We start from the raw sequence: 55,503 nt of genomic DNA on the forward strand, positions 1-55,503 counted from the left end.
CGCGGCCCCGGCACCATTTGGCGGCATTATCCAGCAGGTTGCCGGCCATTTCGGCCAGATCCTGCGCTTCCCCCCGGAAGGACAGGGCCTCGTCCCCCGTCAGCGCCACCTCGATATCCCGGTCAGGATGCAGCCGCGCAATGGTGCGGGCCAGCGGGCGCAGGGTCGGGATGACGGGCGTGCGCAGGCCCGCGCCCTTGGCCATGGCGGCGGCACGGGCGCGGGTCAGGTGACGGTCGATCTGCCGGCGCATGCGGTCGGCCTCTGCCTGGATCAGGGCCGATTCGGCCGGATCGGAGAGGGTGGCGGCAGAGTTGGCGATGATGGTCAGGGGGGTCTTCAGGGCGTGGGCCAGATTGCCGGCCTGGGTCCGCGCGCGTTCCACCATCTCTGCATTATCGGACAGAAGCTGGTTCAGGTCGTCGGCCAGCGGCTGCACCTCCGATGGGAAGGCGCCGACCAGCCTTGTGGACCGGCCTGCCCGCAGGTCGGCCAGCGCCCGGCGCAGCCGGTCCAGTGGCACCAGACCCAGCCGCACCTGCACCAGGGCCGCCCCCAGCAATCCAAGCGCCAGGATACCCAGAGACAGGGCCAGCACCTCTGCAAAGCGCCGTGTGGCGGCGGTCAGATCGGCGGTGGTGGCGGCCACCGACACCTCCACCGGGCTTTCCTTGTCGGGCAGGCGGATGCGGCGCGACCAGACCAGCAGTTCCTCCCCATCCGGTCCCGTGGCGGTGCGGCGGTGCAGCGCGCCATCATCGGGCACGGTCCCGTCAGGCCGCAATTGTTGATCCCAGAGGGAGCGGGAGCGCAGGGCCACGCCCTTATCATCCGCCACCTGCCAGTAGAGGCCCGACAAGGGCCGCAGGAAGCGCGGGTCGGACAGGTCGCGCGATGCCTCCACCCGCCCGCCGGCACCGGGGCGCAGGGTCACCGTCAGTTCATCCAGGTGCAGTTCGGCATGGCGGGCCAGTTCGGCTTCCGCATGGTTGCGGAAAATATCGGTCAGCAGCCAGCCGGCAACGGCCAGCGCCAGGGTCACCCAGACAAAGGCCAGTGCCAGCAGGCGAAGCCCCAGCGAGCCGCGCCGCATCAGACGGCTTCCATGCGATAGCCCTGGCCGCGTTCGGTATGGATCACGGGGGCGCCCAGCTTTCGCCGTAGCCTGCCGATGAACACCTCGATCGTATTGCTGTCGCGGTCGAAATCCTGGGCATAGATATGTTCGGTCAATTCTGTGCGCGACAGGATGCGGCCCTGATGATGCATCATGTAGGACAGGACCCGCTGTTCATGGGCCGTCAGATTGACGGGGTTGCCCGACACGGTGACGCGGCCCGTGCGCGTATCCAGGCTGACGGGGCCGCAGGTGAGCGCCGGTGATGCCTGTCCGCCGGCCCGGCGGATCAGGGCGCGCAGCCTTGCCAGCAATTCCTCCATGCGGAAGGGCTTGGCCAGATAATCATCGGCGCCGGCATCCATGCCCTCCACCTTTTCCTGCCAGGTGCCGCGTGCGGTGAGGATCAGGACGGGCATGACCCGATCCGCCGCCCGCCAGCCGCGCAGCACCGACAGGCCGTCGCGGCCCGGCAGACCCAGATCCAGCACGACCGCATCATAGGGTTCCGTCTCACCCATGAAGGCGGCTTCCAGCCCGTCAGGGGCGGGGTCGGCGACATAGCCGGCCTCGTTCAAGGCCTGGATCAGCTGCCGGCGCAGGTTGGCGTCATCCTCTGCCACCAGGATGCGCATTATTTCTTCTCCTTCAGCAGGTCCTTGCCGGCGGCCTTGGCCTTCAGCAGCTTGCCATCGGCGGCATCGTATAGAAGCTCCACCAGCCGCCCGTCGGCGGCCAGGATCTCGATGTCATAGACGAAGCGCCCATGCTTGGTTTCCAGCTCCACCTCCAGCAGGCGGCCGGGATATTCGGTCTCCGCCTTTTCCATGATGGCGCGCAGCGGCATGATCTCCCCGCGTTCCAGCGCCGCGCGGGCGCGGTCATGGTCGCCACGGTCATCATCATCGTCATCATCGGCCCAGACATGCGGCGCGCCGGCCAGGGCCAGGAACAGGCAAAGGGGCAGCAGCAGCAAGGGGCGCATGGGATGGGGGTGGCTCCGGCTTGGGGGCAGGGTGGGGGCGATGATACGGGTCTACGCAACGCTGTGAAACACGGATCGAGTGGATGTTTCGTGCAACGGAATGAAACAGAAAATAAAGGGCCGTTTCATGGAAATGGGTATCGGAGTCCGAAGGCTGTCAGCTCCGAATTTTGATAGGCGCAGGTCTGGGGTTGAAGGGGAAAAGCATAGCAGACCGGGCGGGTGAAAGCAGCAGTTACGGGCGGCGTATAACACCTCCTCCCCTGCCGTCATCCCGGCGGAAGCCGGGACCTAGCGTGAGGCGCGGTCAGCGCCGATATGACTCATGTCGCGGCTGACGCCGCTCTACGCCTGGGTCCCGGCTTGTCGCCGGGATGACGATCAAGGTGGATGGGGAGACGCGGTGGGGCAGGCCTTAGTAAACCAGCCCTTCGGCGGTCAGGCCGGACAGCAGCGCCTTCACGCCGACCAGGTCCAGGGTGCCATGGCCCTCGGCCAGTTCGACCCAGGTGCCGTCATTATTGTTGTCGGCATAGACGGTCCATTCGGTGTGGCCCTTTTCGACCTCCGTCTTCACGACCAGACCGTCGCGCAGCTGCCAGGTTTCGTTCCGGTCGGGGCGTTCGGTTTCCCAGCTTCCATCATCCCATTCCTGAATGGTCGTGACCTTTCCGGCGCTGTCGAAGGTGAAGCGGTAGAGATCGTCCACCCCACTGGTGACGGGGCGGTTCACGCTGTAGGCTTCGAAAAACACGCCGTCGCCATTGGCATCGGTATAGAGCGTGACCTCGGTGCCGTCGCGGTCGGTTTCGGTCTTCACCACGCCATCAGCCGTGATCGACCAGCTTTCATTGCGGTCGATCTTCTCATTCTGCCAGCGGCCTTTCTCCATCTCCTGCACACCGGTGATGGTGCCGCTGGTCAGGGTGAAGCGGTAACCACCTTCGAACGGGCTGGCGGGGATAACGGTACGGGCCATTTTGAACACTCCTGTCATTGTCTGCCAAGCAACCGACCTCAAACCGGGCCGGTGTCAGACGCGACAATAGGGGGGCGAACCTGAACGGCCCCTGAAAGTGCCGTTCAGAAACCGTTCAGGAAGGAGACGGCGCGCGTCTGCCTTGATTGCGCCCGGTTGCCGGCTTATCACCGGAACAGCTTAACCATCATCCTGGCCCCCCAATGTCCCCCAGCCACCGCCCCTTACAGCCGCGCGCCATCCTTGTGGCGCTGCTGATCCTGCTGCCCCTTCTGGTGGCGTTCTATTCGCTGACCCTGGGCCAGGACGGGAACTGGGACCTGCGCAATTACCATTGGTACAATGCCATGGCCTTCCTGGAGGGAAGGGAGCTGGTGCAGGATGTGGCGCCGGCGCAGGTGGCGACCTTCTATAACCCCACGCTGGACATTCCTGTCTATTGGCTGGCGCAGTTCCTGCCGGGCCGCGCGGTCTCCTTCATTCTGTCCTGGGTGCAGGGGATGAACCTTGTGCCGCTGACGGGGATTGCCTGGCTGCTGCTGCCGGTGCTGGGGGGCCGTGCACGGGCGCTGGCGTCGGTGGCGCTGGCCCTGGTCTGCTTTGCCGGCGCGGGGCAGATGGGACTGCTGGGCACCACCTTCTATGACAATGTCATCAGCCTGTTCGTGCTGGGCAGTGCCTGGCTGATCATGGCGCGGGCCGATGATGTCTGGGGGGCTGCGCCCAAGGTGGCGTTTCCCATCGTGTTTGTGGCGGGGTTGCTGGTGGGGTCGGCGGTGGGCCTGAAACAGCCGACGCTGCCCTATGCCGTGGGCCTGTGCTTTGCGTTTCTGGCGGTGGCCGGTGGGTTCTGGCGGCGGATGTTCCTGTCCTTCTTCTTCGGGATCGGCGTCATTGCGGGCATGGCGCTGTTTTCCGGCCATTGGATGTGGCACCTCTGGTCCACCTATCAGAACCCGCTATTCCCCTATTTCAACGATTTCTTCAAATCGCCCTGGGGCGTGCCGGAGGCGTACCGGGATGACAAGTTCCTGCCGCATGGTCTGTGGAACAATCTGATCTTCCCCTATACGTGGCTGACGGACCCGAAGAAGGTGGGGGAGATCATCTTCACCGACCTGCGCGTGCCGGTGATGGTGGTGGTCCTGCTGCTGACCCCGTTCCTGGCGCTGGCCGGGCGGTTTGTGCCCACGCGCGATGCCGCCCAACAGGGTGTGATGGCGCCGTTTCGACCGGCGCTGTACCTGCTGGTGGCGGGGGCCCTGACCTATCTGGCGTGGCTGAAGCTGTTCGCCATCTATCGTTACCTGATCCCGCTGGAGATGATGGCGCCGCTGGTGGTGGTGGCGGCCATCGCGCTGTGGCCGCTGCCGCGCCGGGCCAAGGGGGTGGTGATGCTGGCCCTGCTGGTGCTGGTCACCATCACGGCCCGGCCCGGCACCTGGGCGCGGGTGCCGTTCGCGGACAAGTTCGTGGAAGTGTCGATCCCCGACCTGCCCAACCCGGACAACACCATCATCATCCAGACAGGCTACGCACCCACCAGCTTCCTGGCCTATGGCTTCCCCAAGAATGTGCCGTTCCTGCGCATCCACAGCTATTTCATCCATCCCGACCATGGCGACATCCTCCTGAACCGCGCCATGCATGGCCGTATCGATGCGCATCAGGGGGACATCTTCTGGCTGGTCGCGCATTGGGAAGTGTGGACGGCGGAGCATATCCTGCCCTTCTATGGGCTGGCCGCCGACATGAGCGATTGCGGGCTGGTGAAGTCCAACCTGGATGAGCCGATGATGCTGTGCCGGTTGCAGAAGGTGGCATCGGTGCCGACCTCTGGGTGATCATGCACTAGCATGTGATGGCGGGTTGTGATAGGTTGCCAGAATGCTCATTGGATGGCAGTCTATGCAGATGGTCATGGATACGCACCGCGTGGTGAAACGGCTGAAAGAAGCCGGCTTCACCGACATACAGGCTGAAGTGGTGACCGACATCGTGCGCGATGCGCGGGAGGCGGATCGTGACGACCTTGTGACCAAGGGGTTTCTGCGGTCGGAACTGGCCGAGGTTAAATCCGAGCTTCGGACCGAGATTCAAAACCTCAAGGCCGACCTGTTCAAATGGCTTCTGCCGATCCTGATCGGTCAGGTCGCCGCTACGGCGGCGCTGGTCAAGTTGCTGTGATGGGTTTGGTGCGGCGACGGTCAAACACGAGGCACAGATAGTTGGCTTACAGCCATCCAAGGCCGAACGTTGGTCAGAAGGTGGTAGCGACGCAATTCCCGCAGTGAAACCAGAGTGTGCAGCCACGTCACCCCGTTCGACCGTGCCAGATGCTGAACCTTTCGTTGCCTTTTCTGAATGGTCATCAAATGCAGACCAAAGTGCTTACGTCGATTTGTGAGCAGTGGCGCCTAACCACAATTTGGCTCGCATCGGCACCAACGGCAGCTTACGCACGGTCACCGTTCAGGATCTGTCAGGTTTATCTTGATGCATCACTCCGTTGTCATCCCGGCTTTCGCCCATAGGCGCTAAGATTGGGAATGACGGCGTCGATTTGGCTTGCTCTTCCCGTCATCCCCGCTTTCGCGGGGATGACGTAGAGAGAGGGATATCAAAGCCATCAAACCCCTAACTTAGCGCCTATGGGCGCAAGCCGGGACCCAGGGGCCGCAGGATGGAACCTCTCCGCAGCATGGTTCAAAGCGGCTGAAAGGTTGGGCGTTTGGCCCCTGGGTTCCGGCCTTCGCCGGGATGACGATAGGGGGTGCTTCCAGTCAACGTGAAGCCGATCTAATCCGATGGGTATCGTCCGTCCGTGACACCATGCGATGGCATGACATGAAAGCGCCGCGTTTCCGCCGCAGCTTTCCCCGAATATCCGTGTTATCTCTTTGTCATCCAACCCTTGTCCAACCGGACCCGAATATCCCATGTCTGACAGTCTGACCCAGGGTGCGCCGCGCATCGCCGTGCTGGTGCCCTGCTATAACGAAGAAGCCTCCATCGAAGCCGTCGTGCGCGACTTCAAGGCCGCTCTGCCGACCGCCACCATCTATGTCTATGACAATAACTCCAAGGATCGCACCTCGGAGATTGCCAAGGCAGCCGGTGCCGTGGTCCGGCGGGAGCCGTTGCAGGGCAAGGGCAATGTCGTGCGCCGCATGTTCGCCGATATCGAGGCGGATGTGTATGTGATGGTGGATGGCGACGACACCTATCACGCGCCCAGCGCCGGCAAGCTGGTGGCCAAGCTTCTGGATGAGAAGCTGGACATGGTGAACGGTGCCCGCATCACCGACTGGGAGAATTACCGCGCCGGTCACCGGCTGGGCAATGTCATGCTGACCACCCTGGTCACCATGGTGTTCGGCAAGCGCACTGACGATCTTCTGTCGGGCTATCGCGTCTTCTCCCGCCGCTTCGTGAAGAGCTTCCCGGTCCTGGCCGGCGGGTTCGAGATTGAAACCGAACTGGTGGTGCATGCCCTGGAAATGAGCATGCCGCTGGGTGAGGTGGAAACGCCCTACAAGGACCGCGCGCCGGGGTCGGTATCGAAACTGTCCACCTTCCGCGACGGGTTCCGCATCCTGTGGATGATCGGCAAGCTGATCAAGGAAGAGCGGCCGATGCAGTCCTTCGGGCTGGTTGCCGTGCTGCTGGCCCTAATTTCGGTGATCATCGCGGTGCCGCTGTTCATCACCTACTACGAAACCGGCCTGGTGCCGCGCTTCCCCACGGCGGTGCTGGCCACCGGTCTGGGTCTCTTGTCCTTCCTGTCGCTGACCTGCGGCCTGATCTTGGACACGGTCACGCGTGGGCGGCGGGAGATGAAGCGGTTACGCTATCTGGAAATCCCCGCACCGGATTACGACAGCGGGTTTTTGAAGTAAGCGGGTGCCATGATCGTAGCGCGGATTAGGCGCAAGCCGTAATCCGCGGAAATCCTGTCGACGTTGTTCCGCGGATTACGCTTCGCTAATCCGCGCTACGAAAGCTCGGTCTGGATTGGCAGCCCCTGGCGTCACGGCTTCTTCTCTTCCGTTGCCTTCTGTTCGCGGAAGGCTTCGGCTTCCTGCTTCACCTTCGCGGTCTCGGCCTTTGCCTCCTCCTCGGTCAGCAGCGAGGGGAAGACGGTGATGGTCTTTTCTTCCAGCTTGAAGATATTCATGCCGATGCCGCTGATCCAGGCGGGAATGATCAACAGGCCGATGCCGGCGGCGATCAGACCGGCCAGCCGGGTCGTGGTTCGGCCCATCTTCAGGCGGCGGGTGGTTTCTTCCGATGTCGGCTCCGCCGACCAGGCCCGCTTCAGTTCCATTCCACCACCATCCTTTCCAAAATGTCCAAACGGTCAGCCTCTGTCGCCGGCTTGTCCCAGCGCAGCCGCGAAATGCGGGGAAAGCGCATGGCGATTCCGCTCTTGTGCCTTGTGGAGCGATGGACGCTGTCGAACGCCACCTCAAACACCAGGCCGTGTTCCACCTCCCGCACGGGACCGAAACGGTTGGTGGTGTGGTTGCGCACCCAGCGGTCGATCTCCGCCAGTTCCGCATCGGTGAAGCCGGAATAGGCCTTGCCGACGGGCACCAGCTCTCCGCCCTCTCCAGGCGTACCGCGCCACGCGCCGAATGTATAGTCGCTGTAGAAGCTGGACCGCTTGCCATGCCCACGCTGGGCGTACATCAGCACGCAATCCGCCGTCAATGGCCCGCGCTTCCACTTGAACCAGGGGCCCTTGGGGCGGCCACCGACATAGGCGCTGTCGCCGCGTTTCAGCATCAGCCCTTCGATGGAACCATCCTCCACCCCCTGATCGCGGGCCGACAGGCGCAGATGGGACAGGTGGTCCCAATCGGTAAAGGGGACAAGGGGCGACAGGTCCATGGCCAATGGGCGGGTGCGGGCGAACCAATGTTCCAGCCGGCGGCGGCGTTCGTCGAAGGGCACGGCGCGCAGGTCCGCGGCCCCATCGAACAGCAGGTCATAGACCCGCACGAAGGCGGGGAAATCACGTAGCATTGCCGCCGTCACCCGCTTGCGGTTCAGGCGCTGCTGCAAATCGTTGAAGGGCGCGATGCGGCCATCACGCGCCACCAGCAATTCGCCATCCAGAACGGCATGGAAACCCATCTGGGATGCCACGTCGGGGAAGGCCCCGGCAATCTCATCCCCGGTGCGGCTGTAGATGCGGGCCTTGTCCGGCGTGCCGCGCGCCACAAGCTGTACCCTGATCCCGTCCCATTTCCATTCGGCCCGGTAATCGCCGGGGTTCAGGGCCTGGATGTCGCTTTCTTCCAGCGGGTGGGCCAGCATCATGGGGCGGAAGCCGCCCGTGTCGCTGACGCCCGGCTTTTCCGCTTTGCCCGTCAGCCAGTCGAACAGGGGGGCGTAGGGCGGGGACAGGCCGTGCCACAACTCCTCCACCTGTTCTACGCTGGCCTCAACGCCCCTGGCATTGGCCCAGTCGACCAGGGCAGTCTTGGCCATGCGGGCCGACACGCCGATACGCAACCCGCCCGTGATCAGCTTCAACAGCGCCCAGCGGCCCGTGGCGTCAAGGCTGTCCAGCCAGCCGGACAGCAGGGCGGGGACGGTGCCGCGCTTGGCGCTGGAAAGCCCCTCCACCACCTCTGCCAGTCCCGGCGGGGGATGGTTGATGCCCGGTGGTGCGGGCCAGATCAGGGCCACGGTTTCGGCCAGATCGCCCACGAAATCATAGGACCAGGCGAACAGGGCCTGGTCAACACGGGTGGCCACCAGTTCCTTGACCATCCCGGCCTTGGCGGCGCTGAAGGACAGGTCGCCGGTCAGCGCCGCCAGGCCATAGCCGCGGTCGGGATCGGGCGCATGGTCCAGGTAATCGGCGATCATGCGCAGCTTGCCGTTGCGGGACGGCATATAGGCGAGCGCGTCAAGGAGGGTGGCGAAGGCTTGCATGGGCGTGGTTCCCTCACCCTCCCACCGGCTGACGCCGACAGGCCCCTCCCTCTCCCGCAGGCGGGCGAGGGGCAAACCCAATAATTTCCAGCCCTCGCCCACGACAGTGGGAGAGGGAGGGGCCCATCGCTGCCAAGCGATGGGAGGGTGAGGGAACGATGGACCTCATTCCTCCTCACCCCGGCCAACCAGATGCAGGGGCTTGGCCTTCACGCCCTGGGTCGTGGCCCAATGGACAAGCGCTTCTTCGCTGCCATGGGTGACCCACAGCTCACCCGGCGACACGTCGGTCACGGTCTGGCACAGCTCATCCCAATCGGCATGGTCGGAGACGATCAGGGGCAGTTCCACCCCATGCTGCCGGGCGCGCGCTCGCACCCGCATCCAGCCCGACGCATAGGCGGGCAGCGGGTCCGGCATCCGGCGCAGCCATTTGTCGGCCATGGCCGATGGCGGGGCCAGGACGATGCCGCCGCGCATGGAAGACGCATCGGCCACCGTCGCGGGGCGCAGGTCGCCAAGCTCTACGCCCTGTTCTTGATAGAGCGCACAGAGCGGCAGATGGGCGCCGTGCAGATAGAGCGGACGGTCGTAGCCGGCGCGGCGCAGCTCCGCGATCAGGCGCTGGCACTTGCCCAGGGCGTAGCAGCCGACAACGATGGTGCGTTCCGGGAAGACCGACAGCGTGTGCAGCAGACGGGCGATCTCGCCCTCCACCGGCGGGTGGCGGAAGACGGGCAGGCCAAAGGTGGCCTCTGTAATGAACGCATCGCAGGGGACGGGCTCAAAAGGCGCGCAGGTGGGATCAAAGCGGCGCTTGTAATCGCCCGACACCACCACCCGGCTGCCCCGCCATTCCATCACCACCTGCGCCGACCCCAGCACATGGCCGGCGGGCACGAACCGCACAGTCACCTCACCGATCCGGATCGGCTGGTGATAGGGCAGGGGCTGTTGCGCGGCCCCCGCCCCATCGCCCAGGCGCGCCCGCATGATGGCGAGCGTGCCTTGCGTGGCCAGGACATGGGCATGCCCTGGCCGTGCATGGTCGGAATGGCCATGGGTGATCACCGCGCGGTCGACAGCACGGGTCGGGTCGACATGGAAGCCGCCCGGTTCCACCCACAGACCCCCGCCACGGTCGGGCGGGCAGGGGGTGACCCAGCTGTCAGGTGCAGGGATCATCAGGACCCCGCCGGCATATGGACAAAGGCGCCCGGACCCAGCGGCAGTTCCGCCAGATACCAGCCACTGAACAGCGCCACCGCGCCGATACCCATCCATAGGGCCAGCGGCAGCATGGTGGCCAGCAGCGATCCGATGCCAAAGCTGGGCACATAACGCTGACACATGATCAGGATCAGCGGGAAATAGGGCAGAAGCGGCGTGATCGGATTGGTGAAGCTGTCCCCCACCCGGTAGGCCGCCTGCGTCGCCTCCGGCGTGATGCCCAGCAGCATCAGCATCGGCACCATCACCGGCCCCAGGATGGCCCATTTGGCGGATGCGCTGCCGATCAGGATATTGATCAGGGCCGAGACGATGATGATGGCGATCAGCAGCGGCAGGCCCGTGAAGCCCGCCTCCTTCAGGAAGGCAGCTCCATTGACGGCCAGGATGCCGCCCAGGTTGGACCAGCCGAACAGCGCAATGAACACCGCGCAGCAGAAGGCCAGCACGATATAGCCGCCCATATCGGACATGGACTGGCTCATCATCTTCACGACATCGCGGTCATTGCGGATGATGCGGGCGCCGATGCCATAGGCGATGCCGATCAGCAGGAAGCTGATGAACAGGACCGCCACGATGCCGCGCAGGAAGGGTTCGACGGTGCCGTTGGCGTCGCGCAGGATGGCGCCCTCCGGCACGACGGCCACGCCGAACAGGGCGGTGATGGCCATGATGGCAAGGCCGGCATAGCGCAGGCCGCGCTTCTCATTGGCCTGCTGTTCGGCGCTGGGCGCGTCGTCGGCAATGGTCAGGCCGGCGGCAACCGGGGCCGTCCGCATCAATCGCGGTTCGATCAGCCGTTCGGTGACCACCGTGCCGATGATGGTGAACAGGGGCACGAAGGCTGCCATCAGATACCAGTTGGCGGTGGCCAGCACCTCATAACTCGGGTCAACCAGACGGGCCGCCGCGGTACTGATCCCGCCCAGCAGCGGGTCGAGCGAGGTGACCAGCAAGTTGGAGGAAAAGCCCCCCGACACGCCGGCAAAGGCCGCCGCGATGCCGGCGATAGGGTGGCGGCCGGATGTGTGGAACAGCATCCCGGCCAGCGGGATCAGCACGACATAACCGGCATCGGTCGCCATGCTGGACTGCACACCGGCAAAGACCACGATCAGGGTCAGCAGGCTTTTCGGGACGGCGCGGACCAGGGCGCCCAGCGAGACGCCGATCAGGCCCGTCTTCTCCGCGACACCCACACCCATGACACAGAGCAGAACCACGGCCAGGGGCGGGAAGCTGGCGAAAATGGTGGGCAGATCGGTCAGGAAGCGGCGGATATTGTCCGCCGACAGAAGATTGGTGGCCACCAGTTCCTTGCCGGTGCCGGGATGGATGGCCGACACGCCCATGCCCGACAGGATGGCGGACAGTGCCACCAGAATGGCGATGGCGATCAGGAACAGGGTGGCCGGATCGGGCAACCGGTTCCCCACCCGTTCAATCGCCCCCAGAATGCCACCGCCCGCTTTTGCCTCAATGTCCGAAACTGCCATGTTTTCCTCTTTTGCTTCGCGCCCCGTTTGCCGGGCGTCGCTGGCGAAGATAGTGCATGCGGGCGCGCCGGGCGAGAGGGCGTTCAAGACAAAGCCACCGATCCGTGACAGGCTGTCTCCATGGAGATGGTCAATGGATATCGCTGCGAAAGCTGCGCCGACGTGGCGTTGGCCAAACGCGGCCTGGACCCCACCAAGGGCAATCAATCGCCCTTTGAGCGGGCACAGGAAGACGCGGCCAAGGCCGGCCTGACGGCACAGCCGCTGGGCGTCAACCAGCCGTTGACCACGGGCGTGCGCGGGACATTGTTGAATATTGTGGTTTGAGGGGGCGTCCCGGATTCATCTCTAGTCCTCAGGGACCATAGTGTGTTGAGATTCAGGGCATGGTCTTTCTACCCCATTGGAACTCATAGATTGCCTCCCCGGCGAAGGCCGGGGCCCAGGGGCCGAGCTTCCGACCGATCAGCAGCGTCGATCAACGCAGCGTCGAGGTTTGAGCCTGTGACCCCTGGGCCCCGGCCTTCGCCGGGGAGGCAGATTTTCTCAAGCTCAACAGTCCATGGGCGTAGGTCAGGTCGAGCGAAGCGAGCCCTGACGAACGACAGCGCCTATGAGATGTCAGGGCTCGGGCTTTGCCCTCGACCTGACCTACGGGCGGTTTCAGCCGCAAATCTGACGGGGCAAGGTGTGGGAGTAGGGCGGCGGGGGCCTTTCATCCTTTGCCATGCGCTCCAGCCATTGTCCGACCAGGGCATGGGACACGACGCGACCGGTGGCGACGTCGGCGCGTGCCTCTTCGATGGCGCGTGCCTTACGCGCCTCGTCTACATCGTCGAAGATGGATGTCGCAGTCTCCGTCATTAAATCAATATGGCACCAAGTATTGTTGCCAGCAACAATGCCCTATCCCCGGTCCTGCGCTCCGTGCCAGACGCGCAGGATGCGGACTTCATCCTCCGCGATGTCATAGACCAGGACATAGGGATGCACGACGGCCAGTTCGCGCGTGCCATCGGCGCGGGCCTTGCCGCGTTTGGGAAAGGTGGAGAGACTGTTGCCGGCGGTGAAAAGGTGTCTGACGATGCGGCTGGCAGCGTAAGGGTTGAATTGCGCGATGTAGGCCGCGTGGGCCTGAATGTCATCAATGGCGGTTTCGGTCCAGGTGACCAATGTCACCGGGGCACGCCTGAGCGGGGGGCGGGGGGCAAAGCTTCGCCGCGTTCCAGGGCGTCGGCCAGTTTTAGCAGCCATTGTCCGACCACGGCATGGGACACGACGCGACCGGCGGCGACGTCGGCGCGTGCCTCGGCGATGGCGCGTGTCTTACGCGCCTCATCCACATCGTCGAAGATCGAACCGGCCTGTTCCATGGCAGCGAGTATCGCACCCGATGCCGTTCCGGGCAAGCCAAGGGGCGTGCCGTCGGCTGTTGCGTCACTTTCGCAACGTGATGGGTCTGGAAACGGTAGCATTCGGTCGTTACGATACGCGTCAACGCACAAATCCGTACCGGCGGGGGCGCTGGGCGGGACATAAAAGAGGAATGTTGGGAAAATGGCCGGTATCGACAAGCGCATTACCGATGAAGAAGCCCTGTTGCTGCACAGCAGCGGGCGCCCCGGTAAGCTGGAAATCACCCCCACCAAGCCGATGGCCACACAGCGGGACCTGTCGCTGGCCTATTCGCCGGGGGTGGCGGCACCCTGCCTGCGCATCCATGCCGACCCTTCCACGGCCTATGATTATACGGCCAAGGGCAATATCGTCGCCGTCATCTCCAACGGCACCGCCGTTCTGGGCCTGGGCGATCTGGGGGCGCTGGCGTCCAAGCCGGTGATGGAGGGCAAGGCCGTCCTGTTCAAGCGCTTTGCCGATGTCGATGGCATCGATCTGGAGGTCGATACCCGCGACGTGGAGGAATTCATCAATTCCGTCCGCTATCTGGGTCCCAGCTTCGGCGGCATCAACCTGGAAGATATCAAGGCCCCGGACTGTTTCATCATCGAACAGCGCCTGCGCGAATTGATGGATATTCCCGTCTTCCATGATGATCAGCATGGTACCGCCATCATCGCCGCCGCCGGCCTGTTCAACGCCCTGGAAATGACGGGTCGCGACATTAAGGAAACCAGGCTGGTCATCAATGGTGCCGGTGCGGCGGCCATCGCCTGTGCCGAGCTGTTCAAATCCATGGGCATCCCGCATGGCAATATCATGCTGTGCGATACCAAGGGCGTGGTCTGGAAGGGCAGGGCCGAAGGCATGAACCAGTGGAAATCGGCGCATGCGGTGGTGACCGACGCCCGTTCGCTGGCCGATGCGGTCGCCGGGTCGGACGTGTTCGTGGGCCTGTCGGCCAAGGGGGCCATGACGCCCGCCATGGTTAAGTCCATGGCCAAGAACCCCATCATCTTCGCGCTGGCCAACCCCGATCCGGAGATCACGCCGGAGGAGGTGCGGCAGGTGCGTGACGATGCCATCGTGGCGACGGGCCGGTCGGATTATCCCAATCAGGTCAACAACGTCTTGGGCTTTCCCTATATTTTCCGCGGCGCCCTGGACGTGCGGGCCAGCACCATCAATGACCAGATGAAGATCGCCGCTGCCCGCGCGCTGGCGGCCCTGGCGCGCGAGGATGTGCCGGACGAGGTGGATGCCGCCTATTCCGGTCGTCGCCTGCGCTATGGTCCCGAATATATTATCCCGGTGCCGTTCGACCCGCGCCTGATCTCCACCATTCCCGCCGCCGTGGCCCAGGCGGCCATGGATACGGGCGTGGCGCGCAAGCCCATTGTCGATATGGATGAATATCGCCGCAGCCTTCGCCTGCGCCTGGACCCCACGGCGGACAGTTTGCAGTTGATCGCCGACAAGCTGCGCAGCAGCCCGCGCCGCGTGGTGTTTGCCGAGGGCGAGGAGGAGCGGGCCATCCGCGCCGCCATCGCCTACCGCTCCGGCGGGTTCGGCCACCCGGTCCTGATCGGGCGCGAGAATGTGGTGCAGGAAAAGCTGGCCAGTCTGGGCCTGTCGGGGGTGGAGCCGCTGGATATCCAGAATGCCCGTTTCGGTGCGCCGAATATCGAGCGCTATACCGATTTCCTCTACAAGCGCCTGCAACGGCGTGGCCATCTGCATCGCGATTGTCAGCGCTGGGTCAACCAGAACCGCAATGTCTTTGCCGCCTGCATGGTGGCCACGGGCGATGCCGACGCCATGGTGACGGGCCTGACCCGGTCCTTCGCCGTCAGCTTTGAGGATATCGAGCGGGTGATCGACCCGCAGCCCGACCATATCGTGTTCGGCCTGTCGGTGCTGGCCACGCGCAAACGTACCGTCTTCATCTCCGACACCACCGTGCATGAACGCCCGACACCCGAACAACTGGCCGATATCGCCATCCAGTCGGCGCGCATGGCCCGCCAGATGGGCCATGAACCGCGCGTCGCCTTCCTGTCCTTCAGCAATTTCGGCCAGCCCATGCGCGACCGCGCCGCCCATGTGCGCGAAGCCGTGTCGCTGATGGACAAGCGCAAGGTCGATTTCGAATATGACGGTGAGATGTCGGCGGATACGGCGCTTGATTACGATCTGATGAAGCGCCTGTACCCGTTCGCGCGCCTGTCAGGGGCGGCCAATGTGCTGATCATGCCGGCGCTGCACGCGGCCAATATCGGGGCCAAGCTGCTGCACAAGTTCGGCGGCGGCAACCTGATCGGCCCGCTGCTGATCGGCATGGATAAGCCGGTGCAGGTGGTGCAGATGGGCGCCACGGTGAATGAGCTGACCACGGCGGCCATCATGGCTGCGCATGACAGTTTGGCGCGGTGAGTTAACCGCGCGGGACGAACGCGAGGCGAAGATCGAGGGCCTTGGCAACGGCCATCAAGGTGGAGAGGGTGGGGTTCCCATCCTCTCCCAACGCCTTGTAAAGCCCCTCCCGGCTGATCCCACTTTCGCGCGCCAGTTTCACCATGCCGCGAGAGCGGGCGGCGATGCCCAGGGCGCGGATCAGGAAGGCAGGGTCGTCCTCTTCCGCCGCTGCCTCCAGAAAGGCGGCGATATCCTCTGGTGTTTCCAGATAACTGGCGGCGTCGAAGGGCTTCAGATCGCTGAGTTCAGGCATCGGGCTTCTCCAGGGCCGGTGGCAGGCTGGCGGACAGGCGCTGCGCGGCGGCGATATCTCTGACTTGTGAAGACTTGTCACCACCGCACAGCAGGATGACCAGCACTCCGCCCCGCTGCGTGAAGTAGACGCGGTAGCCAGGGCCGTAATCAATCCGCATTTCACTGACGCCTTGTTCGACAGGGCGGACATCACCTGGATTACCCTCGGCCATGCGCAGGATACGGACCTTGATCCGGGCCTTGGCCCGCTCGTCACGCAAGGCGCGCAGCCAGTCGGAGAATTGCGGGGTTTCGCGTATGTCGATCACCGGAATAATGTGCACTAGAGTTGACACCTCGTCAATTGTGACAGTCGGTGATGTCAATTATTAAGTTTCCGTGATGCTGTTACCCTGGCCCTGCGGCAATGTTATCTCCTCCGGTCCCGCTCTATGGCGGGAGGGAAATGATAAGAATGGCAGGGACAGATGCGGTGGTATGAGGTGCGGCCGGTTCGGTTCGTGCTGATCGGCGTGGCGCTGGTCGGGCCGACGGCGGCCATCCTGCTGGCCTTGCTGCTGGCGGGGCATGTCGATGCCGGGGTGGCGCTGCCGGCGCTGCTGGTCAATGTCGTGGTGGCGGTGGCCATCCTGCGCATGATCCAGACCGATACGCGCCGCCTGACCGATTATGCGGAGCTTCTGGGGGACGCGTCGACCCCCCTGCCGCCCCCGTCGGTGGACAGTGTCACGGCGGAGTTCATCGCGTCGGCCATGGCACGGGCGCATCAGGGCTGGCTGGACCGGGAAAGCAAGGATGCGGGCCGGGCCGGCCTGTTCGAGGCGGTGATCGACCAGTTGCATGACCCGGTCATCCTGCTGGGGCCAGGCCGCGAGGTGCGGCGCGCCAACCAGGCGGCGTGCAAGCTGTTCGGTGACCGGCTGCTGGACCGCGATCTGGCCAGTTCGGTGCGCACGCCCAGCCTGCTGGAGGCCGCCGAGGCCGTGCTGGCCGGTGGGGCGTCGCGCACGGTGGAGGTGCTGCTGCCCGTACCGGTGGAGCGCACATTGCAGGCGCGGGTCAAGCCGTTCCGCCCGCCGGGGGAAGACGGGCCGCTGCTGGTGCTGCTAACGCTGCATGACATCACGGTCCTGAAACGGTCCGAGCAGATGCGGGCCGATTTCGTGGCCAATGCCAGTCATGAGCTACGCACGCCGCTGGCGGCCTTGATCGGCTTCATTGAGACGCTGCGCGGACCGGCCAAGGATGATGCGGCGGCGCATGAACGCTTCCTGGGCATCATGTTCGATCAGTCCAACCGCATGTCGCGGCTGGTCAATGATCTGCTGTCGCTGTCACGGATCGAGATGGATGAGCATTCGCCGCCCACCGAACAGGTGGATGTGGCCAAGATCGTGCGTAATGTGGCCGCCACGCTGGAACTGCGCGCCGCGTCACGCAAGGTGAAGCTGAAGCTGGAACAGCCCGACAGCCTGCCGCCGGTCGTGGGGGACGAGGATCAGCTGTCCCAGGTGTTCCAGAACCTGATCGACAATGCCATCAAGTATGGCAAGGAACAGACGGAAGTGACGGTGGCCGTCACCGCCTCCACCCAGGGCAAGGCGGGCACGGTGCGCGGGCCGGCGGTGATGGTGGCCGTCACCGACCGGGGCGATGGCATCGCCCGCACCCATCTGCCGCGCCTGACGGAGCGATTCTATCGCGTGGATCCCGCCCGGTCGCGCGCGCTGGGCGGCACCGGGCTGGGGCTGGCCATCGTGAAGCATATCGTCAACCGCCACCGTGGCCGCCTGATCATCGACAGCGAGGTGGGCAAGGGCAGCACCTTTACCGTGATGCTGCCGGCGGCCAAGGCGGTGAAGGTTGTTGAGCGGGAGGTGGGGTAGGGGCAGCGGCGGCCTTGTTCCCTCACCCTCCCAGGCCCTGATGGGCCTGGGCCCCTCCCTCTCCCACGTTCGTGGGCGAGGGGTGAAGTTTTGCCCCTCGCCCGCTTGCGGGAGAGGGAGGGGCCCGAACGCGTCAGCGTTTGGGAGGGTGAGGGTAAGCCCCCCTACTTCTTCTCCGCCGCTTCCTTTTCCGCCTTCTTCTTTGCCAGGAATTCCTTGGCCTCCGGCGCGTTCAGGCCGCCATCGGCCATGAATTTCCAGGACCCGTCCTTCTGCTTGCGCCAGATGCTGACATAGCGGGAGGGGGGCAGCTCCTCCTTGGTGCCGTCGGGCTTCAGCTTGTAATAGCGGGCCTTGCCCCAGGTGTAGCCCAGGGTGCCATCAGCCGACACGGCACCATCCATCGGCCCCCAGTCTATCTCCAGATCCGTGCCGAAAAGGGTCGTCAGGGCGCTGGCGTCCGTGCCGGGCACGGGATCGTTCAGCATCAGCACCCGCGTCTCCGCATATTCGGCGAAGGCCTTGCCCGGACCCACCTCCTTGGCGCGGGCCGCGAAGGCGCGGTCGGCGTCCATCACGGCCTGGGCCGGGTGGCTTTGTGCCCAGACCGGCAATGTCATGAATGTTGCGCAGGTCAGCGCCCCGAAGGTGCGCGCCAGCGTGCCGGTCTTGCGCCGGTTCTTGTCCGAAAAACCCATATCCAGTTCCTTGCAAAAGTGAAATTTCCCTGCAATTTCAATGGTGAAGGACTCTGTGGCGGCTGCCAATGGCCAATGTGTAACGCAACTGTATCGCGGGTGGCGGCGGCGCGGTTTCGGGGCCGGTGTCATGGAACTGTAACGTAGATGTAGTATTTGCGTCTCGCAGCGCAGCTATGGTCCCGGCACCCAGCAGGGACATGGCCACAGGGTGAAGGCAGGCATCACGGGATGCCAGGGCCTAGTCCGTGAGCCGCCCAGTTAACCGGAGGCCCTTGTCGTGACCACCAAGAAGCTCGTCCTCGCCGCCGTTATCGGCGCTGTTTCCTTCGTCGGCCTGGCCGGCGCTGCCGCTGCCCGCGACCAGATCCGCATCGTCGGCTCCTCCACGGTGTTCCCCTTCACCTCCACGGTTGTCGAGCGCTTCGGCCAGACCACGAAGTTCGGCGCTCCGATCCTGGAATCGACGGGCACCGGCGGCGGCATGAAGCTGTTCTGCTCCGGCATCGGCGCCGATTTCCCGGACGCCACGGGCGCCTCGCGCGCCATGAAGGCCAGCGAGTATGACACCTGCCAGAAGAACGGCGTCGAGCAGATCACCGAGCTGGTCATCGGCTATGACGGCATCGGCTTCGTGCAGTCCAAGAAGGGCAAGCCCTTCAACGTGACCAAGGCCCAGCTGTTCGCCGCCTTGGCCAAGGAAGTGGAAGTGAACGGCCAGATCGTTCGCAACCCGTACAAGACCTGGAAGGATGTCGACGCCTCCCTGCCGGCCATCGAGATCGAAGTGCTGGGCCCGCCGCCGACGTCGGGTACCCGCGACGCCTGGGTCGAGCTGGTGATGGAGCCGGGCTGCAAGGAATTCCCGGCCATCAAGGCCCTGGACGCCACCCGTCACGCCGCCGTCTGCAAGACCGTCCGTGAGGATGGCGCCTATGTCGAAGCCGGCGAGAACGACAATGTGATCGTGCAGCGCCTGCAGGCTAACCCGAACGCCTTCGGCATCTTCGGCTACAGCTACCTGGAAGAGAACCAGGACAAGCTGCATGGCCTGACCATCAACGGCGTGGAGCCGAAGTACGAGACCATCGCTTCCGGTCAGTACCCGATCTCCCGCCCGCTGTTCGTGTACTTCAAGAACCAGCATTTCGGCGTGATCCCCGGCCTGAAGGAATTCCTGGCCGAGTACGCGTCGGAACGCGCCATGGGTGATGAAGGCTACCTGGCCGACAAGGGCCTGGTGCCGCTGCCGGCCGACAAGCGCAAGGTCTCCGAGGCCGCCGCGCTGAAGCTGACCCCGATGGCCAAGCCGGCTTCGTAATGTGCAATACCGGGCCGGCGCAGGACAGCTGCACCGGCCCGGTGTATAAGCAGATGGCGGAACCGGCGGCGTCAGACCTGATGCCGCCGGTTTGCCGTAACCGGTAACCCTCCCCCTGACAGCGGCGGATCGAACCACATGTCAGTCACCTTGACCGTAGCCGTCCTGTTGTTCCTGTCGCTGGCCGGATTCTGGCTGGGGCGCAACCGGGCCGTGGCCGTGGCCGGCGGGCGCATCGCCAATCTGCACTCCGTCCCCACTTATTACGGCTCCTACATGGCGCTGTGGGCCGGTCTTCCCGCCCTGGTGCTGATCCTGGCCTGGCTGGCGCTGCGTGGCGCCGTCATGGACTGGATGGTGCTGTCGGCCATGTCGCCGGAACAGTTGGAAGCTTGGGCGCGCGTCATGCTGGCCCCGGCGGAGCTGGAAACGCTGCTGCCCACCATCGCCGATGGCGCCTCGGCCCTGAGCCAGACGCACCGCCAGCTTCTGCTGATCAATATCGGCAATCTGGCCATCGGACAGGCGCAGTATGTGAACCCGAGCGTCATCGACGCCATCAATCCGGCTGCCAGCCACCTGTCGCAGCTGCGCGGGCTGGCCGACTGGACCCTGTTCGGTGCCGTGCTGGCGCTGGCCGGTGGCGCGCTGGCCTTCACCTGGTCGAAGATCGGGCCGGAATTCCGGGCGCGCAACAATGTCGAGCGCATCGTCACGCTGCTGCTGGTGCTCTGCTCCACCATCGCGGTGCTGACGACGGTCGGTATCGTGCTGTCGCTGCTGTTCGAGAGCATCCGCTTCTTCACCAAGGTGCCGATCACCGAGTTCCTGTTCGGCCTGCAATGGTCGCCGCAGACGGCGATCCGTGCCGATCAGGTGGGGTCGTCCGGTGCCTTCGGTGCCATCCCGCTATTCACCGGTACCCTGCTGATCGCCACTATCGCCATGATCGTGGCGGCCCCGGTCGGCCTGATGTCGGCCATCTACCTGTCCGAATATGCGCCCAAGCGGGTGCGCGGTCTGGTGAAGCCGGTGCTGGAGATCCTGGCCGGCGTGCCCACCGTGGTCTACGGCTTCTTCGCCATCCTGACGGTGGCGCCCTTCATCCGCGATGTCGGTGCGGCGCTGGGCATTCCCATCTCCTCGCAAAGCGCGCTGGCCGCCGGTGTGGTCATGGGCATCATGATCGTGCCCTTCGTGTCCTCGCTGGCCGATGACGTGATCAATGCGGTGCCGCAGTCGCTGCGTGACGGGTCCTACGGTCTGGGTGCCACCAAGTCGGAAACCATCAAGCAGGTGGTCATGCCCGCCGCCTTGCCCGGCATCGTCGGCGCCATGCTGCTGGCTGTCAGCCGCGCCATCGGCGAGACGATGATCGTGGTGATGGCCGCCGGCCTGCAGGCCAGCCTGACCCTGAACCCGCTGGCCAGCGTCACGACGGTAACGGTGCAGATCAAGTCCATCCTGGTCGGTGACCAGGAGTTTGACAGCGCCAAGACGCTGTCGGTCTTCGCCCTGGGTCTGGTCCTGTTCCTGGTGACCCTGGCGCTGAACGTCATTGCCCTCCGCATCGTCCAGAAATACCGGGAAAAATATGACTGAGATCGCAGAGCCGATGCACACAGCCATGCCCGTGTCCCTCCACACCGGCGACGCCGCCACCAAGCGACTGAAGGCGCGCTATGCCGCCGAACGCCGCTTCCGCCTCTATGGCATCCTGGCCATCCTGTTCGCCTGCTCGATGCTGGTCATCCTGCTGTCGACCCTGCTGAAGGAAGGCACCTCGGCCTTCTTCCAGACAGAGGTGAAGCTGGCGGTCACTATCGACCCCGCCACCATCGACCCGCAGGGCACAGGCAACCCGGCCGAATGGGACCGTGGCGCGTTCCAGACCCTGGTGTCCGACGCGCTGTACAAGGAGTTCCCGGAGGTTACGGGCCGGACGGAGAAGCGCGACGTGCGCGGTCTGGTCAGCCCGGTGGCCGGTGTGCGCCTGGGCAAGATGCTGGACAGCGACCCGTCCCTGGTCGGTCAGACGATCGAGGTCTGGCTGCCAGCATCGGACGGCATCAACCAGATCGTCAAGGGCGGCATCGACCGCACCCTGCCGGAGGTGGAGCGTCCGATCAACGACAAGCAGCTGGCCTGGTTCGACAGCCTGGAACAGCGCGGCGACGTGCGGTCGGCCTTCAACACCACCTTCTTTACCGCCAGCGACAGCAATTATCCCGAGCTGGCAGGCCTGCTGGGGGCGGCGGTCGGCACCTTGCTGACCATGGCGGTGACCCTGTTCACGGCCTTGCCCATCGGTGTTGCAGCGGCCGTCTATCTGGAAGAGTTCGCGCCGAAGAACCGGCTGACCGAGATCATTGAGGTCAATATCAACAATCTGGCGGCCGTGCCCTCCATCGTGTTCGGTCTCCTGGGTCTGGCGGTATTCCTCAACTTCTTCGGCATGCCGCGCTCTGCCCCGCTGGTCGGTGGTCTGGTGCTGGGCCTGCTGGTGCTGCCCACCATCATCATCGCCAGCCGCGCGGCATTGAAGGCGGTTCCGCCCTCGATCCGGGAGGCAGCGCTGGGCATGGGCGCCTCGCGCCTGCAGACGGTGATGCACCATGTGCTGCCGCTGGCCATGCCGGGCATCATGACGGGCACCATCATCGGCATGGCCCATGCCGTGGGTGAGACGGCGCCCTTGCTGATGATCGGCATGAACGCCTTCATCACGTCGGCCCCGGACGGCCTGCTGGCCAGCTCCTCGGTCCTGCCGGTGCAGATTTTCATGTGGTCGGACAAGCCGGAACGCGGCTTTGTCGAACTGACCTCGGCCGCCATCCTTGTGCTGCTGGCCTTCCTGATCCTGATGAACGGTGCCGCCATCTGGCTGCGCAAGAAATTCGAACGTCGGTGGTAAAAATGGACAGCATGACCCTGAACAAGCCTGTACAAGCCGCCGTCACCCAGCCGGTGAAGGTGTCGGCCCGCGACGTGAAGGTCTATTACGGCGCCAAGCGCGCCCTGCACGGCGTCAATGTCGATATCTACCAGAACGAGGTGCTGGCCATGATCGGCCCCTCGGGCTGTGGCAAGTCCACGTTCCTGCGCACCCTGAACCGCATGAACGACACGATCGATATCTGCCGCGTCGAAGGCAAGATCCTGCTGGATGGCGAGGATATCTACGATCCCAAGCTGGACGTGGTGCAGTTGCGCGCCCGTGTCGGCATGGTGTTCCAGAAGCCGAACCCGTTCCCGAAGTCGATCTATGAGAACGTGATCTACGGGCCGAAGCTGCATGGCCTGGCGACCCGCAAGGACGAGTTTGACGCCATCGTCGAAACCTCGCTGAAGCGCGCCGGCCTGTGGAACGAGGTCAAGGATCGCCTGCATGAGCCGGGCACCGGCCTGTCGGGCGGCCAGCAGCAGCGCCTTTGCATCGCGCGCGCCGTTGCCGTCAGCCCGGAAGTCATCCTGATGGACGAGCCCTGCTCGGCGCTTGACCCCATCGCCACCGCGCATATCGAGGAGCTGATCGACGAGCTGCGCGAGAGCTTCACCATCGCCATCGTCACCCACAACATGCAGCAGGCCGCGCGTGTATCGCAGCGCACGGCCTTCTTCCATCTGGGTGATCTGGTGGAGGTGGGCGACACCGAGGAAATCTTCACCAACCCGCGCGATGAGCGCACCCAGGGCTATATCACGGGCCGGTACGGTTGATGCCCGCTGCCGTAGGTCGTGGGTGAGGCAACGCCGAACCCCGACTTTTACACGGTTCCGTCGCTTGTCGGGGTTCGGCGCCTGCCTCACCCCGACCTACGGTCATCATGCTTTAAGGGACCCACGTCCATGTCGCCGACCGAACATACCGTCAAGTCCTTCGAGGCGGAATTGCAGCGCCTGTCCAACCTGATCGCCCAGATGGGCGGCGTGGTGGAGGCGCAGGTGGAAGCGGCCGTGCAGGCCGTGGGCCGCCGCGATGTCGAAGGCGCCACCAAGGTCATGCAGGGCGATACCCGCCTGGATGAGTTTGAGCGCCAGATCGAACATGATGCCATCCGCATGCTGGCGCTGCGCGCGCCGGTCGGCGTGGATTTGCGTGAGGTGCTGGCGGCACTCAAAATCTCCGCCGATCTGGAACGCACGGGCGACTATGCCGCCAATATCGCCAAGCGCTCCATCGCGCTGGCGCAGTTGCCCATCATGCGCCCCGCCGGGACCATCCCGCGCATGGGCCGTCTGGTGCAGGAAATGCTGAAGGATGTGCTGGACGCCTATATCGACCGCGATGTCGACAAGGCCGTGGCCGCCTGGCACCGGGATGAGGAGCTGGATGATCTCTATACCAGCCTGTTCCGCGAGGTCCTGACCTACATGATGGAAGACCCGCGCAACATCACCCCCTGCACGCATCTTCTGTTCATTGCCAAGAACCTGGAACGCGCCGGCGACCATGCGACCAACATCGCGGAAACCGTGCATTTCCTGGTCAAGGGCCAGCCGCTGACGGCGGAACGGCCCAAGAGCGACAAGTCCAGCTTCACCATCATTGAACCGGTCGAGGGCGAGGGCTGAGCTAGCCCCGCCCCGCCACCATCTAGCGCCAAGGGACCCCGATGAACGCCGCCTTGAAGCCGCTGATCCTGGTTGTTGAAGACGAGGCCGACCTCGTCACCCTGCTGTCCTACAACCTGGAACGTGAAGGGTTCCGGGTCATCACCGCCGGTGACGGGGAAGAAGCCCTGCTGCTGGCCGATGAACGCAGCCCGCATCTGATCCTGCTGGACTGGATGCTGCCGCTGATGAGCGGGCTGGAGGTCTGCCGCCAGTTGCGCCGCAATCCCAAGACCCGCGAGACGCCCGTCATCATGCTGACGGCGCGCGGGGAAGAGGCGGACAAGGTCCGTGGCCTGAACAGCGGGGCGGATGATTACCTGTCCAAGCCGTTCAGCCCCACCGAACTGGTCGCCCGTATCCGCGCCGTCCTGCGCCGCGCCTCGCCGGGTCTGGCGGAGGAGCTGCTGCGCTTCTCCGACATCTCCATGGACCTGGCGGCCCACCGCGTTCGGCGCGGGGGCCGGGATATCCATCTGGGGCCGAAGGAATTCGCCTTGCTGCGCCATTTCATGCAGCATCCGGGGCGGGTTTTCTCGCGTGAACAGCTGCTGGACATCGTCTGGGGCCACGACGTCTATGTCGAGTTGCGCACCGTCGACGTACATATCCGCCGGCTGCGCAAGGCGCTGAACGAGACGGAAGAGCAGGACGTGATCCGCACCGTCCGTTCGGCGGGTTATGCGTTGGATAACAAGACGACGATGTGAGTCTTGGGACAGAGAATTGAAAAGGGCGCTGTCGAGGGACAGTGCCCTTTTTTCTACAGTGCGCGGCCTATTTCGTCATCCCGGCGAAAGCCGGGACCCAGGGGCCGAATGCCCGACCTTTCGGCGGCTTCGACCAAAGCAGCGTAGAGCTTTGATCCTGTGGCCCCTGGGTCCCGGCTTTCGCCGGGATGACGAGGGGAGCCAAGTGCGTTGAGGCGATATCACCCCAACTGCCGGCGCAGATGGTTCAGCACGTCGGTGCGGGTCAGCAGGCCCAGGAACACCGGGCCATCCATGATGATGGCCACCATGTTGCGGTTGAACAGGGCGCGCAGGTCGGCCATGGTCGCGGTCACGGGCAGGGTTTCCAGCCGGTTGACCATGGCCGTATAGACCTTGTCCCGGAACCGCGCCGGGTCCTTTTCGACATGCAGCAGCAGGTCGCTTTCATCCAGGATGCCGATCACCCGTTCGCCTTCCATCACGGGCAACTGTGACACGTCGGAAATCCGCATCCGCTTGTACGCGGTCAGCAGCGTATCCTCCGGCCCGACGGTGACCACCTGACCCTTGTCGAAGCGGCGGGTCATCAGGTCGCGCAGATCGTTATGACGCTCGCGCGGGGTGAAGCCGTGATCTTCCATCCAGGCATCGTTGAACATCTTCGACAGGTACTTGTTGCCCGTGTCGCAGACGAAGGTGACGACCTTCTTGGGCGTCGTTTGCGCCCGGCAATATTTCAGCGCCGCCGCGAACAGGGTGCCCGATGAGGAGCCGGCCAGGATGCCCTCCAGCCGCAGCAGGTCGCGCGCGGCGTTCAGGCTTTCGGTATCGCTGACATAATAGGCGGCCTTGGCGTACTGAAGGTCGCAGATGGGGGGCACGAAATCCTCGCCCACGCCTTCGACCACCCAGGAACCGGGTTCGTCATGGGTGCCCTTGTTCACCAGATCGGCAATGATGGAGCCGACCGGGTCGGCGATGACCATGGCGGTCTTGGGACTGGCCTTGGCGAAGAAGGCGCCCAGGCCCGTGAAGGTGCCGCCAGAGCCGATGCCGGCCACCACCGCGTCAATGTCGCCATCCATCTGGCGCAGCATCTCCGGGCCGGTCCATTCCTCATGCGCGCGCGGATTGGCGGGGTTGGCGAACTGGTTCACATAGAAGCTGCCGGGAATTTCGGTCGACAGGCGTTCGGCAATGTCCTGGTAATAGGCGGGGTGGCCCTTGCCCACATCCGACCTTGTGATGTGGATCTGTGCGCCCAGGGCGCGCAGATTGTTGATCTTCTCGGTCGCCATCTTGTCGGGGATAACCAGGATCAGGCGGTAGCCCTTGGCGGCGCAGACCAGGGCCAGGCCCAGGCCGGTATTGCCTGCCGTCGCCTCGATCACCGTGCCGCCGGGGGCCAGCTTGCCCTCTGCCTCCGCCGCCTCGATCATCTTCAGCGCGATACGGTCCTTGATGGAGCCGCCGGGATTCTGGTTTTCCAGCTTCAGATACAGCTCACACGGGCCGGTATCGAAACGGGTGATGCGGACGATCGGGGTGTTGCCGATCATGGACAGGATGGCGGGTGCGCCGGACATGTTTCCCCCCTGGGGCAAATGGTTTTGCCTTCAGGGAACCGCATCCTCAAACCACCCGCAAGGGGGTGTGAAATAACGAAATCAAGCTGCGGCGCAGGTGCGATCCACGCACGATTCCGGCGGATTTGGCCGCCCATCCGCATTGATCAAACCCGCCTGCAAAAGCGCTTCGACATTGTCGGTCAGATTCTCCGCGCAGGCAGGCCTTTCCCAGCCCTCCAGCCAGTTCTGTTCCAGGAAGGCCAGGATGGCGGGCTGGCCCAACTCCACCTCCCACAGGATGCCCAGCAGCGAGGCCAGCGCCTCTTCGCGTATCTGGTCATCCTGGCCCACGGCCAGCGCGCGGTTGGCCTCCTCAATCCGGCCGGACTCAGGACCGGCACCCAGGCCGAAATCGATCAGGCCCCGGCGTTCCGGCGGGGCCACCAGCCAGTGTGCCACCTCATGGATCAGGACATAGGCCTCTGACCGGGTGCGGATGGAATGACCATCATAGGAAAAGGCGGCCTGCGGCTCCTCATCGATTACGCCGATGCCAAAGCGGCGGGCCAGAGCGACGCCTGCCGCCCGGTGGGAAGGCGTGTCCACACCCAGCGCGATCAGATCGCGCGTGGCCGCAATGCGGGCCAGCACCTTGGCCGTCCGGCTTTCGGGGGTCAAGTTGCTGGCGACGGCGGCCAGGGCATCCGGGAGGATGTGTTCGGGGATGGTGGTCAGTTGCATGGCGTGCAGAAGATAGTCGCCCGCGCCCTGGCGTGAAGTGCCAAACAAGCGCGGCGGGATATCGCAGGGCGCAGGGGTGGCGGGCGAATTATGCGGTCGGCATGAAATCTTGACCTCCGGTCAATCTTTCCCGCCCCTCAATCGCCGGCGCCCACATCCGTGGGCTTGGCTACGCGCCATGTGGCGCGCGGCGGCGGTCGCCGCCGTACCGGCGGTCAACAATCTTGATCGCCGGTATCATTGCGCCAGCAAACCAAGGATATAGGCCTTGGCCGATGCGGCATCCCGTGCCCGCAGCGCCCCGCGCTGCCACAGGTCGCACAGGCCATGCACCTCTCCCCAGGCGCGCATGACGCGGTCGCGGATCGCGATGGAGAAGCCGGGCGGATCGTCCCCCCGGCGGAAGGCCTTGCCCGCAAGGCGCGTGACCTTGGCGACCGACGGGGCCAGGGCCGGATGGGTCAGGTAATCCTGTCCCGGAATGCCATACATCAGGGCGTACAGCGCGGGCCGGTCCAGGGCGAAATCCACATAGGCGCGGTAGAGCGGGCCGGGCCTGGGCTGACCGCCCTCGCCATCGAACCCGGCCTGGATCACGGCGGCCAGCCCATCGAACCCCTGTGCCGCCAGGGCCAGGGTCAGTTCATGCTTGTCCGCGAAATGGCGGTAAAGCGCGCGGTGATTGACACCGACCGCCGCCGCGACCGCGCGGAAGGACAGGGCCTCCGGGCCGCCTGCCTCCACCATGGCCAGGGCCGCCGACAGGGAGGCGGCGCGCAGGTCGCCATGGTGGAAGCTGTCGCGGCGGGGGGCCAGGTCGGTGGTCAGGACCGCTTGGGGCTGACGTACCATTCCACCACCATCTTCGACACGGGGCTGCCGGCGCCGTCCAGGATCTCCACCTCCACGGGGAAGCGCACCTTGCCGGAGGATTCCAGTTCCGCTCGCAGATCGGCACCCGACCGGCCCGTGCGGGCCACGGCGCGCAGATCGCCCTTGGCCACGGCCAGATACTGGATCGTCGCCTGGGCCGCCACGGGCCGGATGCTCGCCAGGACAGGCGCCATGGCACCGGCCATCGCCCCGCCGCTGGCCGTTTCGGCCAGCGTGAAGATGACGCCGGCATGGGGCGTGCCGATATGGTTCTTCACCTCCGCCCGGTCGGTCACCCGCGCCTCGGCGGTGCCGTCGCCAATGCTGACCAGATCAATGCCGCAATGGTGCACGAAGGGCAGGGAACCCACCATCTGCTGGCGGATCATGTCATAGACCATTTTGGGCCTCACCTTGAACAACAGAGGAAGGATGATTTTCAGCATGGCTTAAAGTCTCCGATGGAGACATTGAGTGAAAACGAACGACCGGTCAAGAATTTTGTCCGGTGTCAGCCCGCCTTGGCGCGGGCTGCGGCGAGGAGGTTGATTGCCTGCTGGGTCAACGTCATGCGCTGTTGAGCGTGGGCGTAGAGGTCGGCGGGAAACAGGTCCCGGATGGCGGGTGTCACAGGACTGTCGATGGCGATGACGATCCGTTCCCGATCCGTCTGGTTCTCCACCTGATGCGGCAGGGCAAAGTCGCCCGTCCACAGGGTGCCGGGCGGGTAGGCCACTTTCTCATGTCCGATCCAGGTGAAGGCATCCGCCGGCACCCGCACCGGCAGCAGCAGACGGCAAATGTCCAGATGCAGGGCCTGATGGTCAAAATGCCATTTCAGGTCCACGCCCGGCGGCTGCCGCGTGATGTGCAGGCCGAACGGATCGATCCCGGCATCGCGCAGGAGGTCGGTCAGCAGGGGGATATGAGCCAGCGGCGGCTGTGGCACCGGCATCCCCTTCTGGTCCTTGTGCAGTAACGTGATGGCGGTCCAATCGCCGTTGGGGCTGCCGAAACGGTTGCGCTGCTCATCCGGCACGCTGTCGATGGCGGCCTGAACCTGATGTTCCAGCATGCTGGGATCGACCCTGATGCTGGACGCAGCCGATATCATCAGGCCGGACCCGACCGTCATTTCCTGCCAAGCAAGCAGCGCCGCCATCGCATTACCGCCGGTGGAACAGCATGACGCGGAAGGCCGGCTGATCCGGCCCCTTGGCCATCTGCATGCCCAGTTCCTCACCCAGGAAGGCGCTGCGGTCGAATTCCGGGAAATAGGTGTCGCCCACGGGGCTGGCCGCAATCTCGGTCAGAAAGACACGGGTTGCCAGGGGCAAGGCGGCGGCATAGATCTGCGCCCCGCCGATCACCATCACCTCGTTCCCGCCGGCGTCCTCCGCCAGGCGATTGCCCGTTTCGATGGCGGTTTCCAGGTCATGGACAACAATCGCGCCCTCGGCCACGAAATCGCGGTTGCCGGTGATCACGATGTGCGGACGGCCGGGCAGTGGCTTGGACCCGAAACTTTCCCAGGTCTTGCGGCCCATGATCATGGGCTTGCCCATGGTCACCTGCTTGAAGAAGCGCAGATCATTGGGCAGCTTCCAGGGCATGCGGCCTTCATGACCGATAACCCCATTGCGGGCGACGGCGGCGATCACGGAAAGGAACAAGGCAAAGTCTCCAGACGGTCGATGGGTGACAATAGCCGCCCGCCGGGCTAATGAACAACCATTGACAGCATGATGGGCGAAGCGGAGCCGACGGTCGATGCGCCATCCCGAACAGCAATATCTGGACCTGATGGAAGACATCCTGGCCCGTGGCGACCGCCGCGTGGACCGGACGGGCGTCGGCACCCTGTCCCTGTTCGGGGCCATGATGCGGTTCGACCTGTCGGATGGGACGGTCCCCATCCTGACCACCAAGCGCGTCTATTGGAAACTGGCGGTCAAGGAGATGCTGTGGTTCCTGACCGGCGGCACCAATATCCAGCCGCTGTTGAAGGAAAAGGTCACCATCTGGACCGACTGGCCGCTGGCCACCTATCGCCGGGAGACGGGCGAGGCGATCAGCCAGAAGGATTTTGAGCAGCGGATCGTCGAGGATGACGCCTTCGCCGCCCGCTGGGGCGAGCTGGGGCCGGTCTATGGCAAGCAATGGCGCCGCTGGCTGGGTCCCGATGGGCGGGAGCATGACCAGATCGCGGCCCTGATCAAGGGCCTGCGCGAAACACCCGCCAGCCGCCGCCTGCTGTTCCATGCCTGGAACGTGCCGGAACTGGGCGGCATGGCCTTGCCGCCCTGCCACATGGTCTATCAGTACCATGTCACCAGCGATGGCCGCCTGAATAGCCTGATGTATCAGCGCAGTTGTGATGTGCTGCTGGGCCTGCCCTTCAACCTGACCGGCGCCGTGGCGCTGCAGGCCATGCTGGCGCAGCAGGCGGGGCTGCGGCTGGGGGAGTTTGTGTGGATGGGCGGGGATGTGCATCTCTACCTCAACCACCTGGACGCCGCGCGCGAACAGCTGTCCCGCCCCCCCCGCCCCCTGCCGCGCCTGACCCTGACCCCGCGCGCCGAGAGCATCGACGCCTACCGGATCGAGGATTTCGGGGTCGAAGCCTACGACCCTCACCCGCCGATCAAGGCGGATGTGGCGGTTTAGCCGGTGCCGCTGCCTAGAAAATAATCAATATTTTACAGTGGGATGCTTGTGGTTTTCGTGGGAAGCTGGCGGCACTTCAGCCCAGCCGGAGATGCCCCGCGATGACCCGCCTGCGTTCGCTTGCCCTGTCGTTTTGCCTTGCCACCGCACTGACCGCCATACCGGCCACAGGGGCCTGGGCGCAGAAGGAAGGGGCGGTGGTCACGGCGCTGCCGATGGGCAAGGCTATGGTGTCGTCGGCGGACCCGCGGGCCACCGATGCGGGGCGCGAAATCCTGCGCCAGGGCGGGTCGGCGGCGGATGCGGCGGCGGCCCTGATGCTGGCCCTGACGGTGGTGGAGCCGGAATCGTCGGGCATCGGCGGGGGCGGTTTCCTGCTGTATCACCCCGCAGGAAGCAAGGACACGTTCAGCTATGACGGGCGGGAGGAGGCGCCATCGGCGGCCAAGCCCGACCGCTTCATGAAGAACGGCCAGGAAATGGATTATGAGCTGGCGCGGGCCGGCGGCCTGTCGGTGGGTGTGCCGGGCAATCTCCGCCTGATCGAGTTGGCCCATGCCCGCCATGGCAAGCTGCCCTGGAAGGCTTTGTTCCAGCCGGCGATCCGGCTGGCGCGCGACGGTTTTGTCGTCACCCCGCGCATGGTGAAGATGCTGGAGGAACAGAAGCCGCTTCTGTCCGTGTCACGGGAAGCACAAGCCCTGTATTACCAGCCCGATGGGTCGCCCAAGCCGGCGGGATCGGTGATCAAGAACCCAAAGCTGGCCGATCTCCTGACCCTGGTGGCGGAGAACGGGGCCGATGCCTTCTACAAGGGACCGGCGGCGGATCGGCTGCGCGCGGCGGTGGCCAATGCAACCCGCAACCCCAGTGTGATCACTGCCGAAGACATGGTGAATTACCGGGCGGTACCGCGCACGCCCGTCTGCGGCACCTACCGTGTCTATACGGTTTGCGGCATGGGGCCGCCTTCGTCGGGCGGTATTGCGGTTCTGACCATCCTGAAACAGATGGAAGGGTTCGACATTCCCGCCATGGGGCCGAACAGCCTGGAGGCCTGGCATATCATCGGCGAATCGATGCGGCTGGCCTATGCGGACCGGGCCAAATGGCTGGGTGATCCCGACCATGTGAAGGTGCCGGTCGAAGGCCTGACCGACCCCGCCTATATCAAGGACCGGGCCAGGCTGATCGATCCGAAGAAGGCAATGCCCAAGGCACCGGCGGGCAACCCGAAGGATGCGCCGCGCGTGTCGGACATTCCCGACAATGAAATCCCCGGCACCACCCATTTCTCCGTCGCCGATGAATGGGGCAATGTCGCCTCCATGACCTCCACCATTGAGGATATTTATGGCTCCGGCATCATTGTGGACGGCTATGTCCTGAATAATGAGCTGACGGATTTCAACTTCATCCCCGATGTGGACGGTGTGCCCACCGCCAACCGGGTGGAACCGGGCAAACGCCCACGCAGTTCCATGTCGCCAACCATCGTCTATGACCAAAACGGTCAGGCCGTGCTGGCCATCGGTGCCGCCGGCGGGCCGACAATCATCGCTCAGGTCGCCAAGGCCATTGTCGGCGTGCTGGACTGGAAGCTGGACGTGCAATCGGCCCTGGCCCTGCCCACCTTCATGGGCAGTGGGGAGACGATCCGGATCGAGGCGGGGACGGCGGTTGGTGGCATGGCTGACCAACTGCGCGCCATGGGGCATGAGGTCGTGGTCGATGATTTCGGCGGCAAGCTGAACGGGATCGACAAGATGACGGGCCAATGGCGCGGGGGTGCGGACCCACGGTCGAACGGGACGGCGGGGGCGCCGTAAGGGGGCTGTGGTTCCCTGCTGTGGTTCCCTCACCCTCCCATCGGTTGACACCGATGGGCCCCTCCCTCTCCCACTTCGTGGGCGAGGGGCTAAATAATGCCTGACGCCAAGGTTACGCCCCTCGCCCATGAAATGGGAGAGGGAGGGGCCCGAACGCGCCAGCGTTTGGGAGGGTGAGGGCGGGGACGGTTCCCGAACGCGCCAGCGTTTGGGAGGGCGAGGGCGGGGACGGTTCCCGAACGCGCCAGCGTTTGGGAGGACGAGGGTGGAGACGGTTCCCGAACGCACTAGCCCCGCCCCCGAACATCCCCCTTTAAACCCGCGTCGCAATCGCCTATATGAAGCCTGTCGGGTTCGCCCGACTATGGGGATAAACGCGGTGTGGAATAGACGTTGCGGACCCGGGGGCGGTACCCGGCGCCTCCACCATTCACTTCTGGCCTGATGGCCAGGGGTTCATGGGGGCGAAACAGGATCGACGCGCGTAATAAAGGCATAGTCTTCCCTCGGCATGATACCGCCGTTATCGGGTCAAACCTCATAGATGCCAACGATAACTCGGCGTCTGACCTTCGCATGGCTGCCTAATTCCCCCTTAAGGGCGTTAGTCAGTTAGCTTAGTTCGCAGCCCGGGGGGAGCTGGGCAACAGAATCCCCCCACCTTATCTTGCTCCCTCAGGCGCCGGGCGGCGGCATCCGCCGCCTTGGCTCACGCGACCATGGGGTCGCGGGCGCTCAACGCGCCACCCAAGCTGCGCTTGGGATTTGGTTGCCCCTTGCAGCTCATCACTGGCTCCCTCTGTGCCCCCATTCCCGCATGGCTGCACGCGGGAACACAGACATTTGCGCCCGACGCTTGATTATCCGTCCGTAATAGGCTTGTCTGGGGCCAGATGGGGGACGGTCTGTTCCGTCGCGTTCGTTGCCAGGGGTTCGCTTAACCGATGTCCGAGGAAATGCTCCGCTATGACCGCATGGTCGAGGCCGCCAAGCGTGGCGTCGTCAGACAGGCCCTGCGCGAGGTTCTGAACCGGGGCGGACAGCTGCCGGGCGAACATCATTTCTATGTCACCTTCCGCACCGATGCCGAAGGGGTGGATATCCCCGACTATCTCCGCGCCAAATACCCGACGGAGATGACCATCGTCCTGCAATACCAGTTCTACGACCTGACGGTGGAGAACGATAAGTTCGCCGTCACCCTGTCGTTCGGCGGTGTGCTGCGCCGGCTGGTCGTTCCCTATATCACCATCATCACCTTCGCTGACCCGTCGGTGAATTTCGTCCTGCAGTTCCAGCCCGATGATATGCCGGACCTGCTGGTGGACGAGGAGGAGATGGAGGAAGAGGGGACGGAGCCGGTGGCCGCCGACGATGAACCCGCTGACGAGGACGCGCCCAAGCCGACCGGCACCGTCGTCGCGCTGGACGCCTTTCGCAAGAAGTAAGGCCCGCCCATGGCCCCGCGTCGCCCACCCCCGTTCGTCACCCATGTTCTGGAGCTGATGCAGCCGCTGGGGCCGGTGGTGGCGCGGTCGATGTTCGGGGGCTGGGGCCTGTCGATTGACGGGATGAATTTCGCCCTGATCGCGGGCGAGGAACTGTATCTGAAAACCGACGCGCAGAACCGCCCCGCCTATGAGGCGCTGGGCCTGCCGGCCTTCGCACCCTATGAGGATCAGCCGGAGCGGACGATGAACTATCATCGTCCCCCGGCAGACGCGTTGGAGGATGCGGACAGCTTGATGGTCTGGGTCCGGCCCGCGTTCGAGGTGGCGTTGCGCGCACCCCGCAAGCCGAAGAAGAAATAGCCGCCCCGCCGCCTTTCCGCACGGTCGTGCGCTTTCCGGCTTGACGGCGCAGGCGGGTTCGGGCGTCCTGTGCGCCAACCATAATCCCAGGCTGGGGAGCGCCCGAAATGACCGAGCATGTGCTGATCAGTGACGCCGACGGCGTGCGCACGATCACCCTGAACCGCGCCGACAAGCGCAACGCCCTGACCGCCGCCATGTATGCCGCGATGGCCGAGGCGTTGAAGAGCGCGCCCGATGCCGGCATTCGCGCCGTCCTGTTCCAGGGGGCGGGCGGGTTCTTCACCGGCGGCAATGATATCGGCGATTTCCTGGCCAATCCGCCCGCCAATGACGAGGCGCCGGTGTTCCAGTTCCTGTTCGCGCTGGCCACCACGCCGCTGCCGCTGGTGGCGGCGGTGGAGGGGATGGCGGTCGGCGTGGGCACCACCATGCTGCTGCATTGCGATCTGGTCTATGCCTCGCCCGACGCGCGCCTGCATGTGCCCTTCGTCGATCTGGGGCTGGTGCCGGAAGCGGCCAGTTCCATCCTGATGCCGCGCACCATGGGCCATGCCCAGGCGGCCCGCATGCTGATGCTGGGTGAACCGCTGGGTGCCGATGAGGCGCTGGCCACGGGCATCCTGTCGGGCATCGTGCCCGCCGCCGATCTGGCCGCCACGGCACTTTCCAAAGCCAAGGTCCTGGCCGCCAAGCCGGTGGGGGCCATGCGCCAGACCAAGGCCCTGATGCGGCCCAATCAGGCAGAAGTGCTGGCCACCATGAAGAAGGAAGGCCAGATTTTCGGGGCCTGCCTGCGTTCCCCCGAAGCCATGGCGGCGTTCCAGGCCTTCATGATGAAGGGCAAGAAGTAAGGGTTGGAGAGGCGGGTGGGGCGGCATTTTGTATAGCCCCTTGGTGGATGTGGCGGTGGGGGCGGCGATGCGGTAGAGCTATGCCGCCCTGCAACATGATCAGGTTCAACGCTCCATGATCCGCCGCCTTGCCACCCTTGCCGCTGCCCTGCTGGCCCTGTCCGGCGCCGCCGCCGCACAATCGGCCCTGTTCGGGATGGAGACGACGGACGAAACCGCCCCCCTGTGGGAAGGCAGCATCCTGGCCGCCGGTGGCTATGTCGCGCATTACCCGGCGGCGTCGCAGGGGCAGTTCAAGGCGCTGCCGGTGCCGTTCCTGATCTATCGCGGCGACAATCTGCGCATCGGCGACAATGGCTTCATCCGCGCGCGCCAGGAAATGGCGGGCGGGCGGTTTGAGCTGGATATCGGCCTGGACGGGTCCTTCGATGTCGACAGCAAGGACAACAAGGCCCGCCAGGGCATGCCCGACCTGGACCTGCTGATCGAGGCGGGGCCCAAGGCCACCTGGCATTTCATGCCCAAACAGGCGGATGTGCAGGTTGATCTGGGCGTGGAGGTGCGCGCCGTGATCGCCACCCGCCTGATCGGGTTTGATTATGAAGGCATCAGCGTCAATCCGGAGCTGAGCTGGTTTGACCGCTCGCTGGCCGGGACCAAGCTGCGCGGCTACGCCGCCATCGGGCCGGTCTTCGGCTTTGACGGGGTGAACGATTATTTCTACGGCGTCGATGCCGCCTATGCCACGGCCAGCCGCCGGGCCTACAAGGCCGATGACGGCTATATCGGCACCAAAGCCACGCTGGGTGTGGCCTATCCCATCAATGACCGGCTGCTGGTGTTTGGCGCGGCGCAGGTCGGCTATTACGGCGGGTCGGCGAACGAGGATAGCCCGCTGTTCCGCGACAAGACCAATGTCAGCGTCGGTGCCGGCGTGCGCTGGTCCTTCTGGCAGTCCGAAGCCCGCGTGCCTGTGGTGCGCTGAGTTTTCTGCCCATTTGGGCGGCAGTGCCGTTTGAATGGGCAGGTGCTGTGGTGGTGGGGGCGCCGGAAAGCGTTGTCAGGGGCCGGATTGGCACTTGGCACGCGATTCGCATTCTAAGTCATGCACATGCACGGGGATATTGGGTAACCCCACCGGTTGGCGACAGGCGGTCGGCATGATGTTGAAATTGGGGTCCCTTCACGGGGGTCCGGCTGGGGATCGACGCCCGGCAGCGGGGTGACCTGCTGCCGGGCGTTGTTTGTTTTGGGGGGCGTCCCCCCCCCATTCGTCATCCCGGCGGAAGCCGGGACCCAGCGCAGAGCGGCGTCTGCCGCGACATGACTCATATCGGCGCTGACCGCGCCTCACGCTGGGTCCCGGCTTCCGCCGGGATGACGGTTTGGGCGGCCCTCACCCGATAAAACACATGCCGGCGCAGGGGATGTCCCTCTGGCAGCCGGGGGTGGTCGAAATCCATGGCCGGTTCGTGACGCAGGCCGATCCGTTCCATGACGGCACGCGACGCGCGGTTATGGGGCACCGTGAAGGATACGATCTCCCGCAATCCCGCCGGGCCGAACCCGTAGTCCAGGGCCGCCTTCGCCGCCTCCGTCGCATATCCCCGCCCCTGGAACGAAGGTAACAGACGCCAGCCGATTTCAACGGCGGGCAGGAAACCGGCATCGAAGGTCACGGGCATCAGGCCCGCCATGCCGATCAGGGTGCCCGACGCCTTTTCCACCATGGCCCAGTAGCAGAAGCCGTGTTCGGCCTGAAACCCCTGTTGCCGCTTGATGCTGGCGGCATTCATCTCCCGCGTGAAGGGGCCGGCCAGCCATTCATAAACGGCGGGATCGTCATTGATGGCCGTCAGGGCGTCCAGGTCGCTGTCGAGCCAGGGGCGCAGGAGCAGGCGGGGCGTGTGGATCATCAATCCACCATCCGCACCTGCGGCAGCCCGATGCCCGCCGCCACGCGTTCGCGCAGCACATCGCGGCGGAAGCGGTGCAGTTCGGCGGGGCGGCCGCCGGTATGGGCTTCCTGAGACCCGGTGGCTTCCACCAGACCGCCGGCCAGAACCAGACGGCGGAAATTCTGTTTGTGAAGCTGCACGCCCGACAGAGCCTCCACCGTCCGCTGCAACCGGAACAGGGTGAATTGCTGGGGCAACAGGTCAAAGACCAGGGGTCGGTATTTCAGCTTGCCGCGCAGGCGGCCCAGTGCCACGGCCAGGATGCGGCGGTTATCCTGGGCCATGGGCGTGCCCATCTGGGCCGCCAGACCCGGTTCGTTCAGGTGGCCATTGTCCAGGCTCAACCCCAGACGCTGCCGGATGGCGCGGTCGCGCAAGGCCTCTTCCACCAAGCCGGCACTGTAGAGCAGTTCGTAGCGTTCCAGCACGCGTTCGGTGTCCCACAGCTCCTCCTCGGCAAAGGTGGTGGAGACACGTTCGGCGCGGGCGGCGGCGATGGCGCTGTCAGGGGCCGCCGCGATCCAGCGGCTCAGGGCCGGCATGATGGTGCGGGTCAGCAGGGCGGGGCGGCCATCGCGCCAATCCTCCCACGGGAAGTAATCGTACCAGTCGTGCCATTCGGCGGCCCCGCTGCCCGACAGCGGTGCCTCGCGTACCAGCGCCATATAGCCGACGGAAACGACGCGTGACCCGCCCTCCAACTCGCGCGGGTCGCGATACTTGTCCCCGAACGTATAAAGCTGTTCGACATAGCGCAGCGGCAGGCCCGTCTGTTCCTCCACCCAGCGGCGCAAACCCTGTTCCAGGGTGCGGTCGCGGTCAGCCGTAAAGGGGCCGAAGGGCAGGGCATCCTGGCCCGCCGTCGCATCCCGCTGTTCCGGCGTGGCGAGGTTGTGCGTCATGCGCCGCACCACCAGCACGCGCGGCACCTCATCCGTCACGGCGACGATGACGGCGGTCAGGCCCAGCACTGTCGAGTCGGGCACGGGCACGGGTCGCTTGCTCCCTCTCTGGCGGACGGTTGGGGACGGTCGGATTCGAAAAGAAAGCCGTAGTCGCTTGTAAAGCAATGGAATGCCGTATGCCAGCCCGTCGGCGGCATAAGCGTTCCGGAACGCCGAACTGTCACCCGACACTCTTTCTGACGACGCATAAAAGGAGCAAGGTGTTGCCCGCGAACCGTGCCGGGGCCCATCCAGCCACAAAATTGCCCCGACAAAGATGCGGTCCATTGCGGGAGAAATACCATGGCGTTCAAGCTCGAACAGCGTAAGTCCGAGCTGGTGGAACAGGTTGTCGCCAAGCTGCGCAGCCGGTTGTCCAAGGAAAAGGCCGGCCTGGCCGAAGCGTTCGTCCGGGCCTTCTATCGCAACGTGTCGCCCGACGACATGCTGCGCTCCACCGCCGATGAGCTGTATGGCGCCGCCATCGCCATCATGCAGTTCGGGGGCACGCGCAAGCGGGGTGACGCGCTGGTCCGCGTCCTGAACCCGCGCGTCGACAGCGACGGATGGCACGCCCACCATACGGTGGTGGAAATCGTCAATGACGACATGCCCTTCCTGGTGGACAGCGTTTCCGCCGAACTGAACCGCCGGGGCCTGACGGTCCATCTGGTGGTGCATCCCGTGATCAAGGTCAGCCGCGATGGCGATGGCCGCCTGACCGCCATTTGGCAGAATGGCGAGGCGCCCGCCGATGCCATCGCGGAATCGGTGATGCATATCGAGGTCGATCAGATCACCGGTAACGATGAACTGGACGCGATCCGCGCCGGCATCGCCGCCGTACTGGCCGATGTCCGCGCCGCCGTCACCGATTTCCACGCCATGCGCGCCCGTCTGACCGAAACCATTGCGGGCCAATATGGCCCCGTGGCGGCGGATGAGCGGGAGGAGGGCCTGGCCTTCCTGCGCTGGATGGATGAAGACCATTTCATCTTCCTTGGCATCCGCGAATACCGCCTGGGCAAGGAGAAGGATGAGGAGACGCTGGACATCCAGACGGGTGCTGGCCTGGGCCTGCTGCGCGATGATGAGGTTAGCGTCTTTGACGGGTTGCGCTATTTTTCCACCTTGCCGCCGGAGGTGAAGGCATTTGTCCGCCACCCCCGCTTCATGATGGTGACCAAGGCCAACAAGGACAGCACGGTGCATCGCCGCGCGCCGCTGGACGCCGTCATGGTCAAGCTGTTCAACGAGGCGGGGGAGGAAGTGGGCGAGCGGCTGTTCGTCGGCCTGTTCACCAGCACTGCCTATAACCGGTCATCCCGCGATATCCCGTTCCTGCGCCAGAAGGTGGCGCGCGTCATCGCCCGGTCGGGCTTTGACGGGCGCGGCCATGATGGCAAGGCGCTGGTCCATATCCTGGAAACCTATCCGCGTGACGAGCTGTTCCAGATCGGCGATGATGAGCTGTATGAGATCGCGACCGGTGTGCTGCATCTGCAGGAGCGGCAGCGCGTCGCCCTGTTCGTGCGCAAGGACCCGTTCGAACGTTTCGTTTCCGCATTGATCCATGTTCCGCGCGATCGTTACGATACCGATCTGCGCAAGCGCCTGCAGGCCCTGATCGAGAAGGCCTATGACGGCACCTCGACCCAGGTGAATGTCTCGCTGTCGGAAAGCGTGCTGGCGCGCGTCCATCTGATCGTGCAGACCACACCCGGCAAGCTGCCCGACGTGGATGTGGGGGAACTAGAAAGCCAGCTGATCGAGGCATCGCGCGGCTGGCGCGACCGCTTCACCCAGGCAATGGTGGAGGAAAAGGGCGAGGCTGCCGGTCTGGCCCTGGCGCGCAAGTATAATGCCACCCTGCCGGCATCGTACCAGGAGGCCTACAGCCCGGATGAGGCGGTGGTCGATATCGCCAGGATCGAGCAGGTTATTGCCCAGGGCGGCATCGCGCTCAACCTGCACCGCCCGGTGGAGGCCGACGCCCATCAGCTGTTCTTCAAGGTCTATCAGACCGGCGGGCCGGTGGAACTGTCCAAGGTGCTGCCCATGCTGGAGCATCTGGGCCTGCGCATCCTGGCCGAGGGCGGCCCGTTCGAGGTGGAGTTCCCCGGCGATACGCCCAATGTCTTCATGCAGGATTTCGACATGCGCACCGCCGATGGCCGCGCCGTCGAGCTGGATCGCGTGAAGGCGGCGTTCGAGGATGCGTTCCACCGCGTCTGGACCGGAGAGGCACAGTCGGACGGCTTCAACCGTCTGGTGCTGCTGTCGGGCATGGATTGGCGCGAGGTCACGATCTTCCGCGCCTATGCCAAGTATCTGAAGCAGGCCAAGTTCGATTTCAGCCAGGAATATATCGAGAATACGCTTTCGACCCATTCCAAGATCGCCCGCCTGCTGCTGGACCTGTTCCGGCTCAGCCATGATCCGGCCATCCTGGCCAAGCTGGGCCGGGATGAGGTGGATACCAAGCGCAAGGGCCTGATCCTGGAGATCGACCACGCGCTGGATGCCGTCACCAACCTGGATGAGGACCGCATCCTGCGCCGGATGCTGAACATCATCCGCGCCACCCTGCGCACCAACTTCTATCAGAAGGGGGCGGACGGGAAGGCGAAGAGCTACATCTCCTTCAAGCTGGATAGCGGGTCGATCGATGACCTGCCCCTGCCGCGCCCGTGGCGGGAGATTTGGGTCTATAGCCCGCGTGTGGAGGCCATCCATCTGCGCGGTGGCAAGGTGGCGCGCGGCGGCATCCGCTGGTCCGACCGCAAGGAAGATTTCCGCACCGAGATCCTGGGCCTGATCAAGGCGCAGATCGTCAAGAATGCGGTGATCGTGCCGGTCGGCAGCAAGGGCGGCTTCATCGTGAAGAACCCCGTGCCGGCCAGCGCCGGACGCGAGGCCGTGATGGCCGAGGTCATCGAATGCTACAAGACGATGATGCGCGGCCTGCTGGATATCACCGACAACCTCAAGAACGGTGTGGTCATTCCGCCCACTGATGTGGTGCGCCTGGACAGCGACGATCCCTATCTGGTGGTTGCCGCCGACAAGGGCACGGCGACCTTCAGCGACATCGCCAATGGCGTGTCGCGTGACTATGGCTTCTGGCTGGACGATGCCTTTGCCTCTGGCGGTTCCGCCGGATACGACCATAAGGGCATGGGCATTACCGCGCGCGGCGCGTGGGAGGCGGTGAAGCGCCATTTCCGCGAGCTGGGCAAGGATATCCAGAACGAGGATTTCACCACCGTCGGCGTGGGCGACATGTCGGGCGACGTGTTTGGCAACGGCATGCTGCTGTCCAAGCATATCCGCCTGATCGCCGCCTTTGACCATCGCCACATCTTTGTCGATCCCAACCCGGATGCGGCCAGCAGCTGGGCGGAGCGCAAGCGCCTGTTCGATCTGCCGCGCTCGTCCTGGGCTGATTACGACACGACGAAGCTGTCGCAAGGCGGCGCTATCTTCGACCGGGGGGCCAAGTCGGTGACGCTGTCGCCGGAAATCCGTCAGGCGCTGGAAATCCAGAACGAGCGGGTGACGCCGACGGAGCTGATGCGCGCCGTCTTGCGCGCCAAGGTGGAACTGCTGTGGCTGGGCGGCATCGGCACCTATGTGAAGTCGTCGGACGAGACCAACGCCGATGCCGGTGACAAGGCCAACGATCCCATCCGCCTGAATGGCCGGGATTTGCGGGCCAAGGTGGTGGGCGAGGGTGCGAACCTTGGCTTCACCCAGCGCGGCCGTATCGAGGCGGCGCAGGCCGGCGTGTCGATCAATACCGACGCCATCGACAATTCCGCCGGCGTGGACACCTCGGACCATGAGGTGAATATCAAGATCCTGCTGCGCGACGTCATGGATGGCGGCGGCATGACGCGTGAACAGCGCGACGTGCTGCTGGCCCAGATGACGGACGAGGTGGCAGATCTGGTCCTGGCCGATAATTACAAGCAGACCCAGGCCCTGACCATCGCCCAGGCCATTTCGGTGGAAACGCTGGAGGATCAGGCCCGGTTCGCCCGCACCATGGAAAAGGCCGGCAAGCTGTCGCGCGCCATCGAGTTCCTGCCCGATGACGAGGAAATCGCCGCCCGTGTCAACGCCAAGCGCGGCCTGACCCGCCCGGAAACGGCGGTGCTGCTGGCCTATGCCAAGATCGACCTTTATGACCAGTTGCTGGCGTCCGACCTGCCGGAGGACAAGAGCGTCGAACGCGATCTGATGCGCTACTTCCCCAAGCCATTGCAGGAGAAGTTCCCCGACGCTTTGGGGCGCCATCAGTTGCGGCGCGAGATCATCTGCACGGCTGTCACCAACGGCATGGTCAACCGCGTCGGCCCCACCTTTACCTGGGAAATGGTGGAACAGACGGGCCGCCGCGAGGGCGATGTCGCCCGTGCCTATCTGATCGTCCGCGACGCCTTCGGCCTGCGCCGGCTGTGGGACGCGGTGGAGGCGTTGGATACCAAGGTGCCGGCGGCGGTGCAAACGGCCATGATGCTCTATACGGGCCGCCTGATGCGCCGGGCCGTGCCCTGGGTCCTGGCCCATGGCAGCTACCCGCTGGATATCGCGGCGGAAGTGGCGCGTCTGGCCCCCGTGGTGGAGGAACTGACGGGCCATCTGCCCGATATCCTGTCGCCGTCGGCCCTGAAATGGCTGGCGGAGACGGCGGGCAACTGGTCCAAGGATGGGGTGCCGGGTGATCTGGCCCGCCGTGTCGCGGCCCTGCCGCTGCTGGCGGCCAGTACCGACATCGCGGAAATCGCGGTTGAGGCCAACCGCGATCCGTCGGACGTGGCCAACCTCTATTTCGACCTGGGCGACCGCCTGGGCCTGGAATATCTGCGGGCGCGGACGGCAGAGGTGAAGTCCGAAAACCACTGGCAGCGCCAGGCGGTGGCGGCCTCGCTGGATGATCTGTTCAACCTGCAGGCCCGGTTGACGGCCCGCGTGCTGATCCAGAGCCAGGGCGGCGATCCGTTCGACGCCTGGGCGGCACAGCGTACCGGTCCGCTGGAGCGGATCAACAGCCTGCTGGCCGACCTGCGCGGCGTGGCAGCCCTCGACATCGCCATGCTGGCGGTGGCGGGGCGGCAGTTGCGCGGGCTGCTGGCGGGGTGACGTGACGCGTAGCGCGGATTAGGCGCAGCCGTAATCCGCGGGTCCTCCGGCGACGGGGTTTCCGCGGATTACGCTGACGCTAATCCGCGCTACGGGTTTTCAGTCGCTTCGGTGCCGGACGTGTGGCGACGAAAATCGCCGTGCAGCACAGGATGACACCGACAATCACGGGCACCCAGGTGCCGCGTGTCGTGAAGAACACGAAGACCCAGGACAGGGCCATCACCGATACCGCCGCGATTTTGGCGCGTGTCGGGATGGCGCCCTGTTCGCGCCAGTCGCGGAGCGGCGGGCCCCAGCGCGGATGGTCCAGCAGCTTCTGTGCCTTTTCGGGGTGCGAGCGGAAATAGGCCCACAGCGCCACCAGCAGGAATGGCGTGGTCGGCAGGACCGGCAGCACCGCCCCCGCCATGGCCAGCCCCACGCAGACATAGCCCAGCGCCATATAGAAGGGCCGCCAGCGGCGGCTGCTCGTCGGCTCGGTCATGCTGCTTTCCGCTGCCAATCGCAAATCATTCGCAACAATGGCGCGGGTGCGGGTGGTTGGCAAGGGGGGCCGCAGCACCTATTATGGATGGATGACAGGGAGGTGCCCATGGCCAGCCTGACCATTACCGATCTTGATCCCACCTTGCAGGACCGATTGCGCGCCCGCGCCGCTGTGCGTGGCCGGTCGGAGGAGGAGGAGGCGAAGCATATTCTGCTGGATGCGCTGCCTCCGCCAAAGCGCGAGGCTGGTAATCTGGCCCAGTCCATCCGGGACCGTTTCGCGGCTTTGGGTGGGGTTGAACTGCCAGAGGTGCTGCGTGAAGATGGTCCGCCGCCGCCGGATTTTCGTTGATGTTCGTGTTGGACACGAATGTCATCAGTGAATTGATGCGGCCAGCCGGATCCGACCGTGTCTTCAATTGGATTTCACGACAGTCACCTTCCCTGCTCTTCACGACATCGGTAACACAGGCTGAAATCTTCTTCGGTCTGTCGATTATGCCGACCGGGCGCCGCAAAGCCCTGCTTATGAAGGCAGCAGAGACAATGTTTGTGCAGGACTTCGCCGAGCGAATCCTGCCCTTTGATGCGCCATCCAGCCTTATCTATGCAGATATAAGATCACGCCGCCAAAGAGCCGGTGCCCCGATCTCCGTGTTTGATGCCCAGATTGCAGCGATTGCCAATCTTCACTCTGCCACGCTGGTGACCCGAAATATCCCGGATTTCCGGGATTGCGGGATCGCCCTGATCAACCCCTGGACCGATGATTGATAATATGGCCCGCGACATCCTGTACCTGCTGCCGCCCGATTTCCCGGATGAGAAGTACCCCGGCCAGCGCTTCTACTGCGCCGACTGTATGTTCATGGAGGGCATCCTGGCCCGGTTTCCGGTGATTGCGGAGCGGGTGGAGGTGCGGCGCCACGATTTTCCCCGGCCCAGGGCCGAGGTGGTGGCGCTGGTGGGACAGGCAAACCAAGGCCTGCCGCTGCTGATCTTTGGTGATGAAGCCGATGATGGCTTGGAGACGGGGCGGCATGGTGGGGTGCGCTTTGCCGGTACAAGGACGGCGATCATGAAAGCGCTGGCCGTAAGGTATGGGATACCGTTGCCGCATCCGTGAGGGGTGCAGCATGAGGGGCTTAGGATAGGTCCAAATGTTCGCCGACAGCTAACTTTCATCTTGTGCGGATGTTAGCTCTGAGAGAATATTTCGGCATGAAAGTCGAGCTGACCAAGGTTGCACAGAAGGGGCTGGCGAAGATGCCGGCAAAGGCCCGTGCGACCTTGCTTGGCAAGTTGCAAGCGGTGGCGGCGGCCCCCTTTGCCCGGCATACTTTCGATGTGAAAGCGTTGAAGGGCGTGCAGGACACGTTTCGTATTCGTCAGGGGGACTGGCGTGCGGTGTACCGCGTGGTCAGGGTCGAAGATAGCATCCTCGTTCTGATCATTGATGTGCGTGGGGAGGTTTATGAATGAATGCCATCAAGCCCTTGTCCGTCACTGCGGAGACCGTCACGCTTGCCCGTACCGATTACGAGGCTTTGCTGGACGAGTTAGAGGAAGCGCACGATCTTGCTCGCATCAGGCAGATTGATGCCGACCTTGCCGCCGGGCGTACGGAAACCATCCCCTTTGAGATGGCCGTGGCACTCTGCGACGGGGCCAACCCGGTCCGTGCCTGGCGCAAACACCGGGGTATGACAGCCCGTGATTTGGCGGCACAGGTTGGGATCGCTCCCGGCTATCTGTCTGAAATCGAAACGGGCAAGAAAGCGGGAAGCGTCCAGGTGCTGACCCGACTTGCGGGTGTACTCAGGGTTGATCTTGATGACCTTGTGGGTGAGATGCGGGTGGATTAGGCGGGGATTGTAAGGGGGGTAATTTTTGGGCCAATGATGCTCGATTATGGAGCCGATACCGATAATCTGTCCGACCAAGAAGATGGCTGGCTTGTGTATAGGTTAAATGATCAATTTTGAAATAGATTTTCTTTGTAGATATATAGAATTGTTAGAATGTGGATAGTAAAAATGCTTATAGTGATTTAGCTTTCCGTTGGATCAAGTCTCCATGCTGGAGGCCGTCTAGCCAGGAATGGAGGTGACATTGACTGTAAACGAATCACCTCCCGTACTCATTGAGCCGCATAAATTAATATTGGGGCAGCCAAATCCTGGTCAACGCCTCTACAAAGTCATATCAGTTGAAAACTTGATAAAATCCATCTCCGGTAGATATCTGCATTTTAATCGTGTTGATTCGTATAAGGACTTTCCTGGTGCAGATGTAGATGACGGCGCTGAACCACCGCACGGCAAGGTCATTAGTCAGGGTATAGTTTTTGAGAGATTATCTACATTTAGTCTATCGGATTATTATGCGTTGGTGCGAAGTCGAACCTATGCTTGTTGCTTTTCGACGATGAATTCTGATTATATTTGGAAAAACTATGGTGGAAACACCGTGATGGGAAAAGTGTGTTTAGAATTTGATTTTGAAAAACTTAAAGAAAGCTTAAATGCAACGCTGAGCGGTCCATCGGCGCTTATGTGCGGAGATATACAATGTCATCAAATATTTTCAATAAACTATGGCAAAATATTATACATAGATCGGGATGCGTATAACCCCGTCGGCAGGGATATTCCGAATCCAATTATTTATACCTACTTAAAAGATAAAATTTACTATAACGAGAGCGAGCTAAGAATTTCTCTGTCGGTGCCAGGGCTTGGGTCGCCTATGTTGAATGACGGTCGGAAGATGAATTTTTCTCCGGATCTATTGATGGAATTCGATTTCGCGAAAGCTATATTTGATGGAACAATCACCCAAATTCTAACGGGTCCGACAACTAACGTAGAACATTTGAAAGCCAAGCTTACTGAACTTGGAATTGGATTGGCGTGACTCGCCATATCCCCCCAAAAAAGATGGGCGGTCGGGATTCCCCCAACCGCCCATAAGGTCGATCGCCGTGAAATGACCGGACAACGGCGATCGTAGAGGACCGGAAAAGAGTTACGCGCGGCGCGGCAGGCTGGCGGCTTCGCGGGCGAGCGCCGTGATGCCGGCCCAGTCGCCGGCCTTGACCATGTTGCCGGGCGTCACCCAAGAGCCACCCACGCACATGACGTTGGGCAGGGCCAGGAAGTCGGGCGCGGTGGCGGCGGTGACGCCGCCGGTGGGGCAGAATTTGATCTGGGAGAGCGGCGAGGAGACCGCCTTCAGCATGTCCATGCCGCCCACGACGGTGGCGGGGAACAGCTTCTGGTGACGGATGCCGCGCGACAGCAGGTACATCATCTCCGCCGGGGTGGCGACGCCGGGCAGGTAGGGGATGCCGCTGTCCAGGATGGTGTCGACCAGGGCCGGATAGGTGCCGGGGCTGACGATGAATTTGGCGCCGGCATCGGCCACCTGCGCCACCTGTTCCGGGGCGATGACGGTGCCGGCACCGACCACCGCGCCCGGCACCTTGGCCATGATGCGGATGGCGTCCAAGGCTGCGGCGGAGCGCAGGGTGACTTCCAGCACCGGCAGGCCGCCGGCTACCAGCGCCTCTGCCAGGGGCTGGGCATCTTCCAGCCGGTCGATGATGATCACCGGAATGACCGGGGCCAGGCTGGCGATGTGGGCGATATCCATGCTCATCTTGTCAGGTTCCGGTCGGATCAGGCGGTGGTGGAGGAGGGGGCGGCGAAGCAGGAACCGCCCTGTTCGGCACCGGTGGCAGAGGCGCGGAAGGCACCGAACAGGTTGCGGCCCATGCCCCATTCATTGTGCGACAGGTCGGGCACAGTGACGGTGCGGGCCGCGAATTCGGTGGCATCGACCAGCACGTTCAATTCACCGGTTTCGGCATTCAGGCGGATGACGTCGCCATCGCGCACCCGGGCCAGCGGGCCGCCGCCCAGGCATTCCGGCGTGATGTGGATGGCGGCGGGCACCTTGCCCGAGGCGCCCGACATGCGGCCATCGGTGACCAGCGCCACCTTGAAGCCCTTGTCCTGCAACACGCCCAGGCCGGGCGTCAGCTTGTGCAGTTCCGGCATGCCATTGGCGCGCGGACCCTGGAAGCGGACAACGGCCACGACGTCGCGGTTCAACTGTCCGGCCTTGAAGGCGGCCTGCAAATCATCCTGGCTGTCGAATACGGCGGCCGGCGCCTCGATCACCCGGTGTTCGGGCTTCACGGCGGAGACCTTGATGATGCCACGGCCCAGATTGCCGGACAGAAGGCGCATGCCGCCCGTGCTGTCGAACGGATCGGCGACGGGGCGCAGCACCTTGGTGTCGGCGCTTTCCTTCACGCCGGGCCGCCAGGTGGCCACGCCGTGATTGTCCAGGAAGGCATCCTGGCGATAGGCGTCCAGGCCTTCGCCGGCCACCGTCTTCACATCGCCATGCAGCAGGCCGCTATCCAGCAGTTCAGAGATCACGAACTGCATACCGCCGGCGGCGTGGAAATGGTTCACATCGGCCACGCCATTGGGATAGACGCGGGCCAGCAGCGGGACCGAGGAGGACAGGTCACTGAAATCCTGCCAGTCAACCTGAATGCCGGCGGCGGCCGCCATGGCCACCAGATGCAGGGCATGGTTGGTGGACCCGCCCGTGGCCATCAGACCGATGATGCCATTCACGATGGCCTTTTCATCAATCACGTCGCAGATGGGCGTGTACTCGTCACCCAGCGCGGTGATCTTGGCCGCACGCTCAGCGGCGGCAACCGTCAGCGCATCGCGCAACGGCGTGTTGGGGTTGATGAAGCTGGAGCCCGGCAGGTGCAGGCCCATGATCTCCATCAGCATCTGATTGGAATTGGCCGTGCCATAGAAGGTGCAGGTGCCCGGCCCGTGATAGCTCTGCGACTCCGCCTCCAGCAGCGCGTCGCGGCCCAGCTTGCCCTCCGCATAGAGCTGCCGGACCTTGGCCTTTTCCGGGTTGGACAGGCCGGACGTCATGGGGCCGGCGGGCACAAAGACGGCGGGCAGATGGCCGAAGGACAGGGCGCCGATGAACAGGCCCGGCACGATCTTGTCGCAGACCCCCAGATAGAGGCCGGCGTCGAACATGTTGTGCGAGAGCGCGATGGCCGTGGACATGGCGATGACATCGCGGGAGAACAGCGACAGTTCCATGCCGGGTTGACCCTGGGTCACGCCATCGCACATGGCGGGTACGCCGCCCGCGAACTGCGCCACGGCACCGGCCTTGCGCACGGCATCCTTGATCAGGGCCGGATAGCGTTCCAGCGGCTGATGCGCCGACAGCATGTCGTTATAGGCGGACACGATGGCGATGTTCGGCTCTGTCCCCGATTTCAGCTTGGCCTTGTCATCGGCGGCACAGGCCGCGAAACCATGGGCCAGATTGCCACAGGCCAGCGTACCGCGCTTGGGACCCTTGCCGGCGGCAGCGCGGGTCTGCTCCAGATATTTGGACCGGGTGGCGCCGCTGCGCCCGATGATCCGGTCGGTGACGCGGCGGATGGCGTCCTGTGTCATCTCGAACTTCCTCCTTCAGGGGCGCCCGGCAAAGGCCGTGGGGGTTACGGCGCCCACCAGATGGAAACGGGGACCTGATTCTGGTGCAGCACGGAGCGGACGGGGGCGGCCTCAACCGGTCCCGGCTTCAATGCGTCGTCCAGAACGGATTTTTTCTTGTCGCCCGTGATCAGCAGGGCAACGGCGCGGGAGCGCAGCAGTTCCGGCAAGGTCAGGGTGATGCGTGCCGGCACACCACCTGCGGGCGTGACGGCGGCCACCGCCAGACCCAGCGCACCGCTCAACGCCTCTGCCAGACCGATGGCACCGGGGAAGAAGCTGGCCGTGTGGCTGTCCTCCCCCATGCCCAGCAGGACAAGGTCATAGGGGCGGGGCATGGTGGCCAGCCGGCTGCTGGTGCGGGCCAGACCGTCGGCGGGGGTGGCGCCCACGCTTTTCAGGCCGACCACGGTTGCACCCTTGGCGACGGCGGCGGACAGGGTCCGGCGCACCATCGCCTCATTGCTGGCGGGATCGTCCAGATCGACCCAGCGTTCGTCCGACAGGGTCAGATAGACCTTGTCCCAGGGCAAATCATAGGTATCCAGCCGGGCGAACAGGTCGGCGGGCGTGGTGCCGCCCGACAGGACCAGCGAGGCGCGGCCATGGGTGGCCACCGCATCGCGGATCAGGCCAGCGATATGGTCGGCCAGGGCCGTGACCAGGGACCCTTTGTCGGCGTGGCTATTAATAGTCGGCATCATTCCACCGCCGATCATCACGGGCCAGCAGCAGGGCTGCCGACAGCGGCCCCCAGCTTCCGGCCGGATAGGGTTCCGCCGGCTGGTCGGTGTCCTTCCAGCCCTTCTGGATGGTGTCGATCCAGGCCCAGGCGGCGTCCACCTCGTCCCGGCGCATGAACAAGGACGGGTTGCCGCGAACGGTATCCATCAGCAGCCGTTCATAGGCGTCGGGATAGCGGTCCTTGAACGTCTCCGCATAGGACAGGTTCAGCGGCACCGAGCGCAGGCGCAGGCCGCCGGGGCCGGGCACCTTGGTCATGATCGACAGGTTCACGCCCTCATCCGGCTGCAACCGGATGACCAGACGGTTGGCGGTCAACTCCCCCGCGCCGCGCCCGAAGACATTGTGCGGTGTGGCCTTGAACTGGATGACGATCTCGGAATAACGCGTGGGCATGCGCTTGCCGGTGCGCAGATAAAAGGGAACCCCGCCCCAGCGCCAATTATCCACCTCCGCCTTGATGGCGACGAAGGTTTCATTGTTGGACGCAGCACCCAGTTCCTCGGCGTAACCGGGGACCGTCTTGCCCTCGATGGCGCCCTGGCGGTACTGGCCACGCACCGTCTTGGCCTTCACATCCTGTGCCGTGATGGGGCGCAGGGCGCGCAGCACCTTGATCTTCTCATTGCGGATCATGTCCTCCGTCAGCGATGACGGCGGTTCCATGGCCACAAGGCAGAGAAGCTGCAGGAAATGGTTCTGCACCATGTCACGCAGGGCGCCGGCCTTGTCGTAATAGTCGGCACGGCCCTCGACGCCGACCTTTTCGGCCACGGTAATCTGCACATGGTCGATATAGTTGGCGGACCAGAGTGGTTCGAACAGGGCATTGCCAAAGCGCAGGACCATGAGGTTCTGCACAGACTCCTTGCCCAGGTAGTGATCGATGCGGAAGATCTGCTCTTCCTTGAAGATGGCGCCGACCTCGTTATTCACGGCATTGGCCGAGGCCTGATCCTTGCCGATGGGCTTTTCCAGGACGACGCGCGTCTTGGGGCAGATCAGGTCCGCTTCCTTGATATTGCGGCAGATGGCGCCGAACAGGACGGGCGAGGTCGCCAGATAGAAGACGCGGGCCTTTTCCCCGCCATCCTTCAGCGCCTCGACCAGCAGCGGCCAGTTGCCGGCGGGCTTGGTCGCGTCCAGCGGCACATAGGTGATACGGCCCAGGAAACGGGCCAGGATGGCCTGATCGATATCTTCCGCCGGAACGAACTGTCCCAGGGCCTTGGTGATCTGCGCGCGGAAGGCGTCGGTATTCTGATCGGTGCGGGACACGCCGATGATGCGGCTGTCATCGGTCAGCTGATGGTCGCGTTCGCGGTAATAAAGGGCGGGCATCAGCTTGCGCAGGGCCAGATCGCCCGTGCCGCCGAACACCACATAGTCGAAGGGATTAACCTGCATCACATCAGCCATGGCACCCGGCCCGCCCGTCCCTTGATTTCCGGCCATTTCCTGGCCGAGGCGGCGCGCGGTCCGCGCCGTCTTCTGCATTGAATGTAGCAGAATTACCAAAGCTCGCAAGCGGCGACTACGTAGTCTGTCTGCATTTCCGGCATTCGCGCGCATGTTTGTGACCGGCATGCTGCGCTGCGGCGTAACTTTACTACGGCTTTTGCCCTGAGAAAGGCATTTCGGGGGTGGAACGGGCCAAACTTGGCGGGCAGGGGTGCCCCGCTGTTACCGCCGGTATGCCGGCCTTGCCAAATCCGGTTGGATTTCGTGTAATTCCCTTACACGGCCCTGCTGGCCGGTATCAGATGTTGGGGGGAGTGGCCGACGTGCTTGAACGTATCCGTGGCATGCAGTCCGGTCTGCGCCGATCCGAACAGAAGATCGCGGAAGTGGTGCTAAAGCGCCCGCATTCGGTGGTCAATGCCTCCGTTGCGGAGGTGGCGCGGGAGGCGCAGGTCAGCCAGCCGACGGTCGTCCGCTTCTGCCGCTCCATCGGCTGTGCGGGGTTCCAGGATTTCAAGCTGCGCCTGGCCCAGGATCTGGCCACCGGCACCCCTTATGTGCATGAGGAGGTGCGGCCCGACGATCCGGTGGTCGATGTGGCCGCCAAGGTCCTGAACCGCTCCATCGCGTCGCTGACGCGCGTGCGCAACCATACCAACCCGGAGGCGTTGGAGGCGGCGGTACGCATCCTGTCCGAGGCGCAGCGTATGGAATTCTATGGTTTCGGCGCCTCTGGCGTGGTGGCCATGGATGCGCAGAACAAGTTCTTCCGTCTGGGCATCCCTTGCGTCGCCTATACGGATTTCCATGTGCAGGCCATGTCGGCCACCCTGCTGGGGCCGACTGCGGCGGCTTTGGTCATTTCCCACACGGGCCGCACGCGCGAGCTGCTGCGCTCGGTTGATCTGGCGCTGGACAGCGGGGCCAAGGTGGTGGCGCTGACCTCGGGCGGGTCACCGCTGGCGGAAAAGGCCACGGTGTCGCTACTGGTCGATGTGGTGGAAGATACCAGCATGTATACGCCGATGGTCAGCCGTCTGGCGCATCTGGCCATGCTGGACGTGCTGCAGGTGGCCGTCGCATTACGCCGTGGCGTCAATCTGGCCGAAAGCCTGGCCCGGTCCAAGCGGCCGATCCGGGAGCGGCGGTTGGGGCAGCGGGGGTAAAGGGGAGTTCCTTCACCGGTTTTGCGTTGAACCTCCCGGTTGGCGTTGAACCCTCACCCTCCCGTCGACTGGCGCCGACGGGCCCCTCCCTCTCCCACGTTCGTAGGCGAGGGGTGAAAATTTAGCCCCTCGCCCGCTTGGCGGGAGAGGGAGGGGCCCGCGCCGGAAGGCGTGGGAGGGTGAGGGAGCTACGCTCCATATCCCCACGCTCCCGCAAACATGGTAAATTTCCTCATCACCCCAACCCAGGACCATCATGCCCCAGACCCCGTCCGAAGCCGAAATTGCCGCCATCATCCAGGCGACGCATGGCGACGTCTTCGCGATCCTGGGGCCGCATCCGCTGCATGACGGGTCGGGGCGGGTGGAATTGCGGGTGTTCCGGCCCGATGCGGAACGCGTAGCGGTGATCGGTGCGGATGGGGCGGAACGGCTGGACCTGCCGCGCCTGCATGGCGACGGGTTCTTCGCCGGCACCCTGACCGCTGAACAGGCAGCGGGATACCGGTTGCGTCTGTCGCGCGGGCATGACCGCTGGGAGATTGAGGACCCGTACCGATTCCCGCCCATCCTGGGGGAGATGGATCAATATCTGCTGGGCGAGGGGCGGCACTGGCGATCCTATGAAAAGCTGGGCGCGCATCTGGATGTGATCGACGGCGTCGCCGGTGTGCGCTTCGCCGTCTGGGCGCCCAATGCGCGGCGCGTGTCGGTCGTGGGCGACTTCAACGGCTGGGATGGCCGTATCCATGTCATGCGCCTGCGCTTAGGCGCCGGCATCTGGGAGATTTTCATCCCCGGCGTGACCGAGGGTGCGCATTACAAGTACGAGATGCTGGATGCCGGCGGCTACATGCTGCCGCTGAAGGCCGATCCGCATGCGCTGGCTGCCGAATTCCGGCCCGCCACCGCCTCCATCGTGTCGCGCATCGATCATCACCCCTGGCAGGATGCGGAATGGCTGGCCCGGCGGGCGGCGCGCAATGCCCGTTCCGCCCCCATTTCCATCTATGAGGTGCATCCCGGTTCCTGGCGGCGGCCCGGCCATGCCGGTTACCTGAACTGGCGCGAACTGGCGAACCAACTGGTGCCCTATGTGCGGGAAATGGGCTTCACCCATATCGAGGTGATGCCCGTTCATGAGCATCCGTTTGACGGGTCCTGGGGCTATCAGGCGCTGGGCCTGTTCGCGCCGACCTCGCGCTTTGGCACGCCGGCGGATTTCCAGGCCTTTGTCGATGCCTGCCATCAGGCGGAAATTGGCCTGATCATCGATTGGGTGCCCGGCCATTTCCCGACCGATGCCCATGGTCTGTATGAGTTCGACGGCTCGCACCTGTACGAACATGCCGATCCGCGCCAGGGCTATCACCCCGACTGGAACACCGCGATCTATAATTTCGGGCGGAACGAGGTGACGAATTTCCTCATCTCCAACGCCCTGTTCTGGCTGCGGCATTACCATATTGACGGGCTGCGCGTGGATGCCGTCGCCTCCATGCTGTACCTGGATTACAGCCGCAAGGAAGGTGAATGGGTCCCCAACCGCCATGGCGGGCGCGAAAACCTGGAAGCCATTGATTTCATGCGCCGCATGAATGCCCTGGTCTATGGGGCCGAGGAAGGGCAGGGCGGCGGGGCCATGACCATTGCCGAAGAGTCCACCGCCTGGCCCGGCGTGTCACAGCCGGCCCATGCCGGCGGCCTGGGCTTTGGCTATAAATGGAACATGGGCTGGATGCATGACACGCTGAAATATATGCAGCGTGATCCGATCCATCGCCGCCATCACCATAGCGACCTGACCTTCGGCCTGCTCTACGCCTTTTCCGAAAACTTCATCCTGCCGCTCAGCCATGATGAGGTCGTGCATGGCAAGGGCTCGCTGCTGGCCCGCATGCCGGGGGATGACTGGCAGAAATTCGCCAATCTGCGCGCCTATTTCAGCTTCATGTGGACCCATCCGGGCAAGAAGCTGCTGTTCATGGGCGGGGAATTCGCGCAGGGGCGCGAATGGAACCATGATGGGCAGCTTGACTGGCATCTGCTGGACGATCATGGCGGCGGCCACTGGCACCGGGGCGTGCGCGATCTGGTCCGTGACCTGAACCATCTCTACCGTGACACACCGGCCCTGCATGAGCGAGACTGTGAGGGCGAGGGCTTCCGCTGGATCAAGGGCGGGGCGGCGGATGAAAGCGTGCTGGCCTACAGCCGCCATGGCTTTGCCGAGGGGGCGGTCGCCGTGACATTGGTGAATTTCACGCCCGTGCCGCGTCAGCGGTATCGCGTGGGTGTGCCGTTCGGGGGGATGTGGCGGGAGGCGTTGAACAGTGACGCCGCCGCCTATGCCGGCAGTGGCATCACCAACCCGGAACCGGTGCAGGCCCAACCCCTGCCCTGGGACGGGCAGCCGTTCAGTGTTGAGATCGCCTTGCCGCCGCTGGCGGGTCTGGTGCTGCTGCCGGCTTGAGGCGACGCACCGGGGCTTCGTAGCGCGGATTAAGGTGTGTTGAGATTCAGGGTGTAGTTTTTCTAACCCATTGGAACTCATAGATTGCCTCCCCGGCGAAGGCCGGGGC

The 55,503-nt window shown here is 64.2% G+C and carries 54 protein-coding genes and 1 other RNA gene (1 of these 55 running past the window's edge); 28 read left to right on the forward strand and 27 right to left on the reverse strand.

Translation table 11 applies throughout. The annotated features are described in order from the left end of the window. From ACODSP_RS16395 to ACODSP_RS16410, 4 genes are all read right to left on the reverse strand, one after another. Window positions 1-1,093: the 5' portion of a sensor histidine kinase gene (locus ACODSP_RS16395; RefSeq protein ID WP_488966632.1), read on the reverse strand. The gene continues 251 nt to the left of window position 1, outside the view; 1,093 of the gene's 1,344 nt are visible here — the first part of the coding sequence; its start codon is at window positions 1,091-1,093; the stop codon falls past the left edge of the window. Then, complete coding sequence (locus tag ACODSP_RS16400) at window positions 1,093-1,752, reverse strand: response regulator transcription factor (protein WP_444733774.1); 660 nt, start codon at window positions 1,750-1,752, stop codon at window positions 1,093-1,095. The genes ACODSP_RS16395 and ACODSP_RS16400 overlap by 1 nt, the downstream gene beginning before the upstream one ends. Beyond that, window positions 1,752-2,102, reverse strand: a complete 351-nt coding sequence (locus ACODSP_RS16405; protein ID WP_488966633.1) for a PepSY domain-containing protein — start codon at window positions 2,100-2,102, stop codon at window positions 1,752-1,754. Before ACODSP_RS16405 ends, ACODSP_RS16400 begins: the two co-directional genes overlap by 1 nt. A 415-nt stretch (window positions 2,103-2,517) precedes the next feature. Continuing rightward, complete coding sequence (locus ACODSP_RS16410; RefSeq protein ID WP_488966634.1) at window positions 2,518-3,081, reverse strand: hypothetical protein; 564 nt, start codon at window positions 3,079-3,081, stop codon at window positions 2,518-2,520. 203 nt (window positions 3,082-3,284) lie between these two features. Here ACODSP_RS16410 and ACODSP_RS16415 point away from each other — a divergent pair, with 203 nt between their 5' ends. The 3 genes from ACODSP_RS16415 (at window position 3,285) to ACODSP_RS16425 (ending at window position 6,980) form a co-directional block, all read left to right on the forward strand. Continuing rightward, complete coding sequence (locus ACODSP_RS16415; RefSeq protein ID WP_488966635.1) at window positions 3,285-4,925, forward strand: hypothetical protein; 1,641 nt, start codon at window positions 3,285-3,287, stop codon at window positions 4,923-4,925. A 64-nt stretch (window positions 4,926-4,989) separates the two neighbouring features. Continuing rightward, window positions 4,990-5,268: a CCDC90 family protein gene (locus ACODSP_RS16420; RefSeq protein ID WP_488966636.1), complete on the forward strand. Its 279-nt coding sequence runs from the start codon at window positions 4,990-4,992 to the stop codon at window positions 5,266-5,268. Window positions 5,269-6,020: 752 nt separating this feature from the next. After that, complete coding sequence (locus ACODSP_RS16425) at window positions 6,021-6,980, forward strand: glycosyltransferase family 2 protein (RefSeq protein WP_488966637.1); 960 nt, start codon at window positions 6,021-6,023, stop codon at window positions 6,978-6,980. 131 nt (window positions 6,981-7,111) lie between these two features. Here the strand turns inward: ACODSP_RS16425 and ACODSP_RS16430 are convergent, their stop codons facing one another. From ACODSP_RS16430 to ACODSP_RS16445, 4 genes are all read right to left on the reverse strand, one after another. Further along, window positions 7,112-7,408 carry a hypothetical protein gene (locus tag ACODSP_RS16430; protein ID WP_488966638.1) on the reverse strand — a complete coding sequence of 99 codons (297 nt, stop codon included), beginning with the start codon at window positions 7,406-7,408 and terminating at the stop codon, window positions 7,112-7,114. Then, window positions 7,399-9,027 carry a cisplatin damage response ATP-dependent DNA ligase gene (locus ACODSP_RS16435; protein ID WP_488966639.1) on the reverse strand — a complete coding sequence of 543 codons (1,629 nt, stop codon included), beginning with the start codon at window positions 9,025-9,027 and terminating at the stop codon, window positions 7,399-7,401. Before ACODSP_RS16435 ends, ACODSP_RS16430 begins: the two co-directional genes overlap by 10 nt. Window positions 9,028-9,192: 165 nt before the next feature. After that, window positions 9,193-10,212, reverse strand: coding sequence for a ligase-associated DNA damage response exonuclease (locus ACODSP_RS16440; protein WP_488966640.1), 1,020 nt, complete (start codon window positions 10,210-10,212; stop codon window positions 9,193-9,195). Further along, window positions 10,212-11,756 (reverse strand): AbgT family transporter, encoded by a 1,545-nt coding sequence (locus ACODSP_RS16445; protein WP_488966641.1) that lies wholly within the window; start codon window positions 11,754-11,756, stop codon window positions 10,212-10,214. The genes ACODSP_RS16440 and ACODSP_RS16445 overlap by 1 nt, the downstream gene beginning before the upstream one ends. Before the next feature lie 120 nt (window positions 11,757-11,876). Here ACODSP_RS16445 and ACODSP_RS16450 point away from each other — a divergent pair, with 120 nt between their 5' ends. Continuing rightward, complete coding sequence (locus tag ACODSP_RS16450; protein WP_488966642.1) at window positions 11,877-12,083, forward strand: hypothetical protein; 207 nt, start codon at window positions 11,877-11,879, stop codon at window positions 12,081-12,083. A gap of 336 nt (window positions 12,084-12,419) precedes the next feature. On the opposite strand, the gene ACODSP_RS16455 is transcribed toward ACODSP_RS16450, so the two are convergent. The 3 genes from ACODSP_RS16455 to ACODSP_RS16465 are packed head-to-tail and all read right to left on the reverse strand — an operon-like array spanning window position 12,420 to window position 13,129. Further along, window positions 12,420-12,620, reverse strand: coding sequence for a hypothetical protein (locus tag ACODSP_RS16455; protein WP_488966643.1), 201 nt, complete (start codon window positions 12,618-12,620; stop codon window positions 12,420-12,422). A gap of 42 nt (window positions 12,621-12,662) precedes the next feature. Then, window positions 12,663-12,935 carry a type II toxin-antitoxin system RelE/ParE family toxin gene (locus tag ACODSP_RS16460; RefSeq protein ID WP_488966644.1) on the reverse strand — a complete coding sequence of 91 codons (273 nt, stop codon included), beginning with the start codon at window positions 12,933-12,935 and terminating at the stop codon, window positions 12,663-12,665. Continuing rightward, window positions 12,932-13,129 carry a hypothetical protein gene (locus tag ACODSP_RS16465; protein ID WP_488966645.1) on the reverse strand — a complete coding sequence of 66 codons (198 nt, stop codon included), beginning with the start codon at window positions 13,127-13,129 and terminating at the stop codon, window positions 12,932-12,934. The genes ACODSP_RS16460 and ACODSP_RS16465 overlap by 4 nt, the downstream gene beginning before the upstream one ends. Before the next feature lie 184 nt (window positions 13,130-13,313). On the opposite strand from ACODSP_RS16465, the gene ACODSP_RS16470 reads away from it, so the two are divergent. Further along, a complete protein-coding gene (locus tag ACODSP_RS16470; RefSeq protein WP_488966646.1) occupies window positions 13,314-15,587 on the forward strand; it encodes an NADP-dependent malic enzyme in 2,274 nt (757 codons plus the stop codon). Between the two features lies 1 nt (window position 15,588). Here ACODSP_RS16470 and ACODSP_RS16475 read toward each other — a convergent pair whose 3' ends face one another. Together ACODSP_RS16475 and ACODSP_RS16480 are read right to left on the reverse strand one after the other, a co-directional pair. Then, window positions 15,589-15,882 carry an addiction module antidote protein gene (locus tag ACODSP_RS16475; protein WP_488966647.1) on the reverse strand — a complete coding sequence of 98 codons (294 nt, stop codon included), beginning with the start codon at window positions 15,880-15,882 and terminating at the stop codon, window positions 15,589-15,591. After that, window positions 15,875-16,192, reverse strand: coding sequence for a type II toxin-antitoxin system RelE/ParE family toxin (locus tag ACODSP_RS16480; protein ID WP_488966648.1), 318 nt, complete (start codon window positions 16,190-16,192; stop codon window positions 15,875-15,877). The genes ACODSP_RS16475 and ACODSP_RS16480 overlap by 8 nt, the downstream gene beginning before the upstream one ends. 159 nt (window positions 16,193-16,351) lie before the next feature. Between ACODSP_RS16480 and ACODSP_RS16485 the strand changes: the two genes are divergently transcribed. Continuing rightward, the gene (locus ACODSP_RS16485) at window positions 16,352-17,770 is read left to right on the forward strand and encodes an ATP-binding protein (protein ID WP_488966649.1); all 1,419 of its coding nucleotides are present in this window, start codon (window positions 16,352-16,354) and stop codon (window positions 17,768-17,770) included. Window positions 17,771-17,934: 164 nt separating this feature from the next. Here ACODSP_RS16485 and ACODSP_RS16490 read toward each other — a convergent pair whose 3' ends face one another. Next, the gene (locus ACODSP_RS16490; protein WP_488966650.1) at window positions 17,935-18,468 is read right to left on the reverse strand and encodes a Cif family virulence factor; all 534 of its coding nucleotides are present in this window, start codon (window positions 18,466-18,468) and stop codon (window positions 17,935-17,937) included. A 280-nt stretch (window positions 18,469-18,748) separates the two neighbouring features. On the opposite strand from ACODSP_RS16490, the gene ACODSP_RS16495 reads away from it, so the two are divergent. The 6 genes from ACODSP_RS16495 (at window position 18,749) to phoB (ending at window position 25,113) form a co-directional block, all read left to right on the forward strand. Further along, entirely contained in the window at window positions 18,749-19,789 is a 1,041-nt protein-coding gene (locus ACODSP_RS16495; RefSeq protein WP_488966651.1) for a substrate-binding domain-containing protein, read from the forward strand. 138 nt (window positions 19,790-19,927) lie between these two features. Beyond that, window positions 19,928-21,391, forward strand: a complete 1,464-nt coding sequence (gene pstC / locus ACODSP_RS16500; RefSeq protein WP_488966652.1) for a phosphate ABC transporter permease subunit PstC — start codon at window positions 19,928-19,930, stop codon at window positions 21,389-21,391. Next, window positions 21,384-22,703, forward strand: coding sequence for a phosphate ABC transporter permease PstA (gene pstA / locus ACODSP_RS16505; protein WP_488966653.1), 1,320 nt, complete (start codon window positions 21,384-21,386; stop codon window positions 22,701-22,703). Before pstC ends, pstA begins: the two co-directional genes overlap by 8 nt. A gap of 2 nt (window positions 22,704-22,705) precedes the next feature. Then, window positions 22,706-23,509: a phosphate ABC transporter ATP-binding protein PstB gene (gene pstB, locus ACODSP_RS16510; RefSeq protein ID WP_054165804.1), complete on the forward strand. Its 804-nt coding sequence runs from the start codon at window positions 22,706-22,708 to the stop codon at window positions 23,507-23,509. Window positions 23,510-23,638: 129 nt separating this feature from the next. Further along, window positions 23,639-24,364 (forward strand): phosphate signaling complex protein PhoU, encoded by a 726-nt coding sequence (gene phoU, locus ACODSP_RS16515; protein WP_488966654.1) that lies wholly within the window; start codon window positions 23,639-23,641, stop codon window positions 24,362-24,364. Window positions 24,365-24,405: 41 nt separating this feature from the next. Further along, window positions 24,406-25,113 (forward strand): phosphate regulon transcriptional regulator PhoB, encoded by a 708-nt coding sequence (gene phoB / locus ACODSP_RS16520; RefSeq protein WP_054165806.1) that lies wholly within the window; start codon window positions 24,406-24,408, stop codon window positions 25,111-25,113. Between the two features lie 221 nt (window positions 25,114-25,334). Here the strand turns inward: phoB and ACODSP_RS16525 are convergent, their stop codons facing one another. The 6 genes from ACODSP_RS16525 to ACODSP_RS16550 all read right to left on the reverse strand — a co-directional run bounded on the left by ACODSP_RS16525 (window position 25,335) and on the right by ACODSP_RS16550 (window position 29,971). Further along, on the reverse strand, window positions 25,335-26,702 hold the full coding sequence (locus tag ACODSP_RS16525; RefSeq protein WP_488966655.1) for a pyridoxal-phosphate dependent enzyme: 1,368 nt from the start codon (window positions 26,700-26,702) through the stop codon (window positions 25,335-25,337). Window positions 26,703-26,783: 81 nt separating this feature from the next. Beyond that, window positions 26,784-27,473: a hypothetical protein gene (locus ACODSP_RS16530; RefSeq protein WP_488966656.1), complete on the reverse strand. Its 690-nt coding sequence runs from the start codon at window positions 27,471-27,473 to the stop codon at window positions 26,784-26,786. Between the two features lie 189 nt (window positions 27,474-27,662). After that, complete coding sequence (locus tag ACODSP_RS16535; RefSeq protein WP_488966657.1) at window positions 27,663-28,277, reverse strand: TetR/AcrR family transcriptional regulator; 615 nt, start codon at window positions 28,275-28,277, stop codon at window positions 27,663-27,665. Next, the gene (locus tag ACODSP_RS16540; RefSeq protein WP_488966658.1) at window positions 28,250-28,744 is read right to left on the reverse strand and encodes a PaaI family thioesterase; all 495 of its coding nucleotides are present in this window, start codon (window positions 28,742-28,744) and stop codon (window positions 28,250-28,252) included. Before ACODSP_RS16540 ends, ACODSP_RS16535 begins: the two co-directional genes overlap by 28 nt. A gap of 65 nt (window positions 28,745-28,809) precedes the next feature. Continuing rightward, window positions 28,810-29,460: an aspartyl/asparaginyl beta-hydroxylase domain-containing protein gene (locus tag ACODSP_RS16545; protein ID WP_488966659.1), complete on the reverse strand. Its 651-nt coding sequence runs from the start codon at window positions 29,458-29,460 to the stop codon at window positions 28,810-28,812. Between the two features lie 4 nt (window positions 29,461-29,464). After that, window positions 29,465-29,971 (reverse strand): dihydrofolate reductase, encoded by a 507-nt coding sequence (locus ACODSP_RS16550; RefSeq protein ID WP_488966660.1) that lies wholly within the window; start codon window positions 29,969-29,971, stop codon window positions 29,465-29,467. A gap of 97 nt (window positions 29,972-30,068) precedes the next feature. On the opposite strand from ACODSP_RS16550, the gene thyA reads away from it, so the two are divergent. The 7 genes from thyA to ACODSP_RS16585 all read left to right on the forward strand — a co-directional run bounded on the left by thyA (window position 30,069) and on the right by ACODSP_RS16585 (window position 36,444). Continuing rightward, window positions 30,069-30,965: a thymidylate synthase gene (gene thyA / locus ACODSP_RS16555; RefSeq protein ID WP_488966661.1), complete on the forward strand. Its 897-nt coding sequence runs from the start codon at window positions 30,069-30,071 to the stop codon at window positions 30,963-30,965. Window positions 30,966-31,066: 101 nt separating this feature from the next. Next, window positions 31,067-32,794 carry a gamma-glutamyltransferase gene (ggt, locus tag ACODSP_RS16560; protein ID WP_488966662.1) on the forward strand — a complete coding sequence of 576 codons (1,728 nt, stop codon included), beginning with the start codon at window positions 31,067-31,069 and terminating at the stop codon, window positions 32,792-32,794. Window positions 32,795-33,102: 308 nt separating this feature from the next. After that, window positions 33,103-33,456, forward strand: a transfer-messenger RNA (tmRNA) gene (gene ssrA, locus ACODSP_RS16565). 282 nt (window positions 33,457-33,738) lie between these two features. Next, window positions 33,739-34,242 (forward strand): SspB family protein, encoded by a 504-nt coding sequence (locus ACODSP_RS16570; RefSeq protein ID WP_488966663.1) that lies wholly within the window; start codon window positions 33,739-33,741, stop codon window positions 34,240-34,242. 9 nt (window positions 34,243-34,251) lie between these two features. Next, a complete protein-coding gene (locus tag ACODSP_RS16575; RefSeq protein ID WP_488966664.1) occupies window positions 34,252-34,605 on the forward strand; it encodes a TfoX/Sxy family protein in 354 nt (117 codons plus the stop codon). Between the two features lie 107 nt (window positions 34,606-34,712). Continuing rightward, window positions 34,713-35,459, forward strand: a complete 747-nt coding sequence (locus ACODSP_RS16580) for an enoyl-CoA hydratase-related protein (RefSeq protein ID WP_488966665.1) — start codon at window positions 34,713-34,715, stop codon at window positions 35,457-35,459. Window positions 35,460-35,574: 115 nt separating this feature from the next. Further along, on the forward strand, window positions 35,575-36,444 hold the full coding sequence (locus ACODSP_RS16585; protein ID WP_488966666.1) for a MipA/OmpV family protein: 870 nt from the start codon (window positions 35,575-35,577) through the stop codon (window positions 36,442-36,444). Window positions 36,445-36,787: 343 nt separating this feature from the next. On the opposite strand, the gene ACODSP_RS16590 is transcribed toward ACODSP_RS16585, so the two are convergent. Together ACODSP_RS16590 and ACODSP_RS16595 are read right to left on the reverse strand one after the other, a co-directional pair. Then, window positions 36,788-37,375 carry a GNAT family N-acetyltransferase gene (locus ACODSP_RS16590; protein WP_488966667.1) on the reverse strand — a complete coding sequence of 196 codons (588 nt, stop codon included), beginning with the start codon at window positions 37,373-37,375 and terminating at the stop codon, window positions 36,788-36,790. Next, entirely contained in the window at window positions 37,375-38,409 is a 1,035-nt protein-coding gene (locus ACODSP_RS16595; RefSeq protein ID WP_488966668.1) for an NrtR DNA-binding winged helix domain-containing protein, read from the reverse strand. Before ACODSP_RS16595 ends, ACODSP_RS16590 begins: the two co-directional genes overlap by 1 nt. 255 nt (window positions 38,410-38,664) lie before the next feature. Here ACODSP_RS16595 and ACODSP_RS16600 point away from each other — a divergent pair, with 255 nt between their 5' ends. Further along, complete coding sequence (locus ACODSP_RS16600; protein WP_488966669.1) at window positions 38,665-43,506, forward strand: NAD-glutamate dehydrogenase; 4,842 nt, start codon at window positions 38,665-38,667, stop codon at window positions 43,504-43,506. 79 nt (window positions 43,507-43,585) lie between these two features. Here ACODSP_RS16600 and ACODSP_RS16605 read toward each other — a convergent pair whose 3' ends face one another. Then, complete coding sequence (locus ACODSP_RS16605) at window positions 43,586-43,993, reverse strand: YbaN family protein (protein WP_488966670.1); 408 nt, start codon at window positions 43,991-43,993, stop codon at window positions 43,586-43,588. Window positions 43,994-44,101: 108 nt separating this feature from the next. Between ACODSP_RS16605 and ACODSP_RS16610 the strand changes: the two genes are divergently transcribed. From ACODSP_RS16610 to ACODSP_RS16635, 6 genes are all read left to right on the forward strand, one after another. After that, a complete protein-coding gene (locus tag ACODSP_RS16610; RefSeq protein WP_488966671.1) occupies window positions 44,102-44,347 on the forward strand; it encodes a FitA-like ribbon-helix-helix domain-containing protein in 246 nt (81 codons plus the stop codon). Beyond that, window positions 44,347-44,769, forward strand: coding sequence for a type II toxin-antitoxin system VapC family toxin (locus ACODSP_RS16615; protein WP_488966672.1), 423 nt, complete (start codon window positions 44,347-44,349; stop codon window positions 44,767-44,769). Before ACODSP_RS16610 ends, ACODSP_RS16615 begins: the two co-directional genes overlap by 1 nt. A gap of 4 nt (window positions 44,770-44,773) precedes the next feature. Then, window positions 44,774-45,121: a DUF3088 domain-containing protein gene (locus ACODSP_RS16620; RefSeq protein ID WP_488966673.1), complete on the forward strand. Its 348-nt coding sequence runs from the start codon at window positions 44,774-44,776 to the stop codon at window positions 45,119-45,121. A gap of 95 nt (window positions 45,122-45,216) precedes the next feature. Next, window positions 45,217-45,477: a type II toxin-antitoxin system RelE family toxin gene (locus ACODSP_RS16625; protein ID WP_488966674.1), complete on the forward strand. Its 261-nt coding sequence runs from the start codon at window positions 45,217-45,219 to the stop codon at window positions 45,475-45,477. Then, window positions 45,474-45,860 carry a helix-turn-helix domain-containing protein gene (locus ACODSP_RS16630; protein WP_488966675.1) on the forward strand — a complete coding sequence of 129 codons (387 nt, stop codon included), beginning with the start codon at window positions 45,474-45,476 and terminating at the stop codon, window positions 45,858-45,860. Before ACODSP_RS16625 ends, ACODSP_RS16630 begins: the two co-directional genes overlap by 4 nt. A 247-nt stretch (window positions 45,861-46,107) precedes the next feature. After that, window positions 46,108-46,911 carry a DUF2971 domain-containing protein gene (locus ACODSP_RS16635; RefSeq protein ID WP_488966676.1) on the forward strand — a complete coding sequence of 268 codons (804 nt, stop codon included), beginning with the start codon at window positions 46,108-46,110 and terminating at the stop codon, window positions 46,909-46,911. 111 nt (window positions 46,912-47,022) lie between these two features. On the opposite strand, the gene ACODSP_RS16640 is transcribed toward ACODSP_RS16635, so the two are convergent. The 4 genes from ACODSP_RS16640 to zwf are packed head-to-tail and all read right to left on the reverse strand — an operon-like array spanning window position 47,023 to window position 51,713. Next, complete coding sequence (locus ACODSP_RS16640; protein WP_488966677.1) at window positions 47,023-47,655, reverse strand: bifunctional 4-hydroxy-2-oxoglutarate aldolase/2-dehydro-3-deoxy-phosphogluconate aldolase; 633 nt, start codon at window positions 47,653-47,655, stop codon at window positions 47,023-47,025. A 20-nt stretch (window positions 47,656-47,675) separates the two neighbouring features. After that, on the reverse strand, window positions 47,676-49,511 hold the full coding sequence (gene edd / locus ACODSP_RS16645; protein WP_488966678.1) for a phosphogluconate dehydratase: 1,836 nt from the start codon (window positions 49,509-49,511) through the stop codon (window positions 47,676-47,678). A 44-nt stretch (window positions 49,512-49,555) separates the two neighbouring features. Next, entirely contained in the window at window positions 49,556-50,254 is a 699-nt protein-coding gene (pgl, locus tag ACODSP_RS16650; protein ID WP_488966679.1) for a 6-phosphogluconolactonase, read from the reverse strand. Beyond that, entirely contained in the window at window positions 50,238-51,713 is a 1,476-nt protein-coding gene (zwf, locus tag ACODSP_RS16655; RefSeq protein ID WP_488966680.1) for a glucose-6-phosphate dehydrogenase, read from the reverse strand. Before zwf ends, pgl begins: the two co-directional genes overlap by 17 nt. A gap of 365 nt (window positions 51,714-52,078) precedes the next feature. Between zwf and hexR the strand changes: the two genes are divergently transcribed. Beyond that, on the forward strand, window positions 52,079-52,921 hold the full coding sequence (hexR, locus tag ACODSP_RS16660) for a transcriptional regulator HexR (RefSeq protein ID WP_488966681.1): 843 nt from the start codon (window positions 52,079-52,081) through the stop codon (window positions 52,919-52,921). A 253-nt stretch (window positions 52,922-53,174) separates the two neighbouring features. Next, window positions 53,175-55,394 (forward strand): 1,4-alpha-glucan branching protein GlgB, encoded by a 2,220-nt coding sequence (glgB, locus tag ACODSP_RS16665; RefSeq protein ID WP_488966686.1) that lies wholly within the window; start codon window positions 53,175-53,177, stop codon window positions 55,392-55,394. Window positions 55,395-55,503 lie beyond the last annotated feature (109 nt).

The organism is Niveispirillum sp. FG156 (genome assembly GCF_057809555.1).

Coding starts and splice junctions, on each gene's coding strand:
- ACODSP_RS16620 (WP_488966673.1), top strand. CDS start 44,774: ATGGCCCGCGACATCCTGTACCTGCTGCCGCCCGATTTCCCGGATGAG.
- zwf (WP_488966680.1), bottom strand. CDS start 51,713: ATGGCTGATGTGATGCAGGTTAATCCCTTCGACTATGTGGTGTTCGGC.
- ACODSP_RS16625 (WP_488966674.1), top strand. CDS start 45,217: ATGAAAGTCGAGCTGACCAAGGTTGCACAGAAGGGGCTGGCGAAGATG.
- ACODSP_RS16640 (WP_488966677.1), bottom strand. CDS start 47,655: ATGAGCATGGATATCGCCCACATCGCCAGCCTGGCCCCGGTCATTCCG.
- ACODSP_RS16615 (WP_488966672.1), top strand. CDS start 44,347: ATGTTCGTGTTGGACACGAATGTCATCAGTGAATTGATGCGGCCAGCC.
- ACODSP_RS16590 (WP_488966667.1), bottom strand. CDS start 37,375: ATGATCCACACGCCCCGCCTGCTCCTGCGCCCCTGGCTCGACAGCGAC.
- ACODSP_RS16545 (WP_488966659.1), bottom strand. CDS start 29,460: ATGGCGGCGCTGCTTGCTTGGCAGGAAATGACGGTCGGGTCCGGCCTG.
- ACODSP_RS16580 (WP_488966665.1), top strand. CDS start 34,713: ATGACCGAGCATGTGCTGATCAGTGACGCCGACGGCGTGCGCACGATC.
- ACODSP_RS16475 (WP_488966647.1), bottom strand. CDS start 15,882: ATGCCTGAACTCAGCGATCTGAAGCCCTTCGACGCCGCCAGTTATCTG.
- ACODSP_RS16445 (WP_488966641.1), bottom strand. CDS start 11,756: ATGGCAGTTTCGGACATTGAGGCAAAAGCGGGCGGTGGCATTCTGGGG.
- ACODSP_RS16465 (WP_488966645.1), bottom strand. CDS start 13,129: ATGGAACAGGCCGGTTCGATCTTCGACGATGTGGATGAGGCGCGTAAG.
- ACODSP_RS16450 (WP_488966642.1), top strand. CDS start 11,877: ATGGAGATGGTCAATGGATATCGCTGCGAAAGCTGCGCCGACGTGGCG.
- ACODSP_RS16455 (WP_488966643.1), bottom strand. CDS start 12,620: ATGACGGAGACTGCGACATCCATCTTCGACGATGTAGACGAGGCGCGT.
- ACODSP_RS16490 (WP_488966650.1), bottom strand. CDS start 18,468: ATGGGTTTTTCGGACAAGAACCGGCGCAAGACCGGCACGCTGGCGCGC.
- ACODSP_RS16440 (WP_488966640.1), bottom strand. CDS start 10,212: ATGATCCCTGCACCTGACAGCTGGGTCACCCCCTGCCCGCCCGACCGT.
- edd (WP_488966678.1), bottom strand. CDS start 49,511: ATGACACAGGACGCCATCCGCCGCGTCACCGACCGGATCATCGGGCGC.
- ACODSP_RS16585 (WP_488966666.1), top strand. CDS start 35,575: ATGATCCGCCGCCTTGCCACCCTTGCCGCTGCCCTGCTGGCCCTGTCC.
- ACODSP_RS16420 (WP_488966636.1), top strand. CDS start 4,990: ATGCAGATGGTCATGGATACGCACCGCGTGGTGAAACGGCTGAAAGAA.
- ACODSP_RS16630 (WP_488966675.1), top strand. CDS start 45,474: ATGAATGCCATCAAGCCCTTGTCCGTCACTGCGGAGACCGTCACGCTT.
- ACODSP_RS16610 (WP_488966671.1), top strand. CDS start 44,102: ATGGCCAGCCTGACCATTACCGATCTTGATCCCACCTTGCAGGACCGA.
- ACODSP_RS16485 (WP_488966649.1), top strand. CDS start 16,352: ATGCGGTGGTATGAGGTGCGGCCGGTTCGGTTCGTGCTGATCGGCGTG.
- ACODSP_RS16435 (WP_488966639.1), bottom strand. CDS start 9,027: ATGCAAGCCTTCGCCACCCTCCTTGACGCGCTCGCCTATATGCCGTCC.
- ACODSP_RS16575 (WP_488966664.1), top strand. CDS start 34,252: ATGGCCCCGCGTCGCCCACCCCCGTTCGTCACCCATGTTCTGGAGCTG.
- pstB (WP_054165804.1), top strand. CDS start 22,706: ATGGACAGCATGACCCTGAACAAGCCTGTACAAGCCGCCGTCACCCAG.
- ACODSP_RS16400 (WP_444733774.1), bottom strand. CDS start 1,752: ATGCGCATCCTGGTGGCAGAGGATGACGCCAACCTGCGCCGGCAGCTG.
- ACODSP_RS16540 (WP_488966658.1), bottom strand. CDS start 28,744: ATGCTGAAAATCATCCTTCCTCTGTTGTTCAAGGTGAGGCCCAAAATG.
- ACODSP_RS16405 (WP_488966633.1), bottom strand. CDS start 2,102: ATGCGCCCCTTGCTGCTGCTGCCCCTTTGCCTGTTCCTGGCCCTGGCC.
- ACODSP_RS16570 (WP_488966663.1), top strand. CDS start 33,739: ATGTCCGAGGAAATGCTCCGCTATGACCGCATGGTCGAGGCCGCCAAG.
- pgl (WP_488966679.1), bottom strand. CDS start 50,254: ATGATGCCGACTATTAATAGCCACGCCGACAAAGGGTCCCTGGTCACG.
- ACODSP_RS16415 (WP_488966635.1), top strand. CDS start 3,285: ATGTCCCCCAGCCACCGCCCCTTACAGCCGCGCGCCATCCTTGTGGCG.
- ggt (WP_488966662.1), top strand. CDS start 31,067: ATGACCCGCCTGCGTTCGCTTGCCCTGTCGTTTTGCCTTGCCACCGCA.
- ACODSP_RS16430 (WP_488966638.1), bottom strand. CDS start 7,408: ATGGAACTGAAGCGGGCCTGGTCGGCGGAGCCGACATCGGAAGAAACC.
- pstA (WP_488966653.1), top strand. CDS start 21,384: ATGACTGAGATCGCAGAGCCGATGCACACAGCCATGCCCGTGTCCCTC.
- thyA (WP_488966661.1), top strand. CDS start 30,069: ATGCGCCATCCCGAACAGCAATATCTGGACCTGATGGAAGACATCCTG.
- ACODSP_RS16410 (WP_488966634.1), bottom strand. CDS start 3,081: ATGGCCCGTACCGTTATCCCCGCCAGCCCGTTCGAAGGTGGTTACCGC.
- ACODSP_RS16425 (WP_488966637.1), top strand. CDS start 6,021: ATGTCTGACAGTCTGACCCAGGGTGCGCCGCGCATCGCCGTGCTGGTG.
- ACODSP_RS16600 (WP_488966669.1), top strand. CDS start 38,665: ATGGCGTTCAAGCTCGAACAGCGTAAGTCCGAGCTGGTGGAACAGGTT.
- pstC (WP_488966652.1), top strand. CDS start 19,928: ATGTCAGTCACCTTGACCGTAGCCGTCCTGTTGTTCCTGTCGCTGGCC.
- phoB (WP_054165806.1), top strand. CDS start 24,406: ATGAACGCCGCCTTGAAGCCGCTGATCCTGGTTGTTGAAGACGAGGCC.
- ACODSP_RS16470 (WP_488966646.1), top strand. CDS start 13,314: ATGGCCGGTATCGACAAGCGCATTACCGATGAAGAAGCCCTGTTGCTG.
- ACODSP_RS16605 (WP_488966670.1), bottom strand. CDS start 43,993: ATGACCGAGCCGACGAGCAGCCGCCGCTGGCGGCCCTTCTATATGGCG.
- ACODSP_RS16535 (WP_488966657.1), bottom strand. CDS start 28,277: ATGGTACGTCAGCCCCAAGCGGTCCTGACCACCGACCTGGCCCCCCGC.
- ACODSP_RS16525 (WP_488966655.1), bottom strand. CDS start 26,702: ATGTCCGGCGCACCCGCCATCCTGTCCATGATCGGCAACACCCCGATC.
- phoU (WP_488966654.1), top strand. CDS start 23,639: ATGTCGCCGACCGAACATACCGTCAAGTCCTTCGAGGCGGAATTGCAG.